Source organism: Arcicella lustrica (assembly GCF_034930985.1).
Classification (GTDB): domain Bacteria; phylum Bacteroidota; class Bacteroidia; order Cytophagales; family Spirosomataceae; genus Arcicella; species Arcicella lustrica.
Window position 1 is genome coordinate 1 of record NZ_JAYGIM010000026.1, and the last position, 40,626, is coordinate 40,626.

At 34.5% G+C, this 40,626-nt stretch carries 33 protein-coding genes; 20 read left to right on the forward strand and 13 right to left on the reverse strand.

The genetic code is table 11. From position 1 onward, the window contains the following. Positions 1-409: 409 nt before the first annotated feature. From VB798_RS23950 to VB798_RS23985, 8 genes are all read right to left on the reverse strand, one after another. Positions 410-1,294: a glycosyltransferase family 8 protein gene (locus VB798_RS23950; protein ID WP_323689768.1), complete on the reverse strand. Its 885-nt coding sequence runs from the start codon at positions 1,292-1,294 to the stop codon at positions 410-412. Positions 1,295-1,364: 70 nt separating this feature from the next. Then, a complete protein-coding gene (locus VB798_RS23955) occupies positions 1,365-2,498 on the reverse strand; it encodes a glycosyltransferase family 4 protein (protein WP_323689769.1) in 1,134 nt (377 codons plus the stop codon). Between the two features lie 51 nt (positions 2,499-2,549). After that, the gene (locus VB798_RS23960; protein ID WP_323689770.1) at positions 2,550-3,455 is read right to left on the reverse strand and encodes a glycosyltransferase family 2 protein; all 906 of its coding nucleotides are present in this window, start codon (positions 3,453-3,455) and stop codon (positions 2,550-2,552) included. Positions 3,456-3,472: 17 nt separating this feature from the next. Then, on the reverse strand, positions 3,473-4,090 hold the full coding sequence (locus VB798_RS23965; RefSeq protein WP_323689771.1) for an acyltransferase: 618 nt from the start codon (positions 4,088-4,090) through the stop codon (positions 3,473-3,475). Positions 4,091-4,186: 96 nt separating this feature from the next. Next, positions 4,187-5,044 (reverse strand): glycosyltransferase family 2 protein, encoded by an 858-nt coding sequence (locus VB798_RS23970; protein WP_323689772.1) that lies wholly within the window; start codon positions 5,042-5,044, stop codon positions 4,187-4,189. 67 nt (positions 5,045-5,111) lie between these two features. Further along, on the reverse strand, positions 5,112-6,320 hold the full coding sequence (locus VB798_RS23975; protein WP_323689773.1) for a glycosyltransferase family 2 protein: 1,209 nt from the start codon (positions 6,318-6,320) through the stop codon (positions 5,112-5,114). Positions 6,321-6,382: 62 nt separating this feature from the next. Then, positions 6,383-7,573 carry a sugar transferase gene (locus tag VB798_RS23980; protein ID WP_323689774.1) on the reverse strand — a complete coding sequence of 397 codons (1,191 nt, stop codon included), beginning with the start codon at positions 7,571-7,573 and terminating at the stop codon, positions 6,383-6,385. Between the two features lie 130 nt (positions 7,574-7,703). Continuing rightward, on the reverse strand, positions 7,704-8,087 hold the full coding sequence (locus VB798_RS23985; RefSeq protein ID WP_184134146.1) for a response regulator transcription factor: 384 nt from the start codon (positions 8,085-8,087) through the stop codon (positions 7,704-7,706). A gap of 528 nt (positions 8,088-8,615) precedes the next feature. Here VB798_RS23985 and VB798_RS23990 point away from each other — a divergent pair. Next, on the forward strand, positions 8,616-10,034 hold the full coding sequence (locus VB798_RS23990; protein WP_323689775.1) for an aldehyde dehydrogenase family protein: 1,419 nt from the start codon (positions 8,616-8,618) through the stop codon (positions 10,032-10,034). A 43-nt stretch (positions 10,035-10,077) separates the two neighbouring features. Here the strand turns inward: VB798_RS23990 and VB798_RS23995 are convergent, their stop codons facing one another. Beyond that, positions 10,078-12,351, reverse strand: coding sequence for a GH92 family glycosyl hydrolase (locus VB798_RS23995; RefSeq protein WP_323689776.1), 2,274 nt, complete (start codon positions 12,349-12,351; stop codon positions 10,078-10,080). 251 nt (positions 12,352-12,602) lie between these two features. Here VB798_RS23995 and VB798_RS24000 point away from each other — a divergent pair, with 251 nt between their 5' ends. Continuing rightward, positions 12,603-13,673 (forward strand): alkaline phosphatase, encoded by a 1,071-nt coding sequence (locus VB798_RS24000; protein ID WP_323689777.1) that lies wholly within the window; start codon positions 12,603-12,605, stop codon positions 13,671-13,673. Between the two features lie 52 nt (positions 13,674-13,725). Here VB798_RS24000 and ppk1 read toward each other — a convergent pair whose 3' ends face one another. Next, positions 13,726-15,768, reverse strand: coding sequence for a polyphosphate kinase 1 (ppk1, locus tag VB798_RS24005; protein WP_323689778.1), 2,043 nt, complete (start codon positions 15,766-15,768; stop codon positions 13,726-13,728). 96 nt (positions 15,769-15,864) lie between these two features. Next, positions 15,865-16,818: a site-specific integrase gene (locus VB798_RS24010; RefSeq protein ID WP_323689779.1), complete on the reverse strand. Its 954-nt coding sequence runs from the start codon at positions 16,816-16,818 to the stop codon at positions 15,865-15,867. 185 nt (positions 16,819-17,003) lie between these two features. On the opposite strand from VB798_RS24010, the gene VB798_RS24015 reads away from it, so the two are divergent. From VB798_RS24015 to VB798_RS24080, 14 genes are all read left to right on the forward strand, one after another. Beyond that, positions 17,004-17,309 carry a type II toxin-antitoxin system HigB family toxin gene (locus tag VB798_RS24015; protein WP_323689780.1) on the forward strand — a complete coding sequence of 102 codons (306 nt, stop codon included), beginning with the start codon at positions 17,004-17,006 and terminating at the stop codon, positions 17,307-17,309. Positions 17,310-17,311: 2 nt separating this feature from the next. Next, complete coding sequence (locus VB798_RS24020) at positions 17,312-17,671, forward strand: helix-turn-helix domain-containing protein (RefSeq protein WP_323689781.1); 360 nt, start codon at positions 17,312-17,314, stop codon at positions 17,669-17,671. 153 nt (positions 17,672-17,824) lie between these two features. Further along, the gene (locus VB798_RS24025) at positions 17,825-19,465 is read left to right on the forward strand and encodes a carboxylesterase/lipase family protein (RefSeq protein WP_323689782.1); all 1,641 of its coding nucleotides are present in this window, start codon (positions 17,825-17,827) and stop codon (positions 19,463-19,465) included. Between the two features lie 323 nt (positions 19,466-19,788). Continuing rightward, positions 19,789-20,805, forward strand: coding sequence for a glycoside hydrolase family 43 protein (locus tag VB798_RS24030; protein ID WP_323689783.1), 1,017 nt, complete (start codon positions 19,789-19,791; stop codon positions 20,803-20,805). 33 nt (positions 20,806-20,838) lie between these two features. After that, on the forward strand, positions 20,839-21,912 hold the full coding sequence (locus VB798_RS24035; protein ID WP_323689784.1) for a glycoside hydrolase family 2 TIM barrel-domain containing protein: 1,074 nt from the start codon (positions 20,839-20,841) through the stop codon (positions 21,910-21,912). A 428-nt stretch (positions 21,913-22,340) separates the two neighbouring features. Further along, positions 22,341-22,634, forward strand: a complete 294-nt coding sequence (locus tag VB798_RS24040; RefSeq protein ID WP_323689785.1) for an Hpt domain-containing protein — start codon at positions 22,341-22,343, stop codon at positions 22,632-22,634. Positions 22,635-22,775: 141 nt separating this feature from the next. After that, complete coding sequence (locus VB798_RS24045; RefSeq protein ID WP_323689786.1) at positions 22,776-23,540, forward strand: TolC family protein; 765 nt, start codon at positions 22,776-22,778, stop codon at positions 23,538-23,540. Next, positions 23,537-26,134 (forward strand): SPOR domain-containing protein, encoded by a 2,598-nt coding sequence (locus VB798_RS24050; RefSeq protein ID WP_323689787.1) that lies wholly within the window; start codon positions 23,537-23,539, stop codon positions 26,132-26,134. The genes VB798_RS24045 and VB798_RS24050 overlap by 4 nt, the downstream gene beginning before the upstream one ends. Before the next feature lie 16 nt (positions 26,135-26,150). Next, positions 26,151-27,632 carry an O-antigen ligase family protein gene (locus tag VB798_RS24055; protein WP_323689788.1) on the forward strand — a complete coding sequence of 494 codons (1,482 nt, stop codon included), beginning with the start codon at positions 26,151-26,153 and terminating at the stop codon, positions 27,630-27,632. 37 nt (positions 27,633-27,669) lie between these two features. Continuing rightward, a complete protein-coding gene (locus VB798_RS24060) occupies positions 27,670-28,845 on the forward strand; it encodes a glycosyltransferase (protein ID WP_323689789.1) in 1,176 nt (391 codons plus the stop codon). A gap of 98 nt (positions 28,846-28,943) precedes the next feature. Next, positions 28,944-30,152, forward strand: a complete 1,209-nt coding sequence (locus VB798_RS24065) for a glycosyltransferase (RefSeq protein WP_323689790.1) — start codon at positions 28,944-28,946, stop codon at positions 30,150-30,152. Between the two features lie 69 nt (positions 30,153-30,221). Then, positions 30,222-31,577: an oligosaccharide flippase family protein gene (locus VB798_RS24070; RefSeq protein ID WP_323689791.1), complete on the forward strand. Its 1,356-nt coding sequence runs from the start codon at positions 30,222-30,224 to the stop codon at positions 31,575-31,577. Continuing rightward, a complete protein-coding gene (locus VB798_RS24075) occupies positions 31,577-32,410 on the forward strand; it encodes a beta-1,6-N-acetylglucosaminyltransferase (protein ID WP_323689792.1) in 834 nt (277 codons plus the stop codon). Before VB798_RS24070 ends, VB798_RS24075 begins: the two co-directional genes overlap by 1 nt. Positions 32,411-32,550: 140 nt before the next feature. Then, complete coding sequence (locus tag VB798_RS24080; RefSeq protein ID WP_323689793.1) at positions 32,551-34,206, forward strand: phosphoethanolamine transferase; 1,656 nt, start codon at positions 32,551-32,553, stop codon at positions 34,204-34,206. Positions 34,207-34,254: 48 nt separating this feature from the next. Here VB798_RS24080 and VB798_RS24085 read toward each other — a convergent pair whose 3' ends face one another. After that, complete coding sequence (locus VB798_RS24085) at positions 34,255-35,337, reverse strand: Gfo/Idh/MocA family protein (RefSeq protein ID WP_323689794.1); 1,083 nt, start codon at positions 35,335-35,337, stop codon at positions 34,255-34,257. 245 nt (positions 35,338-35,582) lie between these two features. On the opposite strand from VB798_RS24085, the gene VB798_RS24090 reads away from it, so the two are divergent. From VB798_RS24090 to VB798_RS24105, 4 genes are all read left to right on the forward strand, one after another. Beyond that, positions 35,583-36,101, forward strand: a complete 519-nt coding sequence (locus VB798_RS24090) for a gluconate 2-dehydrogenase subunit 3 family protein (RefSeq protein ID WP_323689795.1) — start codon at positions 35,583-35,585, stop codon at positions 36,099-36,101. 94 nt (positions 36,102-36,195) lie between these two features. Then, the gene (locus tag VB798_RS24095) at positions 36,196-37,914 is read left to right on the forward strand and encodes a GMC family oxidoreductase (protein ID WP_323689796.1); all 1,719 of its coding nucleotides are present in this window, start codon (positions 36,196-36,198) and stop codon (positions 37,912-37,914) included. Between the two features lie 77 nt (positions 37,915-37,991). Continuing rightward, positions 37,992-38,609, forward strand: coding sequence for a 3-keto-disaccharide hydrolase (locus VB798_RS24100; protein WP_323689797.1), 618 nt, complete (start codon positions 37,992-37,994; stop codon positions 38,607-38,609). Positions 38,610-38,803: 194 nt separating this feature from the next. Next, on the forward strand, positions 38,804-39,685 hold the full coding sequence (locus VB798_RS24105) for an AraC family transcriptional regulator (protein WP_323689798.1): 882 nt from the start codon (positions 38,804-38,806) through the stop codon (positions 39,683-39,685). A gap of 8 nt (positions 39,686-39,693) precedes the next feature. Here the strand turns inward: VB798_RS24105 and VB798_RS24110 are convergent, their stop codons facing one another. Beyond that, positions 39,694-40,491, reverse strand: coding sequence for an alpha/beta fold hydrolase (locus VB798_RS24110; protein ID WP_323689799.1), 798 nt, complete (start codon positions 40,489-40,491; stop codon positions 39,694-39,696). Positions 40,492-40,626: the final 135 nt, after the last annotated feature.

The window sequence follows — 40,626 nt, forward strand, 5'->3', positions numbered from 1 at the left end:
TCGAACAGAGAAGTTAAGCCCAGTTCCGTTGATGATACTGCAATCATATGCGGGAAAGTAAATAAACCCCAAAAATATTAAAAAAGGTTCTTGATAGTAATATCAAGAACCTTTTTTGCGTTTGAAGATATTGGGAAAGTAAAATAAACATGAGTCATCCCGAATTTTAAAATCACAAAAAAGAGGTCAAAATTAGTTTTTTGACCTCTTTTTTGTGATTGATTAGCAATGAATTCCTACTGTTTGAGCGAAGCGAGTTTAGGAATTCTTGATTTTCTTTTGCGGTCCGCCGCTGCGGTTACTTTTCTTTCATCAAGGAAAGAAAAGTAAGGACTAAATGATAATACATTAAAATTCTCTAAAACTCATTATTCCAAAGAAAAATTCGGGATGACTCATGTTTATTTGGCTATAACCAAGATGGCTTAAACTTATTTAGTATATTTTTTATTTTCTTTATGTATCTCTGAGATTCTCCAATTGCTTTAAAATTCTTCCATTCTGTTTGTTTTAAATAGAAATAGAAAATTTTCTTGAATTCTTCGCTATAATTGTAGGCTTTATAAATGGGTTTTCTTTCTACAAAATGTATTAAATAAGGTGTTTCATTGGGAGAAATCGTCGAAAAATGATTCCAAAGAGGACTTAACTCTAGCCATTGATTGGCTAAAATTACATTTAATCCATACTGATCTGGGTAGTTTGCAAATTTCTTATTATTATCAATGCAGTCAATGATTTTTTCTGTTATGCTTAACTCTCTCCACTTTTTAGTATTCATTAAAATCAAACCTGTATTAAAATAGCGAGTCTTTCCAGACAAACCTAACTCATCGTGATTTAAGACTCCTCCCCAACTATTATCAAATGTAATAATTCTAGGGTCTAATACTGAGGCAATTACATGTTTTTCAAGGTCATTTTCAAATAAGGTAGCAACATCTTTTAATACAATCATATCAACATCTAAATATAATACTCTTTCTATTTCTTCTGGAATGAAATATGGGATGAAAAGACGCATATAAATATTTAAAGGATAAGAACTTCTATCTAATGGCAACTTCATTCCTTCAGGAATTACGCTATTCATTTCTTTCCAAACGAGCGTAGTAATGTTGGTATCAATTGACTTTTGAAGTTTCAATTTATTATTACTACTAACATTATCTTCAATAATATAAATGGTAATAGTATGACCTTCTGAAAGATTTGCTTCAATTGATTTTATGAGAGCTGCCAATAAGATGATATAATGATTATCACTAGCAACAACTATATTTAATGGCTTCATTGGAATTTGCTTTTATTGGCGTTTATTTTCAATATATTCATTATTTGACTATTGCTTAAAAATCAAATAGTTATCTATTTAAAATATCTCTGTATATATCTAACACTTGATTGGCTGTTTTTTCCCACGAAAATTGAGATGCTCTTTCAATGCCATAAGCAATTGTTTTAGCTCTTAATGCTGTGTTGTTTAATACAGAAACAATCATTTGGGCAATTTCTTCAGGTTGAGTGGGGTCTATTAATATCGCATCTCTTCCTGCAACTTCAGGCATAGCAGAAGTATTACTTGTAATAACGGGAATTCCACAACCCATTGCTTCAAGAATTGGAATGCCAAAACTTTCTCGTAAGGAAGGGTATAAAAATAATTGAGCTAACCTATAAAGATTTGGAAGTTCTTGGTTAGGAATATAACCTGTCAACATTATATTGTTCATCAAATGCTCATTGTTTTGAGCTTTCAGAATAGAAAGTAAATGTTCCTTCCCAAAGTCTGGCATTACTAATGTAAAGTCAAGCTGACCACGTTGATGAAGTATTCCTATTGATTTTAATACATTTGGAAGATTTTTCTTTGGGTCTGTATTACCTAAAAACAAGATGAATTTATCTGGCAAGTTCATCTTTTCTTTGAAAGCTTTTAATTCTTGTGGTGTTGCATCAGGAGTAAAATGTTTACCACAGGCATTATAAACTGTTTTTACACGATTTTCAGGAATTTTTAACCCTTCAATAATACGTTCTCTTTCATAATCGCTAACAGTAATTATCATTTCTGCTTTTCTAGCAATTTTTGGTACATTCCAACGACGATATAAATTTCCGAAACGTTGGTAATATGTTCCTTCGGTAATCATCCATTTTTCTAAATAAATTATGTCATGAATTGTTACAACTAAAGGAATTTTAGTGGAAATAGGAGCGGTATTACTTGTACAATGAAGTAAATCTACTTTATCATTTTTGTATGATTCTGGAAGGATTTTTTGTTCCCAAACTGGGTATGAAGCGGCTTTTGAAATTTGTAGCTTCATGTTATCACTTGGCTGAAGTGCAGTCATATCAGCATCAGGCTGTGCATAAACGAAGTATTCATCAGAAGTATTCATTTTTTGAAGCTCACGTAGTACTTCAAGGACAACAATGTCCATTCCATGTTTTTTCTTACGAAAAATTCTTTGTGCTTCTATTCCTATTCGCATTTGCCTAATGATTTTTTGATTTTTGTTTTATAGAATGTAATTCCGTAAAACTTATTTATCGTAAATGTCTTTTGAAGTATTACTAAAGTTCCAAATTAAGCCTTTCCAGAATGCTTTTAAATGTTCCCAATCACCTTTTGAGACGTATCCAAGTAAATTTTTAGGAACAGCTACTAAGAAATAATACAAAAACATTAATATCCGTTGCGGGCCAAATGTATTTCGTCTTAAATAAAGTAAACGATTTCGGCTATAATAATAAGTTTTTAATGTTGAGCCTTTTCCTGTACTGATGGACTCTTTATGCCAAATCTTACTTGCTGGTTCATACCAAATTGAATAGCCAGCCCTTACAAATCTTTCACAATAATCCATTTCTTCATAATACAAAAAGAATAAAACAGCCATAAAACCAACTTTATCGAAAGCTGTTCTCGAAAAAAGCATTGCTGCTCCATGAGCCCTAGAAGTAGGCATGGCTTTGTCGTGTTGACCTTTATCTTTTTCTAAATATCCGATAGAAAAACCTCGTCCAGTGATAGGATTAATAGGAGAAAAACCTGCAAACTGAATAGTATCAGGTTCGTCGAAGTATAAAATTTTAGGACAGACGACTCCGATTTTAGAATCTGTTTGGAATCTAGCAATAAGTGGTTCTAAGAAACCAGGATCAACTTCTGTATCATTATTAAGTAAAAAAAGATATTCACCTGTTGCCGCTTCAATACCCCGATTATTACCACCAGCAAAACCAAGATTTTCACCAGTTTCAATGTATTTTATCCAAGGGAAATCTATAGGTAGTTGATGACCTAATTCTTTATTACTATTATCAACAACAATTACTTCAATAGAAGGGTAAGTGATTTTTTCTAGTGAACGTAACAAATCGGCGGTAACAGCTGTACCGTTAAAATTGATAGTAATTATAGAAACTTTAGGTAGATGATTTGTCATATCAGTCTTTTACTTTTTCAACTTACTTTTTCCCATTGTTGGGTTGCGGAATTATATTGTTTAATTACTCTGGCAGGATTTCCCACTGCAACACTAAAAGGAGGAATGTTTTTGGTGACAACAGCTCCGCCTGCAATTACACTATGTTTACCGATGGTTACTCCAGCGGTAATAACTGCATTTGCGCCAATCCAACAATCGTCTTCAATAGTAATTGTTGCTGTAGTAACGGGCTGTAAATGAATGGGTTTTGTTACATCTGTATAAACGTGATTAAGTCCACTCATTACGATGTTTTGGGCGAAAATAACATTGTTTCCAACTGTTACTGGGCCAATGATTACATTGCCAATACCAACTCTTGAATTATTTCCGATATAAACTGGACCAACACCATTATTGATGGTGGCAAAATCTTCAACAGTACTGAAATCACCTAAAGAAAAGGGCTGAAAAGGCAATACATCTACTCTTGTTCTTCGACAAATAACAGAACCTTTCCCTTTTTTATGAAAAAAAGGATTGATAAACCACTTCACCCAAAGCCTAGGACGAGCTTGATATTTTGGAATCAAGCACCAATGAACAAACTTTTTTAAAGTGGGACTGGATTTTATGGTTTGAACGATAGACATAAGGAATAATTATGAGTGATGAATTATGAAAATATATCAATGATATATCTCAGAAAGCAACATTGTTTTTTTACTAAGTTAATTTATGTCTAAATTTTATTTAAAAAGGTATTTTTTCAAACGGAAAATAAGGGCTTTTTTCAGTCCACCATCTATTTGAATTCTACGATCACTCGTCCAAACTCTTCCATCATCACCATCGACTGCCGCAATTTTTCCGCCTGCTTCTTGTAGTCTTAATGCCATCATTCCGTCTTCAGCAGCATGTCCAGCATCATCACCAGCAATACCACGAAAAGTTCTTTGAACAGCAATATCATAACCGTTTACATCAATTCCTTTTTGGCGAATAAAGCCACTATTGTAACCTAAAACATTTAAAAAAGGCTGAGTTTTTTCTTTCTTCTTGATAACATAACTACTCATTACTTCATACAAGCCATATTGCCAACGTGGAGTATTTGGAGCGGGTAAAAAAGAGTAACTACCATGTACGCAATAAACAGGAATATTGGCACCATTTACCAAAGTATCTGTCATCGCTGTAATCCAACCTGCTGGATATAGCGTGTCGCTATCACCCGTAAGAATGTAAGTTCCTTTGGCAGAATGCAAACCATTTGTTCTTGCATGACCAACACCTTGTTTGGTTTCTAAAATGGTTTTTACGCCTAATTTTTTTAATAAATCGGCTGTTCCATCCGTTGAATTATTATCAATAACTAATAATTCAACAGGATATTTGGTATTGGTATTGGCAAGTGAAATGAGTGTATGTAAAATTCCTTCCTCTTCATTCCAAGCAGGAATTACTACTGAAACGACAGGGTTTTCATTAGAAAATATAGATAATTTTTTCTTAAGTTCTTCAACTTCAGCAGCTGAGTATTCGCTAATGCGTAGTGGTTTGCTTAGTATTTGTGTTACCCAAGTTGGTAAAGAAAAATTAATCATAGTCTTTTCAATTTATGAAATAGTAAATCTATTTTCGAGCAATAATTGTATGAATATCGAAAGGAATTTATTCTGCTCTTTTTACTTTTTCCCAAATCCCAGAAGTTAATCCGTTTTTATATCTGAAATAACCTTTAATGGCGCAATAATTCATGAAAGAGAAGTAAAAAGGAACAAAAAGTATTTTTACTCTAATTTTCTTATTTTCAAGATAATAGCCAAGTAAAGCTAAAATATAAAAGGCAATTTGAGCAATCATCAAAAGATGATAACTAAAAATATCTAATAATTCAGCGCCTGTAAAAAGTATAATAGCGTTAATTAATACTAAAAGAGGAAGGCAAAATGGTGCAACCGCCCAACGCATGGCACGATGTGAAACATACTGAAAAGAAAGCAAACCATATTTGAAAATATTCCAAAGAAAACCAAGACGAGCAATGGCTTGGAAACCGCCAGCTGCAATCCTGATTTTACGCTTCATTTCATCTTGAATGGAGAAAGATGGTCTTTCACTAGCATAGGCATCTGGTTCATAAATTACTCTGAAACCGTTGGCGGCAATGCGTAAAGAAATGATGAAATCATCAAGTAGTGTGTCTTTTTCAACATGTTCAAATAAATTGGTTCTTACAGCAAATAACTCGCCTGCTGCGCCAACTACTGAATAAAGCTCTGTGTCTAGCTTTTTAAGGAAAGATTCGTATTTCCAATACAAACCTTCGCCAGCACCGGCAGCGGCTTCTGAGCCTTCTGTTTGAATGCGTTTTTCACCAGCAACTGCACCAACAACAGGGTCTTGAAAATGCCTTACAATATTTTTGATGACAAGTTGATTTAACGTAGTATTGGCATCTGTAAAAATTACGATGGGCGTATTGATGGTTTTCATGGCCATATTCATCGCTTCAATTTTACCTCTACGAGTATCTCCGCCAATCATTCTCAGGTTTGAGTATTGATTTTGAAGGGATTCTATGTATTCTGAAGTGCCATCATTTGAACCTTCGGTAACGAAGAGTACTTCAAATTTTTCGGAAGGATAATCTAAACCAAAAGTATTTTTTACTTTTGCTTCAATACAAGACATTTCATTGTAAGCAGGAACTACTAAGGTTACTTTTGGTAAGTAATATGGGTCGTTATATTTCTTGAAGGTAAGTCCAAGTGCTTTTCTGATTTTTACAAAAAACCAAGCAACGATTCCGTAGCCAATATAAGTATAGAAAACGAGCCCTATACAAATCCAAAAGCATAGTTCAAATAGCAGTTTCATAGTTTGATGTTTTGCAAAGTATTGAAGATACGATGCTTAGCGGGTCTTTTGGTTTGATTTTTCTAAACATTCTCTGATTGTAACAACGCAGGAAATGTCATAAAGAAAATCTTTAAATCATATTTGAAAGAAAAATTACGAGCATACTCAATGTCTAATTCAATTCTTTCTTGTTCTGTCATATCCTTTTTGCCTTTACCTCTTTTGGTTACTTGCCAAAGACCAGTAAGCCCACCAGGACCAGCAAAACGTTCAATATAATCGTCAGTCGTTAATTTTTCAGCTTCGTACAAAGGCAAAGGTCTGTTTCCAATCAATGACATATCACCTAAGAAAATATTAAACAACTGAGGTAATTCGTCGATACTACTATTTCTCAAGAAACGACCCAATTTGGTAATACGTGGGTCATTTTGGAACTTCATGAAAGCTACTTTTTCTTTCTTTTTGTTTAAGTAAATTTTTTCACAAGTTTCTTCTCCATCAAGATAGAGTTTTTGCTGACAAGCACCAATGATAGCACATTCATCACAAAGTCCATCTTTTTTCTTTTCAGTAGCACCTTTTGTGTACATATTCAGCGATTCCATGTTTTTAATCAACTGATCTGCATCAGTACGCATGGTTCTGAATTTATAAATTTCAAAGATTTTATAGCCAGCTCCAACACGTTTAGATTTGTAAACGATAGGACCTTTTGAATCTAATTTGATAAGGATGGAAATAACAATAAGTAGCGGAGAGAGTAACAACAAAGCAAAACCTGTTGAGGCAACGTCAATAAAACGTTTCCAAAAAGGTATTTTTACTTCTAAAATATTAGACTTTGTTTGCTGAGAAGCTACATAGTGGCGACGTTTGATGAAATACTCTAAACGAGTTACTAAATCGCCATTACTGAAGTCTTTTGGATAAATATCATCGCCTTTTTTCTCAATGACTTCTTTGATAAGACCAGGCGTAACGTGGTCGCTGGTAAGAATTACAGGTAAACTCTTCGTCCAATTATCTTTTCGGATAGTTTCTAAAAACTTGAGCCCACCAAGATTTCTTGCAATAATGATGGCATCGGGGGGATAGGTATTTTTAACAAACTCCAAACATTCGTCGGCGTTATTGAGAACCTTGATATGAAGCTTTTGACCGAATTTTTTCAAAAAATTGACCACAACAAAATCTTCATCTTCAACCAGAATTACTTTGATAGGAAAATCATCCTTTGGTGATGATATAGTCTGTGGGATACTACTCATATTTTAGTGATTTTTATAATTCTATATCAAGACTTACACGATAATTGATACTGCTTTTTTGTCAAGCTTTGAGATAGCAGATGATGAGTAAACCTTTAAATAATTTTCATAAAATGGTTAATGGCGTTACTTATTTTACTCGGCGTAAAATAGCTTTTACTTTGGCGTGTACCTCCATCGGATTAAACGGTTTTAACATAAAATCGTCAGCACCAAGGTTCAAGCACTCTATTCTTTCTTTACTTTCATCTGTTCCAGAAAGAATAATGATAGGTAAATTACTGAATAAATTACTTGCACGAACAACTTTTACAAATTCCTTCCCATCCAAATTGGGCATATTAAGGTCAGCAATAATAAAATCTGTATCGTTTCCAGCATCTAACCAGTTCATTCCTTCCATTCCATCATTTTTGACAGTTACATCAAATTCTTTGTTCAAGAAGTGCTCTAATACTTTTCTAGTACTTGCTTCATCATCAACGATTAGCAGTTTCAATTTACTGTTGCTCATTATTCTTAGTTCTTGAGTTTTTAGCTTTACTGCGAAAATAAACGAGAGTACAATTACTTAGGGGTTCTTCTATCGTTAATAGACAAAAGGAAGTCATTTTTGTATTAGTTTATTTTATACAATAGTAATCAATTTGAAATCAATAGTTAAATAAATATCGTAAAAAAAAATGATTGAAACACAATAATATAAAAAATGTTATTATTTCAATATTCTCTCTTAAAGTTAATATCAATTACCTTGCCAAACAAATGTTTTTGTGCTTTTAAACCCTCCAAATCAGATTCTACAAAAAAGGGGGACATCAAAAATTTTGCACTTATATAAAGAATACTGCTATCCACATTTACTTACTTTTCAAATATAAATATATTGATATAATATTGTTACTTTCCTATTTGATATTTTGGATTATGATTTTTTGGACGAATAAGAGTTTACTTTCAGCATGTTGCTAAAAATTTAACCTAAAGTTATTAAGGTTATGGTTTAATATCACTCAGGTTTCTGTTTGCTAATAATTTATTAATGATGATAAAAAAAGAATGGGAAAAAACGATTGATACAATCTTTTCCGAACAATTGAAAAATCAATACAACATTGGGAATACCGATGTTTTTGAAAGGAAAACCAAATTGAAAAATTTACTCAATTTGATACTTCAATATAGAAAAGATATTCAAAAAGCGATGTTTGAAGATTTCAAAAAAGCGCCAGCGGAAGTAGATTTAACCGAAATTTATACTGTAACCAACGAAATAAATCATGCGATAAAACACTTAAATGCTTGGATGAAACCTCATTATGTGGCTAGTCCGATTACGCTTTTGGGTACTTCATCTTACATTCAATACGAACCGAAAGGCGTCGTCTTGATTATTTCTCCTTGGAATTTCCCGTTTAATTTAACTTTTGGTCCATTGATTTCTGCCATCGCTGCGGGTAATTGTGTGATGATAAAACCATCAGAACATACGCCAAATTCTACCGCTTTGATGAAGAAAATGTTGGCAGAAATATTTCCAGTAAACGAAGTAGCGGTTTTTGAAGGAGATTCATCAATAGCAGCGTATCTCACGCAATTGCCTTTTAACCATATTTTCTTTACAGGAAGCCCTGCTTTGGGTAAAAAAGTAATGAAAGCAGCAGCCGAAAATCTTTGTTCGGTTACTTTAGAATTAGGCGGAAAATCGCCTGTGATTATAGATGAATCTGCCGGTTTAAGCAAAGCAGCGAAGAGAATAGCATGGGCTAAATTCTTGAATAATGGACAAGTATGTATTGCGCCAGATTATTTATATGTTCATGAAAAAGTAAAAGAGGAATTCTTATCATTGTTGAAAGTGCAAATTATCGGGTTTTATGGCGAAGAACCAGCGCTATCGAAAGACTACAGTCGGATTGTTAATCAAGCGCATTTTAATCGCCTGAAACAATATTTACAAGATGCAATTTTGGATGGAGCAGTGTTAGAAATAGGAGGGGAAATGAATGAAGAAGAGCGATTTATCGCTCCAACAGTTTTATCGAACGTCAATCTAAAAAGTGCTATTATGCAAGAAGAAATCTTTGGTCCGATTTTACCTTTAATGGTTTATCAAGATTTAAACGAAGTAATTCAGCATATTCAACAACATGAAAAACCTTTAGCTTTATATATTTTCAGTAAGCAAAACGAAGTAATCAGTAAAATAATGCGAGAAACAAGGGCTGGTGGAACGGTTATCAATCATAATACTTTACATTTTTTTAATAACGAATTGCCTTTTGGTGGGTCAAATAATAGTGGAATTGGAAAGGCGCATGGGAAATATGGTTTTAAAGCTTTTTCAAATGCCAGAGCTGTGATGAAGCAATGGTCACCTGTTAGTGCATTAGATTTATTAATGCCACCTTACGGCAATTTTAAGCAAAAAATTATTGATTTAACGATTCGATTTTTCTAAAAAAAAGCCCAAATCACAATTCGTGATTTGGGCTTTTTTGATTTTACTTAGAGTAAGAAAAAGGGAAATCTATAGCATTTACGCCTCTTTGCTTGTTAGGAGCAGGCGACATTTTAAAATCAATCGTTGCACCTTGTGTTAACTTTTGGTGACTCAACCAGTTTTTAGAATATGGTAAACCGTTGAATTTTACTGTCTGAATATACTTGTTTTGCTCGTTGTTTGCAGGAGCATTTATCGTAATTTTTTTACCGTTTTCAAGCGATAATGTTACTTTTTTAAACAAGGGAGTACCCAAAACATATTGGTCGGTGGCTGGAGTAACAGGGTAAAACCCTAAAGCCGAAAATACATACCAAGCCGAAGTTTGTCCGTTATCTTCGTCGCCACAATAGCCATCTGGGGTTGGCTGATACATTTTATTCATTACTTCTCTAATCCAATATTGGGTTTTCCACGGCTCACCAGCGTAGTTGTACAAGTAAATCATGTGTTGGATTGGTTGATTTCCATGAGCGTAATTTCCCATGTTCATAATCTGCATTTCACGGATTTCGTGAATGACAAAACCATAATATGAATCATCAAAAACAGGAGGCACAACAAAAACAGAATCCAACATTTTGCTAAAACCTTTGCTTCCGCCCATCAAATTAGAAAGACCGTTAACATCATGAAAAACGCTCCAAGTATAATGCCAGCTGTTTCCTTCTGTAAAAGCATCACCCCATTTAAAAGGATTGAAAGGCGTTTGGAAAGTACCATCCTGATTTTTGCCACGCATTAATTTTGTGCTTGGGTCAAACAAGTTTTTATAGTTCTGCGAACGTTTAGCAAAGCGGTCAATTTCTTCTTGTGGACGTTTTAGGGCTTTTGCCAATTGATAAATACAGAAGTCATCATAAGCGTATTCCAACGTTCTGGCAGCATTTTCATTAATTTTTACATCATAAGGAACGTAACCCAATTGATTATAATACTTTACGCCCAATCTTCCTACAGAACTCAAAGGGCCTTCGTTTTCACTATTTTTCAATAAAGCTTGATACAGTTTATTGATGTCGAAGCCTTTGCCTCCTTTCAGATAAGCGTCGGCAATAATGGAAGCAGAATTTGAACCCACCATACAGTCACGATGACCTGGACTTGCCCATTCTGGCAAGAAACCACTTTCGTCATAAGTATTGGCTAAACCTTCCATAATTTGTGCGTTCAGCGAAGGGAACATTAAATTAAAGAATGGAAAAACAGCTCTGAAGGTATCCCAAAAACCATTGTCAGTAAACATATAACCGGGTAAAACTTTACCATTGTAAGGGCTATAATGAATTACTTTTCCTTGTTTGTCAAGTTCATAAAATTTTCTTGGAAACAACATTGTGCGATACAAACAAGAGTAAAAAGTACGAGTTTGCTGGTCGCTGCCGCCTTCTACTTTCAAACGATTCAATGAAGTATTCCAAATTTTTTCAGCTTTTGCTTTTACTTGGGCGAAATTATCTTGTCCAATTTCTCTCAAATTGATTTCAGCTTGTTCAAAACTAATGAATGAAGAAGCCACTTTTGCATTTACTTTTTCGCCTTTTTCGGTGGCAAAATCAATTACTGCCCCTGTGTGGTTTTCTTTGATTTCCAGTACATTATCAACTAATTCTTTGCCATTCCAAGTACTTGTATTGGCGAAAGCTTTATTGAATTGAATCACGAAATAATTCTTGAAATTATCAGGAACACCGCCAGAATTTTTGGTGGTATAACCAATGATTTTTCTTTCGTTAGGAATGATTTTGATGTAGGAACCTTTGTCTAAAGCATCAATTACAATGTGAGCTTTATCGGTTTTTGGGAAAGTAAAACGCAAAACTGCGGCTCTTTCCGTTGGCGTGATTTCAGTGGTAACGTCGTGGTCGGCTAAGTAAACACTGTAATAATGTGGTTTGGCTACTTCGGCTTTGTGCGAAAACCAACTGGCACGGTCGTCTTCTTTAAAAACTTTTTTACCAGTAGTTGGCATAATGACGAACTGACCGTAATCATTAATCCACGGACTTGGTTGGTGAGTTTGTTTAAAACCTCTGATTTTGTCGGCATCATAAGTATAAGCCCAGCCGTCGCCCATTTTGCCAGTTTGTGGCATCCAGAAATTCATTCCCCAAGGTAAAGCAATGGCTGGATAAGTGTTTCCTGCAGATAAGCTTGGTTTTGAGGCAGTTCCCATCAAAGTATTCACTAAATCAACAGGATGTTTGTTGGATTGACCAAACGAAACGAGGTTGGTTGCTATGAAAAATAAGCAGAGAAAAAATTGTTTAAGCATTTTTATAAATTTTTATGTTGGATAATCCTTTAAAGTTAAGGCTTTGTTTTGTGTATTCTGTTGGTTTTTGTGCGTGAAATTTATGTAATTGAATACCATTTAAGCTTCCTTTATGTAAAAATAGTATTATGCTTTTATGATGTTTTTAGGTGCTTTGTTTTTTAGAAAGCAGAAATGTTTATTATCGCAGTCTTAAATAGCGTTCAGAAGAGAATGCTATTCATTAAACACTACCATAATCCTTTTATTTCATGAAAAAGATACTTTGTTTTTTGTTTCTAATGCTTTCATTTTCAGGTTTTTCACAAAAGAAAGTCACATTAAAACATCCTAAAAATATTATTTTACTCATCGGCGATGGTATGGGTGCAGCTCAAGTTTATGCAGGAATTGTAGCCAACAAAGGGCATTTGAATATCGAAAGAAGTCAGTTTATTGGTTTTCATAAAAATCAGGCAACAGATGATTTCGTGACGGATTCGGGTGCAGGAGCAACGGCTTTGTCGATTGGGCAAAAATCTTACAATGGTTCAATCGGAGTAGATAGTTTGAAAAAAGCACAACCAACAATTTTAGAAATTGCCGAAAAAAATGGTTTAGCAACAGGCTTATTGGCTACTTGTTCCATTACTCATGCTACGCCAGCTTCGTTTATTGCGCATCAGCCATCAAGAAGTATGGTTGAAGAAATTGCCAATGATTTTTTGAAAACCGATGTTGATGTTTTTATTGGTGGTGGCAGAAAACACTTTACTAAACGCAAAGATGGCAGAAATTTAATAGATAGTTTGAAGGCTAAAAATTACCAAATTGCGAACACAATTGAAGAAGTAGCAAATGTAAAATCAGGAAAACTAGCGGGTTTTCTGGCCGATGAAGAACAAGTGAAAATTTCGGAAGGTCGTGGAGAACAATTGCTAAAATCTACCAAAACGGCTTTGAATATTTTGAAGCAAAATAAAAAAGGATTCTTTGTGATGATTGAAGGTTCGCAAATAGATTGGGGCGGACATGCCAATGATACTCAGTACATTATCAACGAAATGATTGATTTTGACAAAGCTATCGGAGAAGCTTTTGACTTTGCCGATAAAGATGGAAATACTTTGGTTATCGTTACGGCCGACCATGAAACGGGCGGTTTTTCATTAATTGATGCAGATAAAGAAGGACATATTGAAGGAAAATTCACGACGAAAAGTCATACAGGCGTAATGATTCCAGTGTATGCTTATGGCGTTGGTGCTGAGGCATTTTCGGGCATTTACTTCAATAATCAGATTTTTGATAAAATGTTGAAGGCTTTCAATTTTAAGAAGTAATATTTTAAGAGTAGCTTCTAGTTTTACTCAAGCTGGAAGCTACTCTTAAAAACTATTGATTCAACAAATGATAAATTGCGGCTTGTGAACGCAAAGCGTTTTCAGCTTTTGGAAAGAAAACATTATTTGATTTACTATTGATTGAAACCGATTGAGCAGTATCATGTAGTTGTAAATCAATGATTTGAAGGATTTCTTGTTTGATGTTCTCATCATAAATCGGAAAGCATACTTCAATTCTTCGATAAATATTTCTGTTCATCCAATCTGAAGAACCCATGAAAATTTCCTGATTTCCTTGGTTATGAAAGATGAAAATTCTACCATGTTCCAAGTATTTATCAATGATTCTTCGAACATTAATGTTTTCACTCATGCCTTTTACTCCTGGCATCAAACAGCAAATTCCTCTGATGATTAACTCAATTTTTACGCCAGCATTTGAAGCTTCATAAAGCTTGCTAATCAGTACTTTTTCTTCAAGATTATTCATCTTGAGCGTAATTTTAGCAGGTAATCCTTTTTGTGCATGAGCAATTTCTCGGTCGATTAAAGCAATAAATTGATGCTGTAAATTGAACTGCGCAACCAATAAATGTTTGAAATTACTGATGTCCGAAATATTAGGTTTACGTTTCTTTTTACTTAAAAACCTGAAAATCAATTCCATTTCAGCTAACATTTCTTGGTGAGCCGTCAGTAGAATATGGTCTGTATAAAACCTAGCAGTACTTTCATTCAGGTTTCCAGTAGCAAGTAAACCGAAGTAAGAAATTTTCTTTCCGACTTTCTTTTTCACCAAAGCAATTTTGGCATGAACTTTCAAAGAAGGCACGCTGTAAATGATTTTTACACCTTCTGCCTTCATTTTTTTCGCCCATTTGATATTATTTTCTTCATCAAAACGAGCTTTTAATTCTACTAAAACGGATACTTTTTTGCCGTTTTTAGCAGCACTTATCAAAGCATTTACAATTCTTGAATCGCTGGCAACTCGATAAAGTGTTACGTAAATTTCTTCTACATTTTGGTCGATAGCGGCTTCATTAAAAAAGCGAAGTACGGTATCATAAGACTGATATGGCGGATGAAAAATAATATCTCGTTGTTTTATTTCGCCAAAAAGTGTCTGATTTTCAGGAATTTCATGATGAATTGCTTGCCAATTATCGTACTTCATTTCAGGATTATTGATAGGAATGGCATAGAAATCTTTCAAATTATGATAACTTCCGCCTTCTACAATACTCTGTTTTTTAAGGTTGAGATAATTCGTTAATGTCTCTAAATGATTCTTGGGTATTTTGGCGTCAAACAAAAAGCGTGTGGCAAAACCGAAATCTCTTTTGACAATTTGCTTTTCTAATTTTTCTACTAAATCACCTTTGTATTCATCTTCCAAAGACAAATCAGCATCACGAGTAATTTTAAAAGTATAGAAACCTTTAATATTTGATTTTTTATAAACCAAGTGAAGATGTTCTTTGATAATATCTTCTAAAAATACAATATACTGAGTGCCGTTTTGGGAAACAGTATAAAATCTTGGTAAATCGTTTGAAGGAATATTGACAATTTGGAGCTGTTCATCTTCTTGATTTCCAGTTGATAACACAACTAAAGCATATAATTTGTTATTCTCTGGAAAACAGACTTTATCGCTTTTTAAAAATGAAATAGGTTGTAAAAATGCAAGAACTTGCGTGAAAAAATATGCTCTTGTTGAGGCTAAAATACTTTCAGGAAGTGCCTCATTATAAACAAGATGAATGTTATTTTCTTTAAGTGCAGGAAGAATTTGTTCGGAAAGGGTTTGTCCAAATCTTTGTAGTTGACTACTTACAATTTCCTTAAGTTGGCTTAAAATCTCTTTGTTTTTGTCTGCATCACCAATCTCTTCTTTTTCTGAAAGTTTTTTCAGTGCCATCAAAGCAGGAACTCTTACTCTGTAAAATTCATCCAAATTAGAAGAATAGATAGAAAGGAATTTAATTCTTTCTAATAAAGGTACTTCACTTCGTTGCGCTTCAATTAATACTCGTTCGTTGAAGTATAGCCAACTGATGTCTCTGTCGAAAAAGGTAAAAGCTTGCATGAATGATGATGAAATAGATTGAAAGGTTAAAGCTAATAGAAATCAGATAAGTTTGAACATCCGTCCGATTATTTAACAAGATATTAAAATGAATGCTTATAAACCTAGTTTCATCGCAGCATTATGTTGTTTGATGTTTTCTAAACGAGTATAGCGAATTATCATGGCGGAAGTTTTATGTTTAGTTTGGCGCATTACTTCGCTGTCGTCTGCTCCATTGAGTTTGGCGATGGTAATAAAAGATGCTCTGAGCGAATGAGCGGAGTATTTTTCACCTAAATAACTTTTTACTAAATCGTTTACAGTTTTATCGTTCAGCCTTTCTTCGGTTAAAGAATCTCCTTTTCTGATTCTGACAAATAATGGCCCAGCATTTCTTCTTAAAGAAGTAATCCAATTTTGTAAAGTTCTTACTGGACAAAGTACTGTTTCTGGACTATAAAAAATGGCTTTTTCCTCATAATCTCCATATTGGTTGGTTTTGCTATTTCCCATCGAAACGATGAGTCCGTCTTCTGAAAAAGTCAAATCTTCCAAATTCAAAGCGACCAATTCCGAACGTCTGAAAGCTCCCGTAAAACCCAATAATAAAATGGCTTTATTTCTCAATAAAGTATTGGTGTCAGTTTCAATGCCACGCAAAACATTTTTAATTTCTTTAATATTAAAAGCGGGCGCCTGTTTTTGTCGAATACCTTTTATTCTTTTGATTCCTTCCATGACGGCTCTGAACTGTCGGTCTTGTGTCGGAGTATCCAGATTGTTCAGATGATGAAGTTTGCTGATGGCGGCAAATCGACGATTGATACTTGACCATTTGTGCGTATCTGCCAAGTGTGCAGCATAGCCCGAAAGCGTCGAAGCCGAAACTGGCAGCATCGTGAAATTATTTTTTTCGCACCAAGCTTGAAAATGTTTTAAATCTGCTCGATACGCTCTTTGGGTATTCTCAGCACCTTCCAAACCTTTGCGACCATAAGTATCAACTTTTTCGGCAAGTGTTTGAATATTTGCTAAAGTGTTGTGCTCGATGGGCGAGATTTCTTGCATGGTTTGGCTTTTGTTTTTAATCGCTACAAATATAGTTTTAGTTTTGATAATGTTTAATTATCGGAAGTAAAAAAGATTTAGAAAATTTCCGTAAAATAGTAAATCGACAGCGTATAAATTTTTAAAAATCATATACCTTTGCTAAAAGTTCTCGATTAGCGAACATTTGTGTCATTATACATTTTATGAGAATAATAGCCTTAAAAACACTGAAAACATTTTGGGAAAAATTTCCAGAAGCTGAAATTGGATTGAGATACTGGTATGGCAAAATCGAAGTGAAAAATTACTCAACTCCACAATCAATAATTACAGATTTCAAAGGAGCTGATTATGTAGGGAACGAGAGAATCGTTTTTAATATCGCTAAAAACAAGTTTAGATTGATTGCTTCTTTCAATTATGATTACCAATTATGTTTTGTCAAGTTTGTAGGCACGCATAAAGAGTACGACAAGATAGATGCAAGAACAATTGATTTTAATTTATAATCATGATGGAAATAATCAAGCCAATCAAAAATGAGCAAGACTATGAACTTGCTTTGAAAATACTAACAAGTATTTTTCATGCAAAACCAAATACTCCTGAAGGAGATGCTTTAGAAGTATGGTCTTTACTTGTGCATGAATATGAACAAAAGCATTATAAAATCCAGCCGCTTACTGCGCTTGAAGCATTGAAATATGAAATGGAAGAACAAGGACTTACTCAAACGGCATTAGCACAGCGATTTGGGATAAGTAAAAGTACAATTTCTGAAATTCTATCTGGCAAAAAACAAATGAGTGTTAACTTTTTGAAATTTCTCCACAAAGATTTGGGCATACCTGCAAGTGCTTTATTGGGATAATTGACTTAAAATTTTCTCTTTTTAACATTAAGTCTGAAAAAATATTGAATAATTCAAATATTTTTTCAGACTTTTGTTTTATAAAGTCTCAAAGTGAGACAATAGAGGCTTTTCCCTTTCAAAACTCAATTTTATATCAATCGTCTATTTATCATGAAAAAGAAAACTTTATCACTCTTGTTATTATCTGCCATCGGTTTGTCGCCCATGACGAGTTTTAGTCAGAAAAGTACTGTTCCAGTCGATGCCATTATTGCCAATTCTTCTACGGCGATTGTGCAAACGGGCTCTGGAAAAGTACGAGGCTATATTCACAAAGGCACTTTTACTTATAAAGGGATTCCCTATGCAGAGTCTGAGCGTTTTATGCCTCCAAGTAAACCAAAGCCTTGGTCGGATGTAAGAAGTTCGATGACTTACGGACCCGTTTGTCCGATGGACGCTACTACTTCGGTGAATGATGTATTAGAATTTGCTTTCAATCATAATTGGGGTTACACCAACGAAAATTGCCAAAGCTTAAATGTTTGGACTTCAGGCATTAATGATAATAAGAAACGTCCTGTAATGGTTTGGTTACATGGTGGTGGTTTTACTGCTGGTTCTTCGATTGAATTACCTTCTTATGATGGAGAAAATTTGAGTAAAAAAGGTGATGTTGTTGTGGTTTCACTCAATCATCGTTTGAATGTTTTGGGCTTTTGCGATTTATCAGCCTATGGCGAAAAATATAAATCTTCTGCCAATGTTGGCATCATGGATTTAGAAGCTGCTTTGCATTGGGTGAGAGATAATATTGCTAATTTCGGTGGCGACCCAAATAATGTGACGATTTTCGGACAATCGGGTGGTGGAGCGAAAGTAACAACTTTAATGTATGCGCCTTCGGCAAAAGGACTTTTCCATAAAGCCATCGTACAAAGTGGAAGTTACAGAACTAGCTTTTTAGAAAAAGAAAATGCACAGAGAGTAAGTGCTGCTTTACTTGAAGAATTGGGTTTAAAACCGAACCAAGTAGATTCTTTACAGAAAATATCTTACGAAAAATTGAATGCTGCGGGCAAAAGAGCGCAACAAAAAGTGCAGGTACAGATGAAAGCAGAAGGAAAAGCTTTTGTGGGTGGCGGATTAGGTTGGGGACCAAGTCAAGACGGTACTTATTTGCCCTATCAACAAGTTGACCCAGCTGGTTTAGCCATTTCTAAAGATATTCCTTTGTTGATTGGTTCAACTAAAAATGAATTCATGGCTTCATTGATCAATCCTGCGATTAGAAGTTTTTCAACGGATGAAGCGAAAGCATTTTTACAGAAAAAGTATGGAGATAAAACAGAAGCTTATTTAAAAGCGGTAGAAAAAGCTTATCCAAATACCACAAAACCATCAGATTTGATAGATATTGATTTAACAACTTTCCGCCCAGGAGCTGTAAAACAAGCTAATATGAAAGCAACAGCCGATGCTGCTCCAGTTTATATGTATATGTTTAATTGGCAGTCGCCCGTAATGGATGGAATGTACAAGGCGATTCACTGTATCGAAATACCGTTCATTTTTGATAACATTGCTCGTTGCGAAGAAATGACTGGCGGTGGTGCTTCGGCTTATGCGCTTTCAAATAAAATGAGTCAGGCTTGGATAAATTTTGCAAAATCTGGAAATCCTAATCATAAAGGTTTACCAACTTGGCAAAAGTACTCTGCTGAAAATGGTGCGACGATGATTTTTGATAATCAATGCGTTCAGAAATTCCACTATGATAAGGATTTGTTGGAATTAACGGCTGTGAAATAGTAATACGAATTTTTAATAGGAAAAAGGCTTCAGAAGAATTTCTGAAGCTTTTTTTATGTCATTTTTTAGAAAAAACTTTGGCTTTTTACTGATATCGACACAAAATGAGACATTTTGAATAACATTTGAACGATAAAATCAAATTAAAATTATTCATTTTGTATCGTCAAAAAATATGAATCTTCTTGTAAGAAATTGTATAAATGATTGTTTATAGAGGACGTCTTATTTTATAAATGAACTCATTCGCTAAAATAATCAAATACAAAAACAAAAAATCGTCTCATAATTATACTATGAAAAACTTCAAATGGATATTTTTTATGATTTTATGGAATTGTTCATCCAGCCTTTCCCAAGTAGAATCGCCAGCTTTTTTCACTAATCCGCTGTTACCTTCTGGGGCAGATCCTTATAGTTTTTATAAAGACGGATATTACTATTATACGCACACTGCTCAAAACAAGTTGATGCTTTGGAAAACGAAAAACTTAGCAAACCTTAAAACAGCAGAAAGTAAAACCATCTGGACACCGCCACAAGGAACGATGTATTCTAAAGAATTGTGGGCGCCAGAAATTCATTTTATTCAAGGGAAATGGTATATGTACTTTGCAGCGGATGATGGCGACAACAATCATCACCGAATGTATGTGTTAGAAAATGCCTCTGCTGACCCAATGAAAGGCGAATGGATTTTTAAAGGAAAAGTAGCTGACCCTTCTGATAAATGGGCAATTGATGGAGATGTTTTTGAGCACCGTGGACAATTGTACATGATTTGGTCGGGTTGGGAAGGTGATAAAAATGGTCAGCAGAATATTTATATCGCTAAGATGAAAAACGCTTGGACGATTGAAGGAAATCGTTCAAAAATATCGGGTTCTGATTTCGACTGGGAAAAACACGGTGATTTGAACGACCCGAATCTGCCACACGTAAATGTGAATGAAGGACCGCAGATTTTAAAACATGGAGATAAAGTATTTATTATTTACTCTGCAAGTGGTTGTTGGACAGACTTTTACGCTTTAGGAATGTTGACGACAGATGTAAATGCAGATTTGCTGAACCCGAATAGTTGGAAAAAATCGGCAGAACCAGTGTTTAAGCAATCGCCAGAAAATGGTGTTTTTGCGCCGGGACATAATTCATTTTTTAAATCACCAGATGGAAAAGAAGATTGGATACTTTATCATGCTAATTCAAAACCCGGACAAGGTTGCGGTGGGTTTCGTTCGCCAAGAGCACAGAAATTTACTTGGAATGCCAATGGAACACCGAATTTTGGTTTACCGGTAAAAGAAAATCAATCGCTCAAAATCCCAACAGAAAAATAATCGCTCAACATAATTATTATAAACGTTAATCGGATGAAAATCTTCAAAACATTACTTAGCCTATTGGCTTTCAGTTTATTAGCTCAGAGTATCGTCGCTCAGACGAAAGCGAGAGAAATTTGGTCGGTCGAAAAAGCCAATGCTTGGTACAAAACAAAAGGTTGGTTGCGAGGCAGCGATTTTATCCCAAGTACTGCTATCAACCAATTAGAAATGTGGCAAGAAGAAAGTTTTGACCCTGCGACAATCGACAGAGAATTAGGCTATGCAGAAAGCATCGGAATGAATTCTATGCGTGTTTACTTACATCATTTGGCTTGGGAAGTTGACCCAAAAGGCTTTAAAAATCGTGTCAATCAGTATTTGAAAATAGCAGATAAACATCATATTTCTACGCTTTTTGTTTTATTTGATGATTGCTGGAATCCAACCTATAGCGTTGGAAAACAGCCTGCACCAAAACCGGGTATTCATAATTCAGGTTGGGTTCGTGATCCGGGCGAATTGATTTTCACAGAACCGCAAGTAATTGAAAAATTAGAAGCTTATGTAAAAGATATTTTAACAAGCTTTAAAAACGATAAGCGAATCGTATTGTGGGATTTATATAACGAACCAGGAAACTCTGGATATGGCAATAAAAGTTTACCATTGTTAGAAAAAGCATTTGTTTGGGGAAGAGAAGTAAATCCAAGCCAGCCACTTTCTGCGGGTGTTTGGGATTGGAAATTGAAAGAACTATCCGACTTCCAAATCAAAAATTCAGACGTAACTACTTATCATAATTATGGCGATACTGAAAATCATACGAAGGATATCGAAAAACTAAAATCGCTTTCTCAGCGTCCATTACTTTGTACAGAATACATGGCAAGAAGTAGAAATAGCTTGTTCAGTAACATCATGCCTATTTTGAAAAAGGAAAACATCGCAGCCTATAACTGGGGATTAGTAGCTGGTAAAACCAACACCATTTATGCTTGGGATAAGCCAATGCCAAATGGAAATGAGCCAGAGCTGTGGTTTCATGATATTTTCAGACCAGACGGAACACCTTACAAACAAGATGAAGTAGAGGTAATTAAAGACCTGACAGGCAAGAAGTAAGCATTTTACATGATTGCAAATAGGCTGATGAGTATCGGAAAATGTTCTGATACTCATCAGCCTATTTTTTTATAAATTCCTGTTTATTAGGCAGTTTTGATGAAGTATCTCAATAAATTCTTTCAGAAGAGGCTTTTTAAAGCGTAGCGTTCAAATAAATCTTCAAAATACTCAGGGATAAATTTTAATTTTGTGGGCTTTTCAGTACTTTTAAAAGTTATAAATGACCATTGAATGAAATACTGTTTTTGATGATTCTAAAGTAATTCTTCAAACATCACGTTTTTTTTAATTCAGTCATTTTTGTGGTATAGTTTTTGTCAACTAATTATTAGAAACAATCCAAAGATATGTTCAGCTTTAATTCTCAAATTAACGTTAGTCATTTAAACAATATTTACGGAGATGACGTAACGATTGTCAAAATAATGTTTGAGTCTTTTTTAGAAGATAGTTTACCAATTTGGGATGACATTCAGGCTAAATTACAACAAAAAAACTTCGCTGTAATAGGTGGTTTGGCACATCAATTTAAGCCTTGTTTTTCGATGATTGGGTTTCCTGACATCAGTCCTAAAATTCATGAATATGAACTTTATGCAAAAGGTAATCCAACAGGAGAAGAACTGATAAGACGTTACAACGAACTTTCGCCAGAAATAGCAAAAGTAAAAGAGATTGTGATAGAAGAATTAAAACGAATGGATGAAGAGGGAATATAGCCTTTTTAATAATAAAAATCCTTTATAGTATTAACATACTGATTTAATATACTTGTTCAGTAGCTTGTTTAAATCAATGTATATTTGCTATATTGTTTAATGAATAGTTAAATAGCTTTGCTTTACTTTAAGGTAAAATTTATGGTTTGTCTAAAAAAAAATATTCTAAAGGTTGTTCTGTTCCTTGTGATTGGAATAAGTTCTTTTGAAGTGAATGCACAAACAGTATCAACAGATATTTTGATGGCGAAAGGCTTAGAATCAGAAGACTTTTTGCTTTTATTGATAGAATCAGCAATTAAGTTTTCTCCATTAGTCAAAAAGGGTACAGCAGCAGTTGAGGTTGCGAATGCCAATTTAAAAATCAACAAAAATGCTATTTACAGTGGTGTAGCAGCATTATCTTCATACAATTATGGTACAAACTATTCTGCTGTAAATAATCCCACGGGTACTGTCCCAGGTGCCAATAGCTTTACCACATCACAAACAGGCTTTTATAATGTAGGGGTTGGTGTACAACTCTCTTTGATTAATATTTTGAATAGAAAACACACTATCAAGGCAGGACAAGCACAGATTAACAGTGCTTTGGCAGAGCAAGAAAATATTAATTTAACGATAAAACAAGAAGTGATTGGGCGATTCCAAGCACTTAAATTAGCGAAAAAAGTATTAACGCTAAGTACTAGTAATTTACAGGCTATTGAATCTACCTATATAATAGCTGAAAAACGGTTTGCGCAGAATCAAATTGGAATAGATGAACAATCGAAAGTACTAGAATCATACAATAAAGCAAAAGTTGAATACGAAACATCTTTGAATACTTTTCAGACAATATTTATGCAATTAGAAGCTTTTGTGGGGGTGAATTTATCAACATTATTACAACAGATTAAATGAGCTTTTTACATTTTATAAGGTTAATCATAAAAAACATCAAGTGGTTAATTCTAATCCCTTCGGCTTTAGCGTTTACTATTTTCTATTTTACTCGTAAAGAAAAGAAAGTATATTCTTCTGAATCAAATATCTATACAGGGATTGCCTCTGGGTATAGCTTGAGTGGAAGTAACAAAACAGACTTTTTTGCAACAAGCAATGCCTTTGATAACCTTTTATCAGTAATTGATTCAAGAGATACCAAAATAGATGTAGCGATTGCTTTATTATCTGAACATTTACTTCTTAAAAAACATATTCCAGATGTATTATCTTGGGGTTCTTATGATGAACTTCAAAAGTTAATACCAGAAAGCGTTAAAAGCCAGATTGTTAAGCCTACTTTGGAAGAAACCAAGAAGGCCGTTAAGGCTTATATGGCGAAAGATAAAGAGAATGCTATTTACAAGCTTATCAATTCTGATAATGGATATTATTCTATCAATGCGCTTAATAAAATCAAGTCTTCCAGAATTAGTAGTAGTGACTTAATCAAGATTTCTTATGAAGCAAACGACCCTTATATCTGTAAACGAACAATAGAATTGTTGGAAGAGATTTTCATGCTTAAAAACAGAGAAATCAAAGAAGGACAAACCGTAAGTGCTTTAGGTTATTTTGAGTCGGAAACCAAAAAAGCCTTTGCCAAATTGGATTCGGCAGAAAGGTTATTTATGGAGTTTAATAAAAATAATGATATCATTAACTACTATGAACAAACTAAAGCTGTAGCAGGAGAAAGAGAAGGCCTATATGCTATGAACCATAGTTTGGAAATGGATAGAATGGCTTTAAGCTCATCTTTAGACAAAGTAAATGAAAATATCAAAGGAAAAACCTATCAGACACTCTATGGTAGTGATGTAATTAAAGAGAGAGGAAAACTATCTGATATTTATAATAAAATAGCCCTTGGAGAAGTACTTGATAAAAAAGGAGAAAACAAAGACCAAATAGATAGCTTAAAGAAAGCAGCAAGCCAACTTGAAAAAAAATTAAAGGTTTCTTTAGATAATCTTTATACAGATTCAAACACACCTAATGGGATACCTACCAAAACTGTATTAGATGAATGGTTCAAGAACACAATTGCTTTTGAACAAAGCAAAGCACGCTTAACGGTAATGGATAAACGTAAGGCGGAATTTGAAGCTGAATATAGAAAATTTGCACCTTTAGGTGCGATGCTCAAAAAAATAGAACGCTTAATATCTGTTTCAGAACAAGAATATTTGGATTTACTCCATAGTTTGAATGCCGCTAAGCTCAATCAACAAAATACAGAAATTACTGCAAAACTTAATGTAGTAGATCCTCCATACTTACCTTTAAAGCCTAATGCTTCCAAAAGATTAATATTGGTGATAGTAGGTTTTATGGTTGGTTTTGTTTTAGTATTAGCCTTGATTATTACTCAGGCTTTAATTAATAAAACATTAATGGAACCACAAAGAGCAAAAAATATTGTGGGTTTACCATTATTGGGAGTATATCCTTTATTGAATGAAAATCCATACTTTTTATTAAAGTCAAATCTCAGATTGATGCAACAATTGCTTGCAACAATTGACCTCTCTGTTAAACCCATTACTATTGGTTTGGTCAGTACACAAAAAAGTGAAGGGAAATCTACGTTAGCCTATTTATTAGCGAAAGAATTAACAGCTCTGGATTATTCAGTAGAAACACATACATGGAATAATGATTATGATTTAAAAGGAAGTCTAAATGCTGATTTTTCTTTGATAGAATTTCCGTCGTTAGATAATATGATTATTAAACCAGAATCATTTCCTCGTTTGAGTTGTACTATTTTGCTTTGTCGTGCCAATAGAATTTGGACAAAAATAGACAAAGAAATGATTAATATTTTCACCAAAACAACAGGGAATAAGCCATTTTTTGTACTCAATGGAGTAGATATAAGTTTTGCGGAAGAATACATAGGCGAAGTTCCTAAAAAACGAAACCTTATCAGAGCCTTCATTAAACATGTGGCTAAGTTTGAATTTGGGAATAGAAATGCTATTAATAAAAATGCAAGAAATAAAAACTATACAGAGGGAGATAATCTAATCAATCCAGTTAAAAAAAATAAAGTAAGCGGAGTTGTTTTGTTTGGTGTTATAGCAGGATTGATTTTGTCTTCAGTCGCCATTTATTTGTATAAAAAACAGCAGAAAGAAATTCCTGTAAAAGCCAATGAAGTTCAACAAACGATAGATTCTTCTTCCATAGACACAGGTTTTGGCAATAACTTTTCTGAAGGAGATAGTGCTTTAGTGAAAGGAACAGAAAGTAATAAAGAGCCAGTGCTTTCAAAGCAATTTTATGTGATAGCAGGGGCATTTAGCTCAGAAGCCAATGCCACAATCTATATGGAGGATTTGAAAAAAAATGGATTTACAAATGCACAGATAATTAGTTCAACACAAAAAAGCTCTACAGTAAGAGTAGCTTATGATGTATTTGGAACAGAAAGCGAAGCAAAAGATAAATCTGATCAAATCAATAGAAAATACGGTAAAAATACTTGGGTGTATTTTGAGCAGTAATTCTAACATTATCTAAATGGAGGGAGATTTATTCTATAATTCTAGAAATAAGCTAGGCAATGGTTGGCTTTTAGTTGCGATTGCTCTAGCTGTTTTTATGGGTATGGCTATTGCTAGAAATGGAATAGCTACTGGAATTCTATTTTTGGTTTTCCCCTTTGCAATTGGTTTTGTGATATTGATTTTTTATCAGCCAAGAGTCGGAATTATTAGTTTTTTGGTTTACTGTTTTATAATGCCTTATCTCGGTAAGCATATATCAGGTTTACAAGTGGGTATGGGTATTGAGGCAATACTCTTTAGTACTTTATTCGCAGTAATATTTTATCAGAAAAACCGATTTAGGAGAAGACACTTAAATAACGACTTGGTTTGGCTTACAATCTCGTGGATGGTACTTACATTTCTACAAATAGGTAATCCAGAAAGACCAAGTATTTTAGGATGGGTTTATGAAATGAGGTCATCTACGCTTTATTGGGTATTAACAGTAGTATTGACTTTTTTGGTATTCAATAAAAGGACAGATATTAATTTGTTTTTGAATATCATCATCATTATGTCTTTCATTGGGGCTCTTTATGGGATGAAGCAACTTTACTTGGGTGTTGATGAAGCAGAACATAAATGGCTGGAAGAAGGCGGTAAAAAAACACATATTCTTTTCGGTAAATTAAGAATATTTTCATACTATTTTGATGCAGCACAATTTGGGGCATCGCAAGGACATTTGGCAATTGTTTGTATTATTTTAGCAACAGGTCCATATAAACTACTAAAAAAGGCTTGGTTTGCTATTGCAGGATTGCTAATCTTTTATGGTATGCTAATCTCAGGAACTAGGGGAGCACTTTTTGCAATTGTTGGTGGTGGATTGATGTTTTTAATATTGATTAAACAAACAAAAATATTACTTCTTGGCGCTATTTTGGGAGGTGGATTTATCGGAATGCTAAAGTACACTAATATCGGAAGTGGTAATGCCGAGATTGTTCGCCTTAGGAGTTCCTTAGATCCCAAAGATGCGTCTTTACAAGTAAGATTAATGAACCAAGCTATCCTACGAGATTACCTAGGTAGTAAACCATTCGGAACAGGAGTAGGTACTATGGGGCAATGGGGAGAAAAATTTAATTCAGATAAATATATTTCACATATTCCACCCGATAGTCTGTATGTAAAAATATGGGGAATGTATGGTATTATCGGTTTTATTATGTGGTTTGGTATCATGCTTTATATTCTAGGTAAATCATCAGGGATTATTTGGAAAACACGAGACCCCATACTAAAAAATCAATTAATTGCGCTATGTGGGGGAACAGCTGGGATTTTGTTGTGTAGTTATGGGAATGAAGTATTGAATACAATGCCGACTTCGGCAATTGTTTATATCAGTTGGGTTTTAATTTGGTTGAGCCCCCGTTGGGATATTCCAGAAGTTAAAACAGTATCAATTGCGGTAAATAGTGATGAAGAACAACTTTTACAGCACTAAAAAAGAAATATGAAGCTTTCGATATAACCATTTTGCTATGATACATCAAATAATTACCATTTTTGAAACAATAATACTTGCTTACCTTTCCATTCAGGTATTCTACCTACTTTTCTTTGCTCTCGCAGGAAAATTTTCTAACAAAAAGGATTTTCCTAAAGCGCAAAAGCTTAGAAAAATCCGCATTTTTATCCCCGGTTATAAAGAAGACGCTGTTATCATTGCAACAGCTAAAGATGCTATAAAACAAGACTATCCTAAAGAATTGTTTGAAGTTGTTATCATTGCCGATTCATTTAGCGAAGCTACTTTAAGCACGTTAAAATCACTGCCAATAAAAGTGGTAGAAGTAAGCTTTGAAAAAAGTACGAAAGGGAAGGCATTACAAAAAGCAATTGAAGCTACTGCTATTGCTCCGGTTGATATTGTAGTGATTTTGGATGCCGATAACCACATGACACAAGGTTTTTTGCATGCGGTGAACGATGCTTATGAACAGGGTTATCAAGTAATTCAAGGGCATAGAACTGCTAAAGATTTTAAAACACCTTTTGCTCTATTAGATGCTTGTACGGAAGAAATCAACAATAATATTTTTCGTCGTGGTCATGTTGCTGTTGGTTTACCATCTGCCTTGATTGGTAGCGGAATGGCGTTTGATTGGAACTTGTTCGTAAACTATCTGAAAGATATAGGCGATACTTCTGGTGAAGATAAAGAATTAGAGTTTAGAATTATAAGAGATAAAAAAGACGTTGCTTTTCTTGACAAGAAATATGTTTTAGATGAAAAAGTAGCTAAAACAGATGTATTCAGTCAACAAAGAAGCAGATGGCTAGCTATGCAAGTAGAGTTTCTGGAAAAGTACTTTATTGAGGGTTGGTTCCAGTTATTCAAAGGAAATATTGCTTTTTTTAATAAAGTATTCCAAACATATTTATTTCCAAGAGTAATGTTGGTTGCGGTGATGGTACTGTGGTTGATTGTTTCTTTTGTTTTTTCAAGCGAACGTCTCAATTATAGTATTGGTTTATTTTTGGCTTTGGCTTTTTCGTTGTTATTGAGTATTCCTTCAAAATGGTATAATAAGCAATTACTAATGGCTTTTTTACAAATTCCAGGAGCCATCATTTCCATGTTGAAGGCGATGTTCAAGATAGGAAAAGCTAGAAAACAGTTTATCCATACTCCACACGGAGATAGCGAACACTAAAAACAATAAAATTATGCCTTGGGACATTATAGCGATTCCAGTCATTATTTGCCTTATTTTGGGTTTTAGACAAGGATTGAAAGTTAAAAATAGAAAATATGTCAGAAAACGTTGAAGCATATATCGTCATTGCACAACAAGAATGGGCATTGAATTTAGGAAGCAATGCCAGAAATTTGGCAGTAGAGTTCAGTAAAACTAAACCTGTACTGTATGTTAATCCTGCTATTGACATTAACTCTATTTTGAAACAAATCAATACTCCGCATGGAAAGCAGAGAATAAAACTTGCCTTGGGTATCGGCGAAAACACTGTCAAAGCAGGGGAAAATTTATGGGTACATACCCCAGCAACAATTAGCTATTCAATTAACTGGTTGAAGAATTTAAGCTTGTATGATACTTTAAATGAACGCAATGGTAAAGGCTTTTTTAATAGCCTTAAGAAAGGAATAAAAAGTTTAGGGTGGAACCCTCAGAAAGTAGTTGTGTTAAATGATAGCCAGATGTTTACGGCATTGTTTACCAAAAAATATCTTCAACCTCTATTGAGCTTTTATTATATCAGAGATAATCTGATAGAGCATCCATATTTTAAATTTCATGGAAGCAGAGTAGAACCCAAAGCCATTGAAATGGCGGATGCCGTTTTTGCTAACTCGGCTTATCTAGCAGATTATGCTCGAAACCATAATGACATTAGCTTAGATATTGGTCAAGGTTGTGAAACCGATATTTACCAAGCTGACTTTACTTACACAGAACCTGAAGATTTGGCAAAAATACCACATCCAAGAATTGGATACGCAGGTTTGCTTACTTCTGAACGATTAGACATACAGTTACTCATAGATATTGCAGAAACGAGCCCAGATTGGCAAATAGTATTAATTGGACCAGAAGAAACAGTTTTTGAACATAGTCGTTTACATTCTATCAAAAATGTACATTTTTTAGGCGCTAAAAAACCAAGTCAGTTACCCGCTTACATGCAGTACTTAGATGTATGTATGAACCCACAATTATTAAATGCTTTAACCATTGGTAATTATCCTAGAAAAATAGATGAATACTTGGCAATGGGAAAACCAACGGTGGCAACAGATACACCAGCCATGAAAATGTTTTTGCCCCATGTTGAATTAGCAATGGGTAAAGAAGGCTATAAACAAGCGATCGAAAAAGCATTATTGCCACAAAACGCATCAGCTAGAAACGCAGCAATAGAATGTGCCAAAGGGCATACTTGGGAGGCTTGTGTAAAACAAATTTATACTATTCAGAATCAGTTATTGAATAGTAATTAATTGAATATGAGAAACCACTTTTTGAAAAACCTAAATTAGGCATACTTCAATACATATAAATCTGATGATATGAATACACAAGTTATCATTTCTAAGTTAAGGAATAAACACTTTTTGTCGCTCGTGGGGAATGGCTCAATGTCTGTTTTGGCGATGGTGACAGTTGGTATTTTACTCCGTAATATGACATCAGCAGATATTGGCTATTGGTTTTTCTTTCAAACTACCTTTTCGTTGATTGATACTTTCAGAGTTGGCTTTTTACAAACAGCTATGATTAAGTTTTATTCAGGAGCAGAAAGAGAAAAGGCCGACGCCGTTTTAGGTTCAGTATGGTATTTGAGTCTTCTAATTACAGGAGTGCTAATTGTTGTTAATATTTTGGCGGCTTTTTCCATACCATTCATTGATAATTTTGGAATGGAAACGGTGATAAAATGGTTTGGAATTACTTTTTTATTCACGCTTCCTTCATCTGTTGCAGCTTGGACTTTACAGTCAGACCAACGATTTGATAGCCTTCTGTTGATTCGTGTAGTTAGTCAAGGAGCGTTTATTTTAATGTTACTTGTTACAATCTTCTTCGCAAATTTAGACCTCAATTTAGTTTTATTAATCAATGCACTAAGTTCTATTACTGTAAGTTTGTTTTGTATTTATCAAGGGTGGACTCGTATGAAAACCTTTAGCAAAAGAACAAAAGAATGGATTTTAGAATTATTTCACTTTGGCAAATATAGTGTAGGAACTAATATTAGCACCAATTTGCTAAGAAGCTCTGATACTTTTGTAATAATGTTTGTATTGGGTACTGCTGGACCTGCTGCCATAACAATGTACACAATGCCAATGCGTTTGATGGAAGTAATCGAAATACCTTTAAGAAGCTTTTTATCAACCGCAATGCCTTCGATGTCAGCGGCTTTTAATAGAGGAAATAAGGAAGAGGTAGTAGGAATTATGCAAAAATACGCAGGAACACTTGTGCTTGCTCTTTTTCCAGTTTCGGTAGTGGCTGTTATTTTGGCAGATATAGCTATTGTTATTTTGGGCGGAAGTCAGTATTCTGGTTCTCATGCAGTTTCGGTGTATCGTATTTTTATGTCTTTTGCCATGTTTTATCCCATTGATAGATTCCTAGGAATTACTTTGGATATTATCCATCAACCAAGAATAAATTTCTATAAAGTATTAGTAATGCTTGGGATAAATGTTACGTTTGATTTTATTGGGATTCATCTCTTCGGAAATATCAATGGAGTAGCTTTAGCAACCTTTTTCACCTTTTTATCAGGAGTGTTTTTTGGATATTATTGGTTGAAAAAATATTTGGATTTTACTTTGATAGGCTTTTTTACTGCGGGTTTTGCAGAGATAAAAACTATGGTTCAAGAGTATTTACTAAAAAACAAAACCGCAAAATAATGAGGATTGCACATTTAATTTTAGTCCATGCAAACCCATCTCAATTACAAAGATTAATCAATCGTCTGGCTCATCCAGATGCTGATTTTTATATACATGTTGATTTAAAAGCAGATATTAGTCCATTTCTTTTTTTAGCATCGGAACATGTAAAGTTGATTACTAATCGAGTAAGTGTATATTGGGGTGCCTACAGTATTGTCCAAGCTACCGTGAATAGCTTTGAAGAGATTTTGGCATCATCAACAAAATATGATTACATCAATCTGTTGAGCGGTCAAGATTATCCCTTAAAAAGTACTCATGAAATTCACGCTTTTTTTGAAGAGAACCCTGATAAAGCATTTATGCACACGCTTTCTGTAGCCACTGAATGGCAAGAAGCAATTCCTAGAGTCACAAAATATCATTTATCAAATTATCAATTTTCTGGGAGAAACATGGCAGAAAAATATATCAACATGCTTTTGCCCAAAAGAAAAATGCCTAATCATTTGATTCCCGTTGGGCGCTCTCAGTGGTTTACCATTACGAGCAAACATGTTGAATATATTGTAACCTACTTACAGCAAAATAAAAATGTAAAACGATTTTTTGAACTTACTTGGGGAAGTGATGAAATCGTTTTTCAAACCATTCTTTATAACTCTATTTATCAAAATGAGATGGTGAACGATAACCTTCGTTACATTGATTGGTCAGAAGGAAATGCTAGTCCAAAAACCTTCAAAATGGAAGATTTGCCAACTTTACTTAGCTCAGGAAAATTGTTTGCTCGCAAATTTAATGAAACCGTTGATGGCAAAGTTTTGGATGCGCTTGATAAAGAGTAACATCAAACCTTAAAAAGCAAAAAAAAAGCATTCGATACTTATTGCCTATTTTTCTGTTTTATACTGATATTTCTACAAAAATGCTCTTGTCTTGTATTAATTATTTATTATGTTTATATTAAAATAATTTAATTAATAAGATGCCTCCTATAGAAAAATTAATTGACTCTTCAAAAACCTCATTTTTGTATTTACTAATCGTAATTGGACTAATTACAATATGTGATTTCATTTTTTTTGTTAGCACTGAGCAATACTCCTCAGCGATACTTGGTGCATTAGCTTGTTTAAGTTTACATTTATTACCTGTTTACTTTTTTAGAAATAAAATAAAGCTTTATCTGTTCTTTTTAACACCCATCTTTATTTTTTTACCGCTTAATCTAGCTTCCATTATTTTATTTGATGTACCGATTAATGATGCTACAATTGTACTCGCTCTCAATACCAATCCAGCCGAATCTTTTGAATTATTAAAAGGCTATATTCCTAGTTTACTCATTAGTTTTTTACTGTATGTGGGTGTGCTGTATCTGTTAGTACGAAAAATTCCAGCGACGATTTCTGCCAATAATGCTAAAATAATAGGTATTGCCAGTATAAGTGTTTTTATGTTATTACCATTGGTAAGTTTTGATGGTGGAAGTTACTTTATGAAGCTAAGAACTAGGTATTATAGCATTTTTCCAACGTCTTTATTATATGCTGGTAATGCTGTTTTTAAGCAAAATAGATTAATCAATTCATCAAAAGAACAAAGAGCAAAATACCTTTTTCATGCCAAAGCAGAAACTACGATTGTAGATAAACAAGTACATCTTTTAATTATTGGAGAAAGCTCAAGATATGACCATTGGGGACTTAATGGCTATTCAAGAAATACGTCTCCAAAGCTATCAAAAAGAGAGAACTTTATCTCATTTAGTAATGCCGCTGCTGGAGGTTTCATTACAGAATTTGCTGCTCCGCTGATGATAACAGGCGTTGGTGCGGATAATTTTGACAAACACTTTCAACAAAAAAGTATTGTAAGCCTTTTTAAAGAAGCAGGGTTTAATACCTATTGGATTAGTAATCAGGTAGATCAAGGGCATATTAAAGTTCATATTGATGAAGCGGATAATAAATTTCTTAATTTATCAGATTCAAAAGCTACAAAGAATGTACATCGTGATATGGAATTGGTGGGAGCATTAAAAAAGGTATTAGGAGAATCAGGAACAAAAAAATTCATTGTTATTCATACAGCAGGAAGCCATTATGATTATAGCGTTAGGTATCCTGATGAGTTTGATTTTTTTAAGCCTAGCAACAAAACGATTCACTCAAAGTCGGCCGATAAGGCTTTTAAAGACGTATTGATTAATAGTTATGATAATACTATTCGCTATTCAGATGCTGTGATTGATAGTATTATTGGTTTAGTGTCCAGTCAAAATGCCTTAGCATCTGTTACTTATATGTCGGATCATGGCGAGAATCTATTTGATGACAGTAGAGATCTTTCACAACATGCGTATCCAGTTCCGTCAAAGTATATTGCCCACACTCCTTTTTTTGTTTGGTATTCTCCTATTTTGAAGAATAGATTTCCGACTAAAATAGACAATTTACAGAAACATGTAAATTCGAAGGTCTCTTCAGAAAATATTATTCATACGCTTTCTAGTATGAGTGGGTTGACTTATCCTTTGCAGGATTCATTGAAAAATATCACGAGTCCATATTTTGTGGATAACGAGCAGAAAATATTAGGAGCTGATAAGAAAGTCTATCTTGTAGAAACCTTGAAATAATATTTTTCAACATGGAGGAAATCAATGTCCTCCATGTTGAAAACAAAATTATAACATCACAGGCAAGCCAGTTTTTACTGATTCATCACAAGCGAAAGCGATTCTTAGGCTGTTTACGGCGTCTTCAATATGGTCAGTTAAATCAACATCTTCTTGAATGGCTTTTAAGAAAAATCTTTGCTCACGATTACAAAGTTCTTGATGGTCTGGCTCGTCGGTAAGATTTATCCATTCATCAGCTTTTACAAAAGTATTTTCTGAATTAATGTCTGAATAATGTACTCTTAAAGATTCCGTTTTGGTATGCGAATCCACATTGTCAGATTTTCCAGTTCCTCCAGCTTCTTTTGCTACAATTGAAACACAACCTTTCGGTCCGATTACGTCTTTGATAAAGAAAGCAGTTTCGCTCATCATTGGTCCCCAACCTGCTTCATACCAACCTACAGAACCATCTTCAAAACGAATCTGTAATTGTCCGTAATTATAATTTCCTTCAGGAATATCATCTGTCAATCTCGCTCCAATGGCATTTACTTGTATCGGTTTCGAGCGTGTCATTTGGCACATTACGTCGATATAATGCACGCCACAGTCCACAATCGGACTTAAACTTTTCATCAAATTACGGTGCACATTCCACATTACGCCATGACTTTGCTGATTCAAATTCATACGCATCACCAAAGGTTTTCCCATTTCTTGGGCAATTTCTACAAATTTTTCCCAAGAAGGATGATGTCTTAAAATATAGCCAACTGCTACTTTTTTCCCTTTCTTCGTTGCTAAATCAGCTACTCTTTTCGCTCCTTCCACGGTATCAGCCAAAGGTTTTTCGATAAAAACATGACAATCTGCTTCCAAAGCCATTACCGCAAATGCTTCATGTGTATCTGGATAAGTAGAAATACAAACAGCATCAGGTTTTGTACTTGCCAAAGCTTCGGCATAATCGCTAAAAAGTGGATAGCCACCGCCCAAACGTTCGTTAAGTACTTCTTTACTTTTGCCAATTGAAACGATTCCGCAGATTTCGAAGCCTTCGGTATTTTGATAAGCAATGGCATGAGAAGCTCCCATATTTCCGCAACCTACTACAAGTACTCTTATGGATTGTTTTTGAAGTGTCATGATTTGAAAATTATGATGATATGATTGAAAACAGTCTTCAAATCTAAGCAGTTCAATGAATACTTTTATCCTGTTTTTAAGATAAATCTGTTATTTGAATCCATTTTTGATTTTTTAGCTAAGTTTTCCATAAAGTATTGATTGCTAATCGGTAACATATTTCCGTACAGGTCAAATCACTACAAATAGTATAGATTTAAAAACATAGATTTGTACAGATATATCATTAATAAATCTAAAAAAAGATGAAAAGACGCTCTGCAATAAAAAACTTATCGGTAGCATTAGGTGGCTTGGTAAGTTTACCTACTTGGGCTTCGGGTTGGACGAGCCAAAGTATAGGACAATTTTCTAATTTATCTACTAACGATGAAGTACTTCTTGCTGAAATTGTAGAAACAATTATTCCTGAAACCAATACACCTGGAGCAAAATCGCTAAAAGTACATCAGTTTGCCATGAGAATGATAAACGATTGTTACGGCGAAAATGCAAAGAGTACTTTAAAGCAAGGTTTGGTTTTAATCAACGAGTTTTCTCAACAAAATCATCAAAAATCTTTCGTAGAAAGTAGCAAGCCTCAACGCATTGATACTTTTCTGAAAATGAGTACTTCTTCAAATTCAGTAGCGAAACAATTTGCGGATATGATAAAAAGATTGACGATTCAAGGATATACCAATTCTGAATATTACATGGTCAATCAGTTGAAATTCAATATGGCACCGGGATATTATCATGGTTGCGTTCCGATTCCAAGATAGTTTTGGCTTTCGGGTTTCAGCCGTCGGTCATCAGCTTTCGGCTACGATGGACAATTCACAATTCATCACTCACAATTCATAACTCTTACTTAACATGTCATATCTGAATATCAATGCTATAAAAGACCGAACTTGTGATGCCATCGTAATTGGTTCGGGAATTAGTGGTGGTTGGGCTGCCAAAGAACTTACGGGCAAAGGTTTAAAAACGCTTGTTTTAGAGCGTGGACGTGATGTACAACACATTACGGATTATCCAACCACTATGATGCAACCGTGGGAATTTGAACATTTGGGACAATTACCCAAAGCCATCAAAGATGCCAATCCTATCGTTAGTAGATGTTATGCTTTCAATGAAGATGCGGCACACTTTTTTATCAAAGATGCTGAACATCCTTATGTTCAAGAAAAGCCTTTCGATTGGATTCGTGGTTACCAAGTAGGTGGGAAATCATTAATGTGGGCAAGAGGAACGCAACGTTGGTCAGAGCATGATTTTGATGGCCCCGCTCGTGATGGTTTTGCAGTAGATTGGCCTATTCGTTATGCCGATATTGCTCCTTGGTACAGTTATGTAGAAAAATTTGCAGGAATTTCTGGGAATAAAGACGGATTGGCGAGTTTGCCAGATGGAGAATTTTTACCACCACACGAAATGTCTTGCGTAGAAAAACACTTCAGCGAACAAACGGCGAAACATTATAACAATACTCGTCCAGTAATTATTGGTCGTTGTGCGCATCTTACAAAACCACAACCTATTCATTTACAACAAGGTAGAGGTCAGTGTCAAAATCGTTCCTTATGCCAGCGTGGTTGTCCTTATGGCGGATATTTTAGTAGTAATTCTTCTACACTTCCTTGGGCGGCACGCACTGGTAGAATGACTTTGAAACCAGATTCAGTCGTACATTCTATCATTTTTGATGAAAAGAAAAACAAGGCTTCGGGCGTAAGAGTGATTGATGCGCATACCAAAGAAATGACGGAGTATTATGCAAAAATCATTTTTGTGAATGCGGCTACTTTAAATTCTAATTTGATTTTGTTAAATTCTACTTCAAATCGTTTCCAAAATGGTTTGGGGAACGATAATGGTTTATTGGGCAAGTACATTGCTTTTCACAATTTCCGTACCACGATTTCTGCCGAGTACGAAGGATTTTTGAATAGCACAACCGAAGGAATTCGTCCGAACAGTAGTTATATTCCACGTTTTAGAAATGTTTTCAAGCAAGAAACTGATTTTCTAAGAGGCTACGCTGCTGGTTTTGGCTCAAGCAGAATTACTTCAAATGATACTTCTGGCATCGGTGAATCGTTGAAAAATAGCTTGAATGAACAACAATATGGTAATTGGCGAGTAGGTTCGCACATGATGGGCGAAACCATTCCGAAAGAAAGTAATTATGTGGCTTTAGATAAAAATTTATTAGATCCTTGGGGAATTCCACAACTGAAAATTTCGGTAGCCTATGATGATAATGATGAAAAAATGATTCAGGATTTCCATACAGAAATGACTGAAATGTTGACGAAAGCGGGTTTCAAAAATATTCAAACACATGATAAACCAGATAAAGCTCCCGGTTTGGATATTCACGAAATGGGTGGTGTGCGTATGGGAAAAGACCCTAAAACGTCGTTATTGAACAAGTGGAATCAGTTACATACTTGCAAAAATGTATTCGTAACGGATGGCGCTTGTATGACTTCTACTTCAACACAAAATCCTTCATTAACTTTTATGGCAATTACGGCTCGTGCGGCTGATTATGCAGTAAAAGAAATGAGAAAAGGAAACCTTTAAAGTGTGGAATTTGGAGTGTAGAATGAGGAGTGACAATTTTAGAACAAAGAAATATTACAGTTTTTAACATTAGAAATATGAGAAAAATAAATGCTTATTTGTTGATTTTTAGTTTGTTATTAAGTTTTGCTTCGCAAGCACAAACGCCCAAAAAAGGAAAATGGATTTCGCTTTTTAACCAAAAAGATTTGAGTGGCTGGAAGATTTACGGTACTGAAAAATGGTACGTAGAAAATGGCGAATTGATTTGCGAAAGTGGTCCTGATAAAGAATACGGTTACTTAGGAACAGAACAAAGTTTTCAAGATTTTGAGTTAAGTCTTCAGTTTAAACAAGAAGCCGATGGCAACAGTGGCGTGTTTTTTCATTCAAGTATTGATGGAACAAAAATCACTGGCTGGCAAGCAGAAGTAGCTCCTCCGGGACATTGGACAGGCGGAATTTATGAATCTTACGGAAGAGGTTGGTTAATCAAACCAACTGACGATAAAGACAAAGCCCTAAAAATGGGCGAATGGAATACGATGGTTGTAAAAGTGGTAGGCAACCAAGTAACTACTTTTGTAAACGGACAAGAAATGATTACGCTCAATGATGAAAAAATCGGCGGACGTGCAGGAATTATTGCTTTGCAAATTCACAGTGGCGGTGGCATTAAAGTAAAATGGCGTAAATTAAAAGTGAAAAGTTTATAAGAACTGCTTGAAAATGATGAGGTAAATTTTGTTTTTACTTCATCATTTTTCATTCAATTGGATGAATAGAACTACTCAAAAATTAACACTATTTTGAAATATATAGGCTGGTGTTTGTTAAAATAAAGCTAATGTTTTATTTTTATGTAAATAGAAAATTAAATTTTTCTACTTCATTCACAATACCAAGTCTTATGAAAGTACTTCCATTTACGATTCCAGTTCCTCACGATAAAACGATTATTGTTCAAAAAGACGTTCTACCGCACTTTTATCCGCATTTACATAGGCATCAAGAAATTCAATTGATGTGGATTCAGCAAGGTGAAGGCACTTTAATTGCTGATAACAATATGCACCGTTTTCGTTCGAATGAAATTTATTGGTTGGGTGCAAATCAGCCTCATCTTTTCAAAAGTGAAGCTTCTTATTTTCATCCAAAAAGTAAAAAGAAAGTAACGGCAACAGCTATTTTTTTTAATCCGAGCGGACAATTATCTTCTTTTTTTGACTTACCAGAGATTAATACACTTAAAAGATTTTTACAGCAGCACTCCAACGGATTCAAAATTCCGCAGGAAAATGTTTCGGAAATAGCCAACAAAATTGTTTTGCTCAATAAAAGTAATGGCGTGAGTCAGATGATTCATTTTATAGATTTACTGAGAAGTATTGCCGCCATTCCTTCGCTTTTACCGCTTTCAATGAGTACGCAACCACAGAATTATAGTGAAAACGAAGGCTTGAGAATTAGCAATATCTATAATTTTATCATGCAGGAATACGAAAAGCCCATCACGCTTGAAGATGCTGCAAACAAAGCCCACATGACACCACACGCTTTTTGTAGGTATTTTAAAAAGCATACTCGCCATACTTTTTTGTCATTTCTCAATGAAGTTCGAATTAATGAAGCCTGTAAAAAATTGACAAATAGTAATAGCGAAACCATTGCCAACGTTGCTTATAGCTGTGGTTTTAACAGCATCACGAATTTCAACAGAGTATTCAAACGCATTACAAATCAATCGCCTAGCGAATATGTAGAGCGTTATTTCAATCGAGAAGCCAAGTAAGTTTTTGATTATTTTGTGATAAAATCCATAATCTCATCCGCAAAAGCCTGTGTGCGATAAGTACCGTTATGATTGCCTTTTACTAGTTTCAATTGGGCATTTTTGAAGTATGTTTGCAGTACTTTAGGGTCGCCATTATCAAGATCTTCATCCCCACAAATGATTAAAACAAGCTTTTTGATTTTCATCAATTCAGTAGGTAAAGCAACAGGCTGGTACTTTTGCAAGAAACCCAAAGCGATGGTATCCGCTCCGATAGACTTGGCATAAGCCACAGCTCCTGCCGTTTCTGGATGCAAATGAGCTTTTCCGCTAAAAGCATCGGCAAACATTTTTCTTCTGTCCCAATCAGGATTGGTAAAATGTTGACCAACGCCACCCAAAATGACTTTTGTTACTCTTTTATCTTTGGTCAGTAATTTTGCGGCAACAATCGCTCCTCTTGAATAACCTACTAAAGTATAATCTTTGATTTTTAAGGAAGAAATCAAGCCCATCAAGTCTTTTACTTCGGCTTCTTTTTGGTAAAATTTATCTTCATGTGGTTTATCTGAAGCTCCATTTCCACGCATATCAGGTACGATTACTCTGAAACCTTTTTCGATTAAATCCTTGTACAAAGCCGTTTTTCGCCAATTCGCTCCTGTATTGATAAAGCCGTGTAGCAAGAGTACAGCCTTGCCCCTACCCGTATCTTCATAAGCAATATTTTGTCCATCAAAAGAAGTAAAACGCTTGAGGTTTTGGGCTTTTGATATTGAAAAAGAGAGGGTTATAATTAATAAAATGGAGAAATACTTTTTCATACTTTTGGGGTTTAAAATTGAATTTTTGAAAATAAGTTGGCAGTGAAGACACTGCCAACGGCGTAGCAAATTCTATTGTGTAGCGGCAAACCCTTGCGGTTGCCGCACTTGAAACGGCAACCGCAAGGGTTTGCC

Bases quoted from the DNA above. Each gene is read 5' to 3' on its own strand.
- VB798_RS23950 (WP_323689768.1), bottom strand. From the start codon at position 1,294: ATGAAGCCATTAAATATAGTTGTTGCTAGTGATAATCATTATATCATC.
- VB798_RS23955 (WP_323689769.1), bottom strand. From the start codon at position 2,498: ATGCGAATAGGAATAGAAGCACAAAGAATTTTTCGTAAGAAAAAACAT.
- VB798_RS23960 (WP_323689770.1), bottom strand. From the start codon at position 3,455: ATGACAAATCATCTACCTAAAGTTTCTATAATTACTATCAATTTTAAC.
- VB798_RS23965 (WP_323689771.1), bottom strand. From the start codon at position 4,090: ATGTCTATCGTTCAAACCATAAAATCCAGTCCCACTTTAAAAAAGTTT.
- VB798_RS23970 (WP_323689772.1), bottom strand. From the start codon at position 5,044: ATGATTAATTTTTCTTTACCAACTTGGGTAACACAAATACTAAGCAAA.
- VB798_RS23975 (WP_323689773.1), bottom strand. From the start codon at position 6,320: ATGAAACTGCTATTTGAACTATGCTTTTGGATTTGTATAGGGCTCGTT.
- VB798_RS23980 (WP_323689774.1), bottom strand. From the start codon at position 7,573: ATGAGTAGTATCCCACAGACTATATCATCACCAAAGGATGATTTTCCT.
- VB798_RS23985 (WP_184134146.1), bottom strand. From the start codon at position 8,087: ATGAGCAACAGTAAATTGAAACTGCTAATCGTTGATGATGAAGCAAGT.
- VB798_RS23990 (WP_323689775.1), top strand. From the start codon at position 8,616: ATGATGATAAAAAAAGAATGGGAAAAAACGATTGATACAATCTTTTCC.
- VB798_RS23995 (WP_323689776.1), bottom strand. From the start codon at position 12,351: ATGCTTAAACAATTTTTTCTCTGCTTATTTTTCATAGCAACCAACCTC.
- VB798_RS24000 (WP_323689777.1), top strand. From the start codon at position 12,603: ATGAAAAAGATACTTTGTTTTTTGTTTCTAATGCTTTCATTTTCAGGT.
- ppk1 (WP_323689778.1), bottom strand. From the start codon at position 15,768: ATGCAAGCTTTTACCTTTTTCGACAGAGACATCAGTTGGCTATACTTC.
- VB798_RS24010 (WP_323689779.1), bottom strand. From the start codon at position 16,818: ATGCAAGAAATCTCGCCCATCGAGCACAACACTTTAGCAAATATTCAA.
- VB798_RS24015 (WP_323689780.1), top strand. From the start codon at position 17,004: ATGAGAATAATAGCCTTAAAAACACTGAAAACATTTTGGGAAAAATTT.
- VB798_RS24020 (WP_323689781.1), top strand. From the start codon at position 17,312: ATGATGGAAATAATCAAGCCAATCAAAAATGAGCAAGACTATGAACTT.
- VB798_RS24025 (WP_323689782.1), top strand. From the start codon at position 17,825: ATGAAAAAGAAAACTTTATCACTCTTGTTATTATCTGCCATCGGTTTG.
- VB798_RS24030 (WP_323689783.1), top strand. From the start codon at position 19,789: ATGATTTTATGGAATTGTTCATCCAGCCTTTCCCAAGTAGAATCGCCA.
- VB798_RS24035 (WP_323689784.1), top strand. From the start codon at position 20,839: ATGAAAATCTTCAAAACATTACTTAGCCTATTGGCTTTCAGTTTATTA.
- VB798_RS24040 (WP_323689785.1), top strand. From the start codon at position 22,341: ATGTTTGAGTCTTTTTTAGAAGATAGTTTACCAATTTGGGATGACATT.
- VB798_RS24045 (WP_323689786.1), top strand. From the start codon at position 22,776: ATGGTTTGTCTAAAAAAAAATATTCTAAAGGTTGTTCTGTTCCTTGTG.
- VB798_RS24050 (WP_323689787.1), top strand. From the start codon at position 23,537: ATGAGCTTTTTACATTTTATAAGGTTAATCATAAAAAACATCAAGTGG.
- VB798_RS24055 (WP_323689788.1), top strand. From the start codon at position 26,151: ATGGAGGGAGATTTATTCTATAATTCTAGAAATAAGCTAGGCAATGGT.
- VB798_RS24060 (WP_323689789.1), top strand. From the start codon at position 27,670: ATGATACATCAAATAATTACCATTTTTGAAACAATAATACTTGCTTAC.
- VB798_RS24065 (WP_323689790.1), top strand. From the start codon at position 28,944: ATGTCAGAAAACGTTGAAGCATATATCGTCATTGCACAACAAGAATGG.
- VB798_RS24070 (WP_323689791.1), top strand. From the start codon at position 30,222: ATGAATACACAAGTTATCATTTCTAAGTTAAGGAATAAACACTTTTTG.
- VB798_RS24075 (WP_323689792.1), top strand. From the start codon at position 31,577: ATGAGGATTGCACATTTAATTTTAGTCCATGCAAACCCATCTCAATTA.
- VB798_RS24080 (WP_323689793.1), top strand. From the start codon at position 32,551: ATGCCTCCTATAGAAAAATTAATTGACTCTTCAAAAACCTCATTTTTG.
- VB798_RS24085 (WP_323689794.1), bottom strand. From the start codon at position 35,337: ATGACACTTCAAAAACAATCCATAAGAGTACTTGTAGTAGGTTGCGGA.
- VB798_RS24090 (WP_323689795.1), top strand. From the start codon at position 35,583: ATGAAAAGACGCTCTGCAATAAAAAACTTATCGGTAGCATTAGGTGGC.
- VB798_RS24095 (WP_323689796.1), top strand. From the start codon at position 36,196: ATGTCATATCTGAATATCAATGCTATAAAAGACCGAACTTGTGATGCC.
- VB798_RS24100 (WP_323689797.1), top strand. From the start codon at position 37,992: ATGAGAAAAATAAATGCTTATTTGTTGATTTTTAGTTTGTTATTAAGT.
- VB798_RS24105 (WP_323689798.1), top strand. From the start codon at position 38,804: ATGAAAGTACTTCCATTTACGATTCCAGTTCCTCACGATAAAACGATT.
- VB798_RS24110 (WP_323689799.1), bottom strand. From the start codon at position 40,491: ATGAAAAAGTATTTCTCCATTTTATTAATTATAACCCTCTCTTTTTCA.